Genomic DNA, 57,671 nt, shown 5'->3' with positions numbered 1-57,671 from the left:
GGTCATCGAGACCGAACCCACCATCGAGAACCCCGCGCACCCCGTGACCGAGATGGTCGACGGCTCCATCGACTTCGACCACGTGACGTTCAAGTACTCCGAGAAGGCCGAGCACCGCGCGCTCGCCGACATCGACCTGCACATCAAGAGCGGCGAGACCCTCGGCGTCATGGGCGGCACCGGTTCGGCCAAGACCTCGCTCGTGAACCTCATCAGCCGCCTGTACGACGTGACCGAGGGCTCCGTCAAGGTGGGCGGCGTGGACGTGCGCGACTACGACCTCGACTACCTGCGCAACAACGTGGCCGTGGTGCTGCAGAAGAACGTGCTGTTCAGCGGCACCATCAAGGAGAACCTGCGCTGGGGCGACCCGGACGCCACCTACGACGAGCTCGTCGAGGTGTGCAAGCTCGCCCAGGCCGACGAGTTCATCCAGACCTTCCCCAAGAAGTACGACACCTACATCGAGCAGGGCGGCACGAACGTCTCCGGTGGCCAGAAGCAGCGCCTGTGCATCGCGCGCGCACTGCTGAAGCACCCGAAGGTCCTCATCCTGGACGACTCGACCTCGGCCGTGGACACCAAGACCGACGCGCTCATCCGCGAGGGCCTGGCGCAGTACCTGCCCGAGACCACCAAGATCATCATCGCGCAGCGCACGAGCTCCGTGGAGCACGCCGACCGCATCCTCGTGCTCGACAACGGCCACATCGCCGGCCTGGGCACGCACGACGAGCTCATGCAGACCTGCGACATCTACCGCGACACCTACGAGCAGCAGAACCGCACCGGCGCCGAGGAGGACCTCGGCGACGACTCCGTCGTTGAGGGCGAGGAGGCGGCCGAGGGCGCCGTCACCGAGCAGCTGCCCGAGGCTCCGGCAACCCCGGACGTGGCGGGCACGGTGATCGCCTTGGAAGAGAACGCCAACCCGGAGGGAGGTGCCGCCGATGAGCAGTAGCAACGCGGCCGAAACGGCCTTCAAGAACACGCTCGGCGTCAACACGCCCGAGCCGCCCGAGCCCGAGGACACGCGCCAGAACGTCGCCGGCCGCAAGAAGCTGGCGCCCAAGAAGACCGGCGTGCGCGGCAAGACGCTCGCGCGCCTCATCAAGACGCTCTTCTCGTTCTATCCCAAGGCGCTGCCGCTCGTTATCTGCTGCATCGTGGTCTCGGCCATCCTGTCGTCGCTGCCGGCCACCTTCATGCAGCGCGCGCTCGAGATCGTGACCGCCACCTGGCAGTCCGGCGACTGGCAGTCCGTGGCCGGGCGCATCGGGTCGCTCGTCATCACGCTCATCGGGATCTACGTGGTCTCGCTCATCCTCAACTTCACCTACACGCGCACCATGGCCATCATCACCCAGGGTTCGCTCGAGAAGTTCCGTGAGCGCCTCTTCGACCACATGCAGGACCTGCCGATCAGCTACTTCGACACGCACCAGCGCGGCGACATCATGAGCCACTACACCAACGACATCGACGCCCTGCGCCAGATGATCGGCCAGTCGCTGCCCAACATCACCCTCACGATGGTCACGCTCGTGTCGGTGTTCTGCGTCATGATCTACTACAGCGTCTGGATGGCGATCATCATCGTCGCGGGCGTGCTCTTCATGGCCTACATGACCAAGGTGCTGGGCTCGCGCTCGGCGCGCAACTTCGTGGCGCAGCAGAAGGAGATCGGCATCGTCGAGGGCCACGTCGAGGAGATCATGAACGGCCAGCGCGTGGTGAAGGTGTTCTGCCACGAGCAGGCCGCGCAGGAGGACTTCGACGTGCGCAACGAGGAGCTCTTCCGCGCGAGCCGCGCCGCCAACATGTACACCAACACGCTCGGCCCCATCCTCATGAACCTCGGCAACCTCATCTACGTGGTCGTGGCGCTGGTCGGCGGCGTGTTCATCGAGATGCACGTGCCCAACCTGTCCATCTCGGGGCTGCCCTTCTCTATCGCGGTCACCGTGCCGTTCCTGAACATGACCAAGCAGTTCGCCGGGCAGATCGGCCAGATCTCGCAGCAGATCAACTCCGTGGTCATGGGCCTCGCCGGCGCCGAGCGCCTCTTCGAGCTTATGGACGAGGAGCCCGAGCACGACGAGGGCTACGTGACGCTCGTGAACACCAAGATGGTGAACGGCGAGCTCGTGGAGACGACCGACACCAAGAGCGGCCGCTGGGCGTGGAAGCACCCGCATCACGACGGCCGCGTGGAGCTCGTGCCGCTGCGCGGCGACGTGCGCCTGAACGACGTGGACTTCGGCTACAAGCCGGGCCACACGGTGCTGCACGACATCTCGGTCTGGGCGAAGCCCGGCCAGAAGATCGCGTTCGTGGGCGCCACCGGCGCGGGCAAGACCACGATCACGAACCTCATCAACCGCTTCTACGACATCGCCGACGGCAAGATCCGCTACGACGGCATCAACATCAACAAGATCCGCAAGGACGACCTGCGCCGGTCGCTCGGCATGGTGCTCCAGGACGTGAACCTGTTCACCGGCACCGTGATGGACAACATCCGCTACGGCCGGCTCGACGCCACGGACGAGGAGTGCATCGCCGCCGCGAAGCTTGCCGGCGCGCACGGCTTCATCGAGCGCCTGCCCGAGGGCTATAACACCATGCTCACGGATAACGGCTCGAACCTGTCGCAGGGCCAGCGCCAGCTGCTCTCGATCAGCCGCGCCGCCGTGGCCGACCCGCCGGTCATGATCCTGGACGAGGCCACCTCGAGCATCGACACGCGCACCGAGGCTATCGTGCAGAAGGGCATGGACGCGCTCATGGGCGGGCGCACCACGTTCGTCATCGCGCACCGCCTCTCCACCGTGCGCAACTCCGATGCGATCATCGTGCTCGACCACGGCCGCATCATCGAGCGCGGCAGCCACGACGAGCTCATCGCGAAGCACGGCGTGTACTACCAGCTCTACACCGGCGCCTTCGAGCTGGAGTAGGCTGAGCTGGGGTAGGCTGCTCGGCAGGGCGGGGCGGGGCGCGCCGCGAGCTGCGGGGCCGCGCGGGGCTGCACCGCCTCACGCGCCCCACGCCCCAGGGTCGCGCCCCCGCCCGCGCGCCCCGTGGCCGCGCCCACACGCCCCCTTATCTCCTGGTTTTGCATATTCCAGGAGGTAGGGGGCGTTTTTCTCTGCTTACTGTCCGGATTTGCATATTCCGGGAGATACGTCATAGCGCGCTGGAGCAAACGCTGGAGAACGTCCACCGCGCGTTGAGATTACCACGCGCTGGGGGTAGTCCACCACGGGCGCGGCGGCTCGTCCGGCCGTGCGCGATAGTCGCGCGGCACAAGGGCGCCCGGCGTCACGCCCGCCGCCGTGAGAATCTGCCGCAGGCGGCCGCGCGTTCGCACATCGCTCCACGTGAAGCGTGCGACGGGCATGCCGAGCAACGTGATGTGCGATTCGCGCTTCCGCTCGCTCAGCAGGGCATCGACCGTCGTCCTTTCGCCCAGAAGCGTCGGATCGACGTACTTCCCCTTGCCGTCGAGTTCGCCGATCACCGCCTTCCCGTTACGTAGCTCGAATACGAAATCGGCGAAATACGTGCCCTGCTCATCGACGGGGTCGCAAAGCTCGCGCTGCAGGTCGGTGGGCACAATGCCCTCGCAGATCATGACGCCGCGCGCGACGGATTCGCCGCCGCTCTCTGCGCGGGCATCCGCATAGGCAGCAACCTTGCGCGCCGTGCCGACCCCCTTCCGCCGGGAGGCGAGCTTCTGCACGATCTCGCCCAAGAGCCCGCGATCGATGCCGAGCCTTCGGAGCAAGCCGTCTGCCACCGCAAGACCGTCGATGAAAGGTGACGAGCACATGCTTTCGACCGCCGCCTGCACCATCGGGGCGACCTTGATGCCGTCGACGGTGGTAATGTCCGGTGTCGAAGCCGCATGGCGCGCGATGCGGGCGGCGCTTGCCGTGGGCGAATCGGCGCTTGTATACAGGTGAATGGTGCCGAGCTGGCTGAAGCTGACCGGAAGACCGTGCAGCAGCGCTGCGCTCGTCGAGCAGATGACAGCATCGGGATGCGCACGGGCATACCCGCGGATGATGTGCAGCTCGCGTTCGTTCTGCCGGAGCCCATCCCAAGACGCAGCAGATGCGAACAACCGAGGAAACGGCTCGACGACCTCGTCTTCCAGCGCATGCCGACGGAGTAGGCGCGCCTCTTTGTCGCTGTGCGGAGCATAGCAGCGGCGCTCGGCGAATGCGGCACCCAGCCGCTGACGTACCCCGAGCCATTCTTGCCTCGTGCGCCCCATCGTCCCTCCCCACCGGTAGCCACGCCCTTGAAATACCAGCGTAGCGGGGGTGTCTGAGGAAGCCTAGTGGGCGCGAATCTTGCAGGAATCTGGCACGAATCTGACAGGGCACCAAGCTGCGCGTACGGGCTCTACCAGGGGTGATGTGGAAAACCCATTCGGCAAACGGAAGATTTTCCGCCGCGAGCGGTGCGCAGGCGGAGATACCGCGCCGCCATCGATGCGCCTGTGCTGCAGTCGATGCGCCGCCGTCGATGCGCGGCCGTATCGTCGCGTTGCGGTATTGCCCCGCGGTATCTCCCTGCAGTACTGCCCCGCAGCATCTCCCAAAATATGCAAATCCAGACAATAAGCCCGTCCGAACAAGCTCTTATCTTCCAGAATATGCAAATCCGGGAGATAAGGTCGACGCGGTGCAGCGACCACGGCGGAGCGGCCAAGGTGGACACGCCGCGGAGGGGCAGCATCGCCCGCGCGGCGGCAGGCCTACAGCAGGCCGAAGTGCTCGAGCGCGGTCACCACGCCGTCGTCCTGCACGGGGTCGGTCACGTAGGCGGCGCGGGCCTTCACCCCGGGCATGGCGTTGCCCATCGCCACGAATGTCTCCACCGCGTCCGCCATGGGCAGGTCGTTCTCGGAATCGCCGAACGCGAACGTACCCTCCCGGCCGCGGCCCAGGCACTCGAGCGTCCGCCGCACGCCGTAGCCCTTATCGACACCCTTCGCCGTGAACTCCACGATACCCAGCCCCAGGTCGAAGAAGCTGAAATGCTCGTCGAAGAACGCCGGGTCGACGGCCTTGAGCGCCTCGAGGTCGCTCGCGTAGATGACGAACTTCGTGAAGTGCATGTCGGTCTTGGCGCGCAGCTCCTCGCGCGTGCGCACGATGAGGTCCGCCGCGCCCTCGCCGTAGATTGACTCCGCGGGGGCGTAGGCCACGTCCCCGCCCGTGGCCTCCAAAAGCACGGGGACGCCGCTCGCGTCGGAGCAGGCGGCGACGCGGTCCGTGAACGCGGGGTCGACCGCCTCGTCGAACAGGATCTCGTCGCCCAGCGACACGCAGGAGCCGGCGGAGGAGATGATGCCCGAGGGCTCGAGCGCGAGCAGCGAATCGGCCATGAGCGCGAGCGGACGGCCCGTGCAGATGAACGTCAGGTGCCCGCGTTCGCGCAGCTCGTGGAAGGCGCGCGCGACGCCATCCGACGGGCGCGCGTTCGCGACGGTCTCCTCGACGCTCACGCCCGGCTTGTGGTAGATGAGCGTGCCGTCCACGTCGAAGAACAGGATGCGGGGTGCCTCGCTCGCGTGCGATGTCATATGCGATGCCTTTCTCTCTCGTCAACAGGCAGTATTATGCCCAAGTCCACCGCGTTTCGCAGCGCGATAGGTACAATTGAGCCACCCGATCGACCACCAGGAAGGTGCATCATGGAATGCTACGCAAGCTGCCCGGCGTCATTCGAGCGCGCGCTCGCCACCGAGCTGCGCGGGCTCGGCGTGCCGCGCGTGCGGCCGCTCAAGGGGCGCGTCTCCTTCGAGGGGTCGGCGCGCGACGCGTACCGGGTGTGCCTGTGGTCGCGCCTCGCGAGCCGCGTCTACCTCGTGATCGGGCGCTTCTCCTGCGCCTCGGCCAACGACCTGTACGACGGCGCGTACGAGCTCCCCTGGCCGAGCATCCTGAAGGCCGGCGCGAGCCTGGCCATCTTCGCGCAGGGGACGAACGACGCGCTGCGCAACACCCGCTTCAGCGCGCTGCGCGTGAAGGACGCCATCGCGGACCGCATGCTCGCGGACACGGGTGCGCGGCCCGTCGTGGACACGCACGCCCCCGACGCGCGCCTCTCGCTCACCATCCGCGGCGGGCGCGCGAGCCTGGCGCTCGACCTCTCGGGCGAGCCGCTGTTCAAGCGCATCCCGCGCGGAGTGCTAGCTTGCGCGCCGTCCGGCGTGGACATCCTGCGGCCGGATTATGCGGCGCTCCTTCTGGCCGAGGTCGGCTGGCAGGCGGCGTGCCGGGGGGATGAAGCGCGGGCGGATGAGAAGGGCGCGGGAGCGGCGGTCGAAGCTGCGGGCGCAGATGAGGCCGCGGGGGCTGGCCGGATGTCGGAGGCCGCGGCAGTCGAGGCCGCGGGCGAAGGCGCGGTTCCGGAAACTGCAGCCGCGGCAGATGCCGAGCGACCCGGGCGGCAGCCCCTCCCCCGCCTCATCGACTTCGCCTGCGGCGAGGGCGGCGTGCTGCTCGAGGCAGCCGCCATGCTCGCGGGGCGCGCGCCCGGCGTCGCGCGGACCCGCTGGGGCTTCCAGGGCTGGGCGGGTCACGACCCGGCGCTCTGGCGCGGGCTCCTCGCCGAAGCCCGTTCCCAGGAGCGCGACGGCGCGGAGCTCGCCGGGCGCATCGTGGCCACCGACCTTGACGACCGTGCCCGCGCGGCAGCGAAACGCCTGGTGGAATCCGGTGGCTGGGATGCGGCCGTGACCTTCGCCGAACCCGACGCCACGGCGCTGCGCGACGCCGCGCACGCCGCCCTCGCGAAGGGGCGCGGGGCAGGCGCCGGACGCGGCGGGCGGCACGGCGCGGGCGGCCTCTTCATCGTCGGCGACACCACGCCGGTCGCGCCCGCCACGGCGGCGGCCGCCATCCGCCTCGCACGCGAGCTCACGGGCGCCGCCGCGCACGGCCACCGCAGGGCACAGGCACCCCTCGTCTGCCTCGCCCGCAGCGAGGGGTCGCTCCGCGTGCTCGGCGCCGCTACCGAGACCCTGCACGTGGAGCTCGGTACCGACGCGCTCGCCCTCGCGGTGTTCACCGACGCCGCGGGCGCCGCGAACGCCACAAACCACGAAGGCGCGGCCGCCCCCGCGCAGCCCTCCGCCCCCGCGCCGCGCCCCGCCGCCACGGTCGACGTGGGCGACGGCAAGCCCATCCCGCTCATCATCCCGGAATCCGAGCAGTTCGCGCGCCGCCTCATCAAGGTCGCCCGCCTGCGCCGCCGCTGGGCGAAGCGCGCGGGCGTCACCTGCTACCGCGTGTACGACGCCGACCTGCCGGATTATTCCGCCGCCATCGACCTGTACGAGGGCGCCGACCGCACGCCCGGCCGCTGGCTCGTCGTGGCCGAATACGCCGCGCCGCGCACCGTCGACCCCGAGCGCGCGCAGAACCGCCTGCTCGACATGCTCGCCATCGCACCGCGCGTCCTCGACGTGCCGCCCGAGCACGTCCATGTGAAGACGCGCCAGCGCTCGCGCGGCGGCTCGCAGTACGGCCTCCAGGCGTCCTCGAACGCGCGCGGGCACGCGGGCGCGGAGCCCGTCCTCATCGAGGAGGGCGGCCTCACGTTCGCCGTCGAGTTCGGCGAGCGCCTCGACACGGGCATCTTCCTCGACCATCGCCTCGTGCGCGGGCTCGTGCGCGAGCACGCCCGGGGCGCGCGCAGCTTCCTCAACCTCTTCGCCTACACGGGCACCGCGACCTGCTACGCGGCGGACGGCGGCGCGGCGCAGACGTGCACCGTGGACCTTTCGAACACCTACCTCGACTGGGCCGAGGAGAACATGCGCCTTAACGGGTTCGACGGGCGCGCGCACCGGTTCGTCCGCGCGGACGTCCTGGCCTGGGTGCGCGAGCAGCTGCGCCGCGGCGAGCGGTGGGACCTCATCTTCTGCGACCCGCCGACGTTCTCGAACTCCGCGCGCATGGGCGAGCGCACCTGGGACGTCCAGCGCGACCACGTCGAGCTGCTGAGCGACCTCGCGGGCCTGCTCGCGCCGGGCGGCGAGGCGATCTTCTCGTGCAACCTCCGCAGCTTCAAGCCGGATGTCGAGGCGCTCGAACGCGCGGGCGTACACCTCGAGGACATCACCGAGGCGTCCATCCCCGAGGACTTCCAGCGCAACAAGCGCATCCACCACTGCTACCTCGTCACCTCAACTACCCGCTGATGGGTCATTTGGGGACGTGTTCCTTTCAACCCATTTTGGGGCGCGGGAGAGAAGATGGGTTGGTTGGGGACGTGTTCCTTTCAACCCCCTGTTTGGTGCACCGGACAAAAATGGGTTGAAAGGAACACGTCCCCAACCAACCCATCTCGCAGCGGGGGACGCATATCGCTATAATGTCCGGACAGCGGCATACGCTGCCGAAAACCGCTCGCAAGGAGTTCAACGCAATGGACAAGCAGACCAGGGACGCTGAGCCGGATCACCCATCGAAGACCGATGGGGTCGCGGCACCCGGATCCACCGGAAGCATCTCGCTCAAGCGCTCAAAGAAGACGGCCGCCGGCGTGCGGCACGAGCGCAAGACCATCCGCCCGCCGAAGACCATCAAGGGGGCGGAGCACCCCAAGGCGCACACCATCCCCATCAGCCTCGGCGCCATGCTCGTCACCATCGGCGTGGTGTACGGCGACATCGGAACCTCGCCGATGTACGTCACCAAGGCGCTCCTCGCCGGCAACGGCGGCATCGGGAGCGTCACGCAGGAGTTCGTCCTCGGCTCGCTCTCGCTCGTCATCTGGACGGTGACGCTGCTCACCACGGTGAAGTACGTGCTCATCTCCCTCAAGGCCGACAACAGCGGCGAGGGCGGCATCTTCGCGCTCTACAGCATCGTGCGCCGCTTCGGCCGCTGGCTCATCATCCCCGCCATGCTCGGCGGATCGGCGCTGCTGGCCGACGGCGTGCTCACCCCCGCCGTCACCATCACCACGGCGGTCGAAGGCCTGCGCACCATCCCGCAGATGCACGCGCTCATCGGCGACAACCAGACGAACGTCGTCATCATCACGCTCGTCATCGTCTGCATCCTCTTCGCGGTGCAGCGCGCGGGCACGTCGAAGATCGGCCGCGCGTTCGGCCCGGTCATGACGTTCTGGTTCCTGTTCCTGGGCGGCGTGGGCCTCGTCTCGATGCTCTTCGCCCCGCAGGTGCTGCTCGCCATCAACCCCGTCTACGGCATCCGCTTCCTGTTCTCGCCCCACAACCACGCGGGCATCATGATCCTGGGCAGCTGCTTCCTCGCCACAACCGGCGCCGAGGCGCTCTACTCCGACATGGGCCACGTGGGCAAGGGCAACATCTACGCCACCTGGCCGTTCGTGAAGGTGTGCCTCATCCTGAACTACCTCGGCCAGGGCGCGTGGCTCCTCGCCAACCAGGGCAACTCCGCCCTTGTGGGCATCGAGGACCTCAACCCCTTCTTCCAGATGCTCCCCGACATGATGCGCCCCTTCGGCGTGGTGCTCTCCACGCTCGCGGCCATCATCGCGTCGCAGGCGCTCATCACCGGCGCGTTCTCGCTCGTCTCCGAGGCGAGCCGCCTCGACCTCATGCCGCACCTCCAGGTGTTCTACCCCTCCGAGACGAAGGGCCAGCTCTACATCCCGCTCGTGAACAAGGTCATGTGGGTGGGCTGCATCGTCGTGGTGCTGCTGTTCCAGAGCTCCGCGCACATGGAGGCGGCGTACGGCCTGGCCATCACCATCACCATGCTCTGCACGACGGTGCTGCTCTTCATCTACCTGCATAGCGTGCGCAAGCTCAAGGTCTTCCCGTACGTGTTCGTGGTGTTCTTCGTGATGCTCGAGGGCTTCTTCTTCGGCTCGTCGCTCACGAAGTTCTTCCATGGCGGCTACTTCACCATCCTGCTCGCCGCGCTCATCATGAGCGTCATGCTGTGCTGGTACGCCGGCACCGCCGTCGAGCGCCGCCAGGCCACGCTGCTGCCCGTGCGCAACTACATCGACCAGCTCGCCCGCCTGCGCGACGACAACACCTACGACCTCGTGGCGGACAACCTCGTCTACCTCACGAACGGCACGAACACCGACTACCTCGACCGCGACATCCTCTACTCCATCCTGGACAAGCACCCCAAGCGCGCCCGCGCGTGGTGGTTCGTGAACGTCGAGGTCATGGACGACCCGCACACGTTCGCGTATTCGGTCGAGAACTTCGGGACGGACTACATCTTCCGCGTGCACATCTTCCTGGGTTACAAGGTGAACCAGCGCGTCAACGCGTTCCTCCGCCAGATCGTGCAGGACCTCTCCGCGTCGGGCGAGCTGCCGCCGCAGAAGCGCGATTACTCCGTGTACAAGCGGCCGAGCACCATCGGCTCGTTCCAGTTCTGCATGCTGCGCAAGACGCTCGCGCCCGAGAGCGACATCGACAGCCGCGAGCGCACGGCGATCGCGCTGAAGTACGCCATCCGCAGCTTCGCCGGGTCGCCCGCGCAGTGGTTCGGCCTGGAGAACTCGAGCGTGTTCGTGGAGTACGTGCCGCTGTTCACCAAGTTCAAGAGCGTCTCCAAGCTCACGCGCATCGCTCCGAACGAGCGGCCGTAGCGGAGGAGAGCGAGGGTCGCGGGCGCGTCGCGGCGCGCACCGACCTTGCCTCCGCGCCCGCCCCAGAGCGCACCCCATACGCCCCGTGCACCCCAGCACGTTTTGGCCGGGATTTCCGGCGAAACGTACCCGGGGAGCACGGGGCGTTCGCACAGGCCGTGCATTTTCTGCGCGGCGGATGCATTTACCAGCAAAACGGGGGCGTGTCGATAGAATCTCGACAATCGCGGAGTATCATGGGCAGTCGCTTATGTCAGCAGTCCGTGAAGCGCTCGTAAAGCCTTTGCATCCGGCGCTTCCTCCGTCATACGTGAAGGGGCTCCCATGCTCGTAGCCATCATCTCGTTCGTCGCCGCCATCGCGAACGTCATCCTCGCCGCGCGCGAGATCCGCACCTGGCGCGCGACCGCCCAGACCGCTAGCGCAGCTGCCGAGGCGGCGGCCGAAGCAGGCGAGGCGGCAACCACTCAGGCTGGCGCGACCGAGGCCTCAGACGCAGCCGCGACCCCTGCGCCCACCCCCGCCCCCGCGCGCGTGCCCTTCCGCGCGAGCGGCATCGCGTGGGCGATCGCCTTCCTCGCCATCCAGCTGTTCATCGGCGTGTGGGGCGCGCTCGGCCTCGTGCAGGACGAGCCCGTCGCCCCCATCATCATGAACGCGGTGCTCATCGGCTGCACGCACCTCGTGCTCGCCCGCCCGCGCCTGCGCGACCGCTTCCTGGCCACCTTCGAGCCCGGCGGCCGCTGGCCGCACCCGCAGGCGGCGTGCGCGCTCACCATGGTCGCCGCCGGCATCTTCACCACGCTCGCGCTCGAGCTCCCCAGCAACCACAACCTGCTGTGGATGTACCCGCTGTGCCTGCTGCTCGAGGTGTTCCTCATCACCGCCCTCGTCGCCGGCGCGTTCTACCTGTTCCAGCGTCGCGGCGGCGCGGCGGCCGTCGTCTCGTTCATCTTCTTCGCCATCGGCATCGCGGAGTACTTCGTCATCACCTTCAAGTCGCAGCCCATCCAGCCCGGCGACCTCACCGCCATCGCCACGGCGGCGGCCGTGGGCGGCGGCTACATCTTCAGCATCACCTCGTACTGCCTCTACGGCATCGTCGCGCTCGCCCTCGCCATGCTCGCGAGCGCCTACGCCGCGCTGTTCCGCCCCGCCCGCGGCGAGCGCACGCGCAAGCAGGTGCTCATCAACCTGCTCGTGGGCGTGCTCTGCCTGGGCGGCGTCATCGGGCACACCATGTTCATCGACTACTACAACTTCCTGCACATCCAGGTCTACACCTGGCGCCCGCTCGAGAGCTACTACCGCATGGGCTTCATCCCCTCGTTCATCTCGAGCGCGCAGACCATCCAGCCGCGCGAGCCGAAGGGCTACTCCAAGAGCGGAGCCGAGGACCTCATCGACTCCTACGCCAGCGAGTACGACGAGGGCGCGGGCGCGACCGAGGAGCGCGCGGCCGCGTCGGCCCAGTTCGACAGCGAGCAGCCATCCGTCATCGTGGTCATGAACGAGACGTTCTCCGACCTCTCGTGCTACCAGAACCTCCACGCCGACTACGAGGGCCCCGAGTTCTTCAACAGCATCGACGACGCGGTGCAGCGCGGCGACCTGTACGTCTCGGCCTACGGCGGCGGCACCTGCAACACCGAGTTCGAGATGCTCACGGGCAACTCCATGGCCTACCTGGGCAACGGCGTCTACCCGTACACCATCTACAACCTCACGCACGCCGAGAACCTCGCCCAGCAGTTCAGCGACCTGGGCTACGACACCACGGCCATGCACCCCAACCACGCCACGAACTGGAACCGCGAGAACGTCTACCGCGACTTCGGGTTCGACGAGTTCCTCTCCATCGAGGACTTCGAGGGCGCCGACACCCTGCGCGGCATGGTGACCGACGCCGAGACGTACGACAAGATCATCGAGCTCCTCGAGACCAACGAGGACCCGCAGTTCATCTTCGACGTGACCATGCAGAACCACTCGGGCTACGACACGGGGCTCGTCCCCTACGACATGCGCACGGACTACCTCATCGACGGCACGTACGACCCCGAGGTCAACGAGTACCTGGCGCTCATCGAGCAGTCCGACGAGGCGCTCGAGGACTTCCTCGCCCAGCTCGAGCAGATCGACCGCCCCGTCGTGGTCGTGTTCTTCGGAGACCACCAGCCGTTCTTCCCGTCCGACTTCAACGACGAGTGGTTCCAGGACGAGGACGACGCCACCCATAGCGAGCGCCTGTACCACACGCAGTACGTGATCTGGGCGAACTACGACATCGACGGCCGCTCGCAGGAGAGCGACGAGGTCGACATCTCCACGAACTACCTGGGCGCCGAGCTCATGGACCTCATCGGCGCGCCGCTGTCCGACTACCAGAAGGCGCAGCTCGCCCTGCGCGCGAATCTGCCGGCCATCAACATGATCGGCTACCAGGACCGCGCGGGCGTGTGGCACCTCTCCGACGCCGCGGTGAACAAGAACGCCGGCGACGCGTTCAAGGCGGCTGCCAAGGCGCGCGAGGACCTCGCGAAGATGCAGTACCTCAAACTCTTCGACCACGGCGACGGCGTCTACACCAAGACGCTCCAGGGCGCGGCGAACGAGACCAACCCCAACCTCGCTCCCGGCACGACGAAAATCAAGTAGCAGGGGCCAGAAGCAGGGTCAAGTAGCAGGGATTCCCATGGCGGGCGCTCGCGTGACGGGCGCCCGTTTTTCATGACGTGCGGCGACCCGTCAGGAAAATGATAAAAACCAGACAGGCTGGAATTTATCACTCTGGGGCTGGATGATAAAAACCAGACAGGCTGGAATTTATCATTTTTGGGTCGCGTTGCCGCGCAGGCGGGCGGTGATGCGGTCGAGCACCTCGGCGGGGACGCCCGCGTAGCCCTCCAGGTAGTCGCGGGCGGAGCCGTAGCGCGCGTGCAGGTGCTCGACGGTGCGCTCGATCTCGTCGGCATGCGCGGCGAAGAGGCTCTTCGGCACCCGCTTGCGCAGGACGACCGTCGCGAGCGTGCGCTGCAGCCACATGCTCGGCGTCATGACGGTGCCCGTCGCCTCGTAATCCTGCACGATGTCCTCGTCCGACACCCCCGCGAGCCCCAGCAACAGCATGGAGATCACGCCGGCGCGGTCCTTGCCCGCGCGGCAGTGGAAGAGCGCGCAGCCGGGCTCCTCGCCCAGGTCGAGCGCCTCGAACACGCGCCGGAAGCTCGCCGCGTCGTCGTCCAGCAGCTCGCGGTACACGTCGAACATGCACACCGGGATCTGCCCGCGCATGCCCGTCGAGTTGAGCTGGTCGAGCATGGGGATGTGGATGTATTCGGCCCACGCGTGGCCGGGTTTGGAGAAGGGATCCGGCCAGATGCGCGTCTCGAACGAGCTGCGCACATCGATGACGCGGCGCAGGCCGTACTGCCTGAGGGCGTCGAAGCCCGCGCGCCGCAGGCCGCCGAGCGTCCCGCTGCGCAGGAACGCGCCATATGCCGTGCGACCGCGCGCGCCATCTTCGGTTGTATAGGGGTAGCCACCGAGGTCGCGCACGTTCCGCGCACCACGCAACTTCAGCCTGATGAGCTCGTCCAGTTCAGGCACCTCCGATCGAGTTGCTCACTATGTATCCTACCGTTTACACGGGCGTGACACGGCGAGCATTCAGTAAGGGTTGCATCAGGGCATATTAGTGTGCGAGGGGCGCGGGCGGATGAACGCCTCGCGGCCGTGCCGCAGCCTGCGAGCGCGCGACCCGTCTGCCACCCCGCAGCCAGCCGGGCGCGACGTCCACCGTGCCCCGTCCACCGCGCCCGCCCCCACCTCGTTGCCACACGCGCCCGGTATAATGGGGTGCCAGCGAAACCGCACGTTCCACGTCTCGAGGAGGCGTTTGTCACCTATGACCCAAACCGACCGCACCGACACCCCCGCCCTGCCGCCCGTCACCCTGGGCGCGCTCGCCCGCGTGCTCACCGCCGCGGGCCTCGACGCCACGGCGAGCGAACCCGACGCGCCCGTCCGCGGCATGACCGTCGACTCGCGCGAGATCGAGCCGGGCAACCTCTTCGTGTGCAAGGGCGCGGCGTTCAAGCCGGCGTTCCTCGCGAGCGCCGTCGAGCGCGGGGCAGGCGCCTACCTCTGCGACGCGAGCAAGCTCGACGAGCTCGCGGGCGCGGTGCCCGGCACGCCCCACCTCGCCGTCTCCGACGTGCGCCGCGCGATGGCGCTCGTCGCGCCCGAGGTCTACGCGCACCCCGAGCGCAAGCTCCGCATCGTGGGCATCACCGGCACCAAGGGCAAGTCCACCACCGCCTACATGCTCAAATCCATCCTCGATGCGGCGGATATGACCCCCTCCATCCTGGGATCCATCGAGACGGACGACGGCGTCGAACACTTCGAAAGCCACAACACCACGCCCGAGGCGCCCGAGCTCTGGCGCCACCTGCGCAACTCCGTCGACGCCGGCCGCGACATCATGGTTATGGAGGTCTCGAGCCAGGGGCTCAAGTACGACCGCGTGCTGGGGCTACCGCTCGACATCGCCGTGTTCCTGAACATCGGCCGCGACCACATCTCCGGTATCGAGCACCCTAATTTCGAGGACTATTTCTCCAGCAAGCTGCGCATCTTCGAGCAGTGCGACACCGCCGTGGTGAACCTGGGCAGCGAGCACGCCGAGCGCATCCTCGACGCGGCCGAGCGGGCGCGGCGCGTCATCACACTCAGCGCGCACGCGGATGTGCCTGCCACGTACCAAGCGCGCGCGATCGCCCCGACGCCCACCGGCTGCGCCTTCGAGCTCGTCCGCAGCGACGCCCCGGGTGAGGCCACCGCGCCGGTCGCGCCCATCGAGCTCGGCATCCCCGGCCTCTTCAACGTCGAGAACGCACTCGCGGCCATCGCCTGCGCGCAGCTGCTCGGCGCCCCCGATGACGCCATCGCGCGCGGCCTCGCCCACCTGCGCGTCCCGGGGCGCATGGAGGTCGTCGCCTCGCGTGACCGCCGCGTGATCGCCATCATCGACTACGCGCACAACGAGCTCTCCTACCAGGCGCTCTTCTCGTCCATGCGGAGCGAGTACCCCGACCGTCGCATCATCGCCGTGTTCGGCGCGCCCGGCGACAAGGCCGTCGAGCGGCGCGAGGCCCTGCCGCGCGTGGCCGGCCAGTACGCCGACCTGCTCATCTACACGGAGGAGGATCCCGCGCACGAGCGCGTCGAGGACATCTGCGCCGAGCTCGCCGCGCACACGCCCGCGGGCGTCGCGCACCGCATCATCTGCGACCGCGAGCAGGCGGTCGAGGCAGCCATCCGCGATGCGTACGAGCACGACGGCGAGAGCCTGGTGCTCCTGCTGGCCAAGGGCGACGAGACCCGCCAGCACCGCGGCGACGAGTACCCCGAGGTCAAGAGCGACCTCGCCCTCGCGCGCGAGCTCATCGACTAAGGCCCAGCCGCTAACGCGGGGGTGACGGCGCGGTCGTGCGGTGCCGTCAAGGCCGCGCAACCCGGCTTTTCATGACAACGGGGAGACGTCGCCGTCTCCCCGCTCCAAGTTGTATGCACATATGCGCGAATAACGCGCGCTCCGCATGCGTGGCGCCGGTCTACTGCGCGCTGGAACCGGCCGCGTCCCCGGCGGCCTGCCCCTCGCCCGCGGCCTTCGCGGCCTTCTTCGCGGCGGCAGCCTTCCGCGCGGCCTCGACGCGCGCCTGCTGCTCGGGCGTGAGCTCGCGCTTCGGCTTCGCGGCACCGGCAGCCGCACCCGCGCCCGCAGCGGCGCCCTTCGCCGCGCCCGCCGCCTTCGCGGGCTTCGCCGGCATATCCTTGTGCAGCGTGACGGTCGTGAGCTCCGTCGTGGGCTCGGTGGGCCACAGCCCCATGCTCAGGCAGTTCTTCGGGCACTCGTGCGTGCAGCTCGCGCACTGGATGCAGCGGTAGGGGTCGATCGTCCAGTCGCCCGCCTTGCGGTCCACGGCGATGGCGCCCACCGGGCACACCCGCTGGCACATCCCGCACAGGATGCACGTGTCGATGTCGTTCACCACGTGCCCGCGCATCTGCGGGAAGAGCTTCTCCACATCGCGCTTCTCGTACGGGTAGCACACCGTCGCCGGCTTGTGCACGAGCGAGCGCAGCGTCATCTTTCCCAGTTTGAAGGTTCCCATTCCCGCCTACCTTTCCGTGCAGCTGATGCACGGGTCGATGGTGAGGATGATCATGGGCACGTCCGCGAGGTCCACACCCTGCAGCGCCCTCACCAAGCCGCCGAGGTTCTGCGAGGTCGGCGTGCGCAGGCGGAAGCGGTCGAGGTACTTCGTGCCGTTGCCGCGCACGTAGTAGAACGCCTCGCCGCGCGGCTGCTCGATGAGCACGTGGCTCTGCCCCTCGGGCACGACCTTCGCCTTGGGCTTCCCGCCGATGCCGTCGCTCGGCATCTTGGCCACGAGCTCCTTGATGATGTCGATGGCCTGCGGGATCTCCGCGCAGCGCACCTTGCAGCGCGCGTAGCAGTCGCACTCGTTGGAGATGATGGGCTCGAAGTGCTCGAGGTCGCCGTAGGCGCCGTACCCCGTCGTGCGCATGTCGTGCTCCACGCCGGAGCCCTTCGCGAACGGCCCCACCATGGAGAGCTCGAGCGCGTCCTCGAACGAGATGTAGCCCACGCCGCACAGGCGGTTCTTCACCGTGACGTCGTTGAGCATGGTGTCCACGATCTCGTTGTAGTCGCGCTTGAGCCCGTCGAGCTTGTCGCAGATGGCGCGCAGCTCGGAGTCCTCGATGTCGTGTGCCATGCCGCCCACGATCATGATCGAGAGGATCACGCGGCCGCCGCAGGTGCGCTGGAAGATGTCAAGGATGGTTTCGCGCAGGCGCCAGCAGTGGTTGAAGAGCGCCTCGAAGCCGAACGCGTCGGCCAAAAGCCCCAGCCACAGCAGGTGGGAGTGGATGCGCGAGAGCTCCTCGAGAATGGTGCGCAGGTACTCCACGCGGCGCGGCATCTCGAGGCCTAGCAGCTTCTCGGCGGCGCTCACGTAGCCCCAGCCGTGGCCGACGCTGCAGATGCCGCAGGTGCGCTCCGCGACGTAGACGAACTGGTTGAAGTCGCGCTTCTCGACGAGCTTCTCCAGACCGCGGTGCACGAAGCCGATCTGCGGGATGGCCTCGATGACGTGCTCATCCTGGACGACGAGGTCCAGGTGCACCGGCTCCGGCAACACGGGGTGCTGCGGGCCGAAGGGGATGACCGAACGGGTCGCCATGCCTACTCACCATCCTTTGCAACGGCCTTGGCCGCGCGGGCAGCGAGCGCCGCCCGAACCTTCGCCGCCTTCTCGGGGTCCATCGCGGCGAGCTTCGCCTCCATCTTGGCGGCGCGGTCGTCCGCGGCGTCGCCGGACGCGGGCGCCGCAGCAGCCGGGGTCGCGCCCGTCGCCGTCGCAGCCGGAGTCGCACCCGCCGTCGCCGCGCCCGCCGCCGGATCCGCCTTGTCCGCGACCGCGCCGGCACGCGCGCCCGCAGCCTCGGCCGCGGCCTTCTCGCCGGCAGCCGCATCCGCCTCAGCTGCCTGCGCGGCCTCGGCTGCCTTGCGCGCCTTCGCGGCGGCAGCGGCCTTCTGCTTCGCGAGCTTCTCGCGCTCCGCCTTCATCTCGGGGGAGATGATCGTCATGGGCTCGTCGGTGGCCACGTTGAAGAAGTTCCCGCCGAAGTCGAGCTGCATGTTGATGAACTTCACGCCGTAGAGGTCGTGCGTCTCGTTCTCGTAGCTGAACGCCGCGAAGTAGAGCCCCTGGATCGAGGGCACCTCGGAGTCGTGGTCGATGCCGTAGACGCACAGGTTCAGCGCGTTGTCGCAGGTCTCGTCGTAGAACGTGTACAGCAGGTCGATGCCGGCCTCCGTGGTCTCGGCGCACATCTGCACGAACCGCAGGCCCTCGTGCTTCAGGGTCTGCACGCGGCACAGCAGCTCGCCCAGGGGAATCTCGACGAATTCGGTCGTGTACATCCTGCCTCCTACCGCTTGTTCCCGGCGAGCTTGGCCGCCTTCTCGTCGAGGATCTCGACGGCCTTCAGCACGGCGTCGATGATGGTCTCCGGCCGCACCGCGCAGCCCGGCGCGTACACGTCCACGGGGATGGCCTTGTCCACGCCGCCGATCACGTTGTACGCGTCGCGGAACACGCCGCCCGTGCACGCGCAGATCCCGCACGCCACCACGACCTTCGGCTCCATCATCTGATCGTAGATGTGCTTCACCACGTTCATGTTCTGGTGGTTCACCGCGCCCGTGACCAGGAAGATGTCGGCGTGCTTGGGATTGCCGGTGTTGATGATGCCGAACCGCTCGAGGTCGTAGAGCGGCGTGAGCGAATCGAGCACCTCGATGTCGCAGCCGTTGCAGCTCGACCCATCATAGTGGATGAGCCACGGCGATTTGGAAGAGTACCCCATACGCGCTCCTTAGATGAACGGGGTGACGAGCATGTAGAACAGGTTCACGACGCCCACCACGAGCGCCACGAGCCACGCGGACTTGAGCCCGAACTGCCACTTGGTGCGGGCACTGTTGTTGTCGATGAACACCTCGAGGAACCACACCACGGCCACCGCGACGAGCGCGACGACGATCGAGATGGGGTTGTCCCAGATGAAGAACATGCCCGTCCACATGAGGAAGAGCACCGTTTCGCACCAGTGCATGATCTCCACCTTGGCGAGCGTGCGGCCCTCCATCTCGGTGGTGATGCCCTTGACGAGCTCCTGGTGCGCATGGTGGCTGTAGGAGTAGTCGAACGGGCTCTTGCGCAGCTTGATGGTGAGGATGAACAGCAGCCCCAGGAAGATGGGGACGAGCTGGATGATGATGGGCGCGTCGAGCCCGAGCAGCGCCGCCACGTCGAACGACTGCGTGGCCGCGAAGAAACCCACGGTCATGATGAGGAGCATGGGCTCGTAGGACATCACCTGCAGGCACTCGCGGTCCGCGCCGGTGTCGGCGAAGGGGCTGCGCGCGGAGTACGCGGCGATGATCACGAAGAGCGTGGCGAGCGTCACCAAAAACACGCACATGAGCAGGTTGGAACCCGAGATGAACATGCCGCCGGCCAGGATGCAGAAGATGATGGCGCAGGTGATGTACGCCTCGTCCACGGCGTTCACGCTCGCCTGCTCCTTGGCAAGGAGCTTGCGCACGTCGTAGTAGGGCTGCAGCAGCCGCGGGCCCACGCGGCCCTGCATGTGCGCGCTCACCTTGCGGTCGAGGCCGTCGAGCAGGCAGCCGAGCACCGGCGCCACCACGGCGAAGACCACGATGCCCAGCAACAGCCCCGGCAGCCCCGGGCCCACCAGGCGCGGGATGCGCTCGATGTAGAAGGTACCGCCCGTGAGCACCTCTGGGCTGAAGATGAAGCTCGCGGCGAACGCCATGAGGATCACCGCGCTGCACACGATGATGCCCACGGCGGTGACCGTCTTCTCGGGGAAGATGTCCGTCATGTACCAGTTGCGCTTGACGGAGGTCATGGTGCGGCCCATGGAGCCGTGGAACCGGCGGCTATCCGGGTCGGTGCAGGTACCGCCCAGGTAGACCTCGACGCGGCGCTTCTTGCTGGCGCGCCCCCACGGCGTGAGGAACACGATGGCGATGAACGCGACGATGACCGCCATGATGAGCATGTTGTCCACGCCCAGGAACTGCGGGTTGCTGCCGAAGACGCGCTCGAGGTACGGCGACACCACGCCGAGCGAGATGACCGGCAGCCCCACGCAGCACCCGAGCATGAGCACCGCGATGAAGCCGATGGCGAACCACTCGGTCTTGTGCACGCCGGCCTCGACGTTGTCGGCCTTCTGCGCCACGCCGGCGAGCTTGCCGAGCCACTTCGCCCAGTAGAAGAACGTCGCGGCCGAGCCGAAGGCCAGCAGGATGAGGAAGACCACGTTGCCCGTCTCCGCGAACGACACGAGCGTCGCCCACTTGGAGATGAGCATGCCGAACGGCGCGACCACCATGCCCAGGATGCCGAGCATCATGAAGCGCGTGAGGCGCGGCAGGCGGCTGAAGAGGCCGTCCATGTCCTCGATGTTGCGGCTGCCGATGCGATGCTCCACCGTGCCCACGCACAGGAAGAGGATCGACTTCGACACCGTGTGGAAGATGATGAGGAAGATGCCCGCCCACGCGGCCTCGGCGATGCCCACGCCGGCGCAGGCCGAGATGAGGCCCAGGTTGGCGATGGTCGAGTAGGCCAGGACGCGCTTGGCGTTGCTCTGGGTGATGGCCATGAAGCTGCAGAGCACGAACGTGATGCCGCCCACCATGACCACCATGGCCGACGCCGCCGGGAACACCAGGTACACCGGGGCGAGCTTCATGAGCAAAAACACGCCTGCCTTGACCATCGTGGAGGAGTGCAGCAGCGCGCTCGTGGGCGTGGGCGCGACCATGGCACCCAGCAGCCAACGGTGGAACGGCATCTGCGCCGCCTTGGTGAGGCCCGCGATGGAGAGCAGCAGGATGGGGATGATGAGGTACTGCGCCTCGCCGCTCTGGGCCACCTCGACGAGCCCGCCGATGGAGAGCGGGATGTGCACGAGGTGGATGAGGATGAGCGCGATGTGGAACGCCAGGCCGCCCACCATGTTGAGGTTGATCTGCAGGATGGCGCTCTTGCGCGCCTCGGGCGTGCGCGTGTAGCCGATCATGAGGAACGAGCACACGGTGGTGATCTCCCAGCCGGCCACGAGCCAGTCCATGTTGTCCGAGATCACGATGATGAACATGCCCGAGAGGAAGAGGAACATGAGGGCGATGAACTGGTGCCGGCGGTCGGGCGCGTGCTCGCCGCGCTTCTCGGCCTCCGCCTCCTCGTGGTGCTGGAAGTCCTTCATGTAGCCGAGGGCGTAGATGCAGATGGCGCTGCCCACGAGTCCCACGATGAGGATCATGATGATCGAGAGGTTGTCGATGTAGAGGGGCTCGGCCATGATGTCCTCGGGCGCGATGGCCATGGACGCGCACCAGATGGACGCGATGAACTGCACGATGGCCAGCACGAGCATGGCGAGGTTGCGGTAGCGGAGCGCGTACGAGAGCACCAGGCCGCAGAGGAAGAGGTCGACCGCCGCGGAGAGGATGTTCCCGGCGAACGAGAAGTCGTAGGGCACCGCGAAGCTCGTCGGGGCGTTCATGAACTGGACGGCGCAGACGACGCTCGCCGCGCCGATGATCGCCGCCGACCCGATGACGATGGGGTCGCGCGCGGAATCGGTGCGGAACATCATGAGCGCTACGGCTACAAGCAGCGGAAACGCAACCAGAAACCCAAGAGTCGCCACGGAAACACCTCTTCGGTCGAAGCTTGTACACAGACTTTTATATGATATATCGGCCAGCGTTCCGAGATAAGTGCATATCGGGGCGAATTTCATCTGTAATGCGGCACGGGCGCGGGCGACGGGCGTTCACGAGCGGCGAGCACGGCGGCGCGGCGCGCCCGTTTGCAGCATCCGCCCCCCATGCATAGCAAAGGGGCCGACCGCGCTGCGGCCGACCCCTCTCACGATCACGTATGCGCTGCCCCGCGCCTTACGCCCGCGCGTCCTCGACGATCTTGGCCACCGTGGCCTGCAGCTCGGACAGCTGCTCTTCGCTGGGGATCCACTGCTGGGCGATGACCGGGCACGCCATGTTGAACTTCATGTTCTCCATCTCGGCGTACACCTGCTTGGGGCCGAGCGGCGCCCACCCGTAGCTGCCGAACGCGATGCCGATGCGCTGGTCGTTCTTCGGCGAGAGGCCACGCAGGTAGGTGAGGAAGCTCGCCATGGGCGGCATCATGTTGGAGTTGAGCGTGGGCGAGCCGCACGCCACGTAGCGCGCGTCGCACAAGTAGAGCATGATGTCGGAGATGTGCGTGTGCTTCACGTCGATGAGCTGCGCCGTCACGCCCTCCTTGATGAACGCGTCGCAGATCTCGCGCGCCATCATCTCGGTGGAGTGCCACATTGAGTCGAACACCACCACGGCCTTCTCCTCGGTCTGGTACGTGCTCCAGGCCTGGTACTTCTCGAGGATCTCGGGGATGTGGCTGCGCCAGATCACGCCGTGCGACGGGGCGATGAGGCGTATGTCCAGGCCGGCGAGGGCCGCCATGGCCTTCTGCACCTGCGCGCCGTACGGCCACACGATGTTCGCGTAGTACTTCTTGGCCTGCTTGTAGACCTCGCACAGGTCGTTCTCGTCATCGAAGCGCTTCGTGGTGGCGAAGTGCTGGCCGAAGGCGTCGTTCGAGAAGAGGATGCCGTCCTCGGGGCACCAGGTGACCATGTTGTCCGGCCAGTGCACCATGGGGGTCTGCACGAAGTGGAGCGTGCGCTCGCCGATGCAGATGGAGTCGCCGGTCTTCACGCCCTCGGCCTCGATGCCGTAGTGGGCGCGGATCTCGTTCACGCCGGCCGGCGCGCTCGCGACGATGCGCGCGTTCGGGGCGAGGCGGTGGATCGCGGGGAGGCTGCCCGAGTGGTCCATCTCGACGTGGTTGGTCACGACGAGCTCGATCTTGGCGGGGTCGACCACCTGCGAGATGCGCTGGACGAACTCGTCGGTGAAGGTCGACTTGGCCGTGTCGATGAGGGTGATGGTCTCATCCATGATGAGGTAGGCGTTGTAGGTGATACCACGCTCGGTGGTGTATCCGTGGAAGTGGCGCTCGCTCCAATCGAGGCCGCCCACCCACCAGACCTTCGGTGAGATCTCGATCGCGTTAAGCATGGGAGTCCTTTCCGTCGCGGCGCATCGCGGTACAGCCCGCTTTCCGTGCGCCCCTCCTTGTTGCGGCACATGATAGCACGTGCAGCGTATGCCGGCTGCATGATACCCATTTTGTGGCATTTCTTGACAGGTAGGGCGGGGCGGGGGGCTGCGGGCGCGAACGGCGCTCGACGGGGTGCGCGGCAGTGCCAGCGCGACGGGGTGCGAGCCGAGCTGCTCAGGGCTAGGCGTCCGCGCGCGGCTTCCGACCACGGCGATGCACCGCGAGCGCGTCGACGCCGCCCGCCTTGTACGCCCGGCACCAGGCCTTGACGGTCGACTCGCTCGCGACGTGGTACTTCGTCATGACCTCGCGGATCGACCGGCCGCGCTCGAGGTGGTCGCGCACAGCCGCGCGCTTCGTGTCCGCGTCGTATACCAGGCGGGAAGCCCCCGCGCGGAGCACCGCATCGGCTCCGCCCGCCGCGTACGCATGCGACCACTGCCGCGCCGTGGCCTCGGGGACTCCCAGCTCGCGCGCGATGCGCCTGCGGCCGGCACCTGCTTCGAGCAGCTCGATCGCGCGCGAGCGCACCGTCTCGTCATATCGCATCGCCGCATCACCGCCCCGGGGTCGCAACCGCCCCGAAGCGCACCGGGGCGGGCATGTCGCCCCATGGTAGCACGCAGCGGGCGCCCCGCGCCGCGCCCACCGCACCCCGAACAGGCCCCGCCGGCCTTCCCAAGCGCACCCGCAGCGCCCAGGTCGCAAACTCATTCCAGTTGTGTGTATATCTTTTTACGTAGCGCACCCTGACAGCCGTCGCGCCTCACTGCGACCTGCGGTTTTCACACGCCGCAACACGCCTGTCGCGGCACCGCCCCAAAAGATACACACACAACTGGAACGAACTTCGCACACGGCGGTCGCGGCGGGTCAAAACGCGGATCGAACCCCGCCGCCCGCGTCCCGCGCCCGCGCCTACACCTCGTACTGCGGCAGGTCCTGCAGCGCGATGACCTCGAGCCCGTCCGCGCCCCCGCGCCGCGACGCCTCGAGCGCCTCGAGCGCGGCCACGAAGGCGTTCGCGGCCGAGAGCGCGGTGATGCACGTCACCCCGCGGCGCACCGCCTCCGTGCGCAGGTGGTACCCGTCTCCGCGCGATTCCTGGCCGAACGGCGTGTTGATCATGAACGCGATTTCGCCGCCCGCCACCATGTCGCCGATGTTCGGGTGCGCCTCGCTGATCTTGCGCACCACCTCGCACGGCACGTTGCCGCCCGCGAGCACGCGCGCCGTGCCCTCGGTGGAGCAGATCTGGAACCCCAGGTAGCGCAGGATGCGCGCAAGCGAGAGGATGTTGCGCTTGTCGCGGTCGTTCACCGAGATGAACACCTTGCCGGACTCCGGCGTGGGTAGCTCGTAGCTGATGGCGAGCTGCGTCTTCGCGTACGCCTCCGGGTAGCTCTTCGCGATGCCCATGACCTCGCCCGTGGACTTCATCTCCGGCCCCAGCACCACGTCCGCGCCGGGGAAGCGGCCCCAGGGCATGACGGCCTCCTTCATGCAGAACCAGTCGAGGCGCCGGTCGTCGGCGGGCAGCGCCAGGTCCTGGATGCGCTCGCCCGCCATGATGCGCGCGGCGCACTTCGCGAGCGGCACGCCCGTGGCCTTCGAGATGAACGGCACCGTGCGGCTCGCGCGCGGGTTCGCCTCGATCACGTAGACGGTATCGCCCTGGATGGCGTACTGCACGTTCACCAGTCCGCGCACGGAGAGCGCGAGCGCGATGCGCTTGGTGGTCTCGCGCAGCCGGCGCACGAGCGCGGCCGAGAAGCTGAACGGCGGGATGCACGTCGCGGAGTCGCCGGAGTGGATGCCCGCCTCCTCGATGTGCTCCAGGATGCCGCCGATGTAAACCTCCTCGCCGTCGCAGAGCGCGTCGACGTCGCATTCGATGGCGCCCTCCAGGAAGCGGTCGAGGTAGACGGGGTAATCGGGCGAGATGCGCACGGCCTCGGCCATGTAGGTGCGCAGGTGCTCCTCGTCGTAGGCGATCGTCATGCCACGGCCGCCCAGCACGTAGCTCGGCCGCACGAGCAGCGGGAACCCGATCCGCGCCGCGACGCGCTCGGCCTCCTCGAAGCTCCGCGCCTCGCCCGCCGCCGGGTAGAGGATCCCCAGGTCGTCGAGGACGGCGCTGAACCGCTCGCGGTCCTCGGCCAGGTCGATCGCGTCGGGCTGGGTGCCCAGGATGGGCACGCCCGCCTGCTCGAAGGCGCGCGCGAGCTTGAGCGGCGTCTGCCCGCCGAGCGTGACGATCACGCCGTCCGGCCGCTCCACGTCCACGATGTCCATGACGTCCTCGTAGGTGAGCGGCTCGAAGTACAGGCGATCGCTCGTGTCGTAGTCCGTGGAGACGGTCTCGGGGTTGCAGTTGACCATGATGGTCTCGAACCCGCGCGCCTCGAGCGCGTAGCTCGCGTGCACGCAGCAGTAGTCGAACTCGATGCCCTGGCCGATGCGGTTGGGGCCGGCGCCCAAGATCATGACCTTCGGCTTGTCGGCGGGCGTCACCTCGCTCGCCGCCTCGGGCACGGCGCCGCCGGGCGTGCGCACGCGCGCCTCGTAGGTCTTGTAGTGGTACTCCGTGGTGCTCGCGAACTCGGCGGCGCACGTGTCGACCGTCTTCATGACGGGCAGCACCCCCAGGCCGTGGCGGTAGGCGCGCACGAACCGCTCGTCGCTGCCCGTGAGCTGCGCGATCTCCGCGTCGCTCGCCCCGTACTGCTTGAGGAGCAGCATGGCGTCGGCGTCGATGTCCTCCACGCGCAGGCCGCGGATGCACGCGCGCACGGCCACCATGTCGCGCAGGCGCTCCACGAACCACGGGTCGCTGCCCGAGAGCGCGTGGACGCGCGCCGTGTCCCAGCCGCGCCGCAGCGCCTCGACCACCGCGAAGACGCGGTCCTCGGTGGGCGTCGCCACGCGCGCGGCGAGCGCCTCGTCATCGAGGGCGGAGAGGTCCTCGCCGCCGGAGAGGAGCCCCGTGCGCCCGTCCTCGAGCGAGCGCACCGCCTTGCCGAACGCCTCCTCGAACGTGCGGCCGATGGCCATGATCTCGCCCACGGCCTTCATGCGCGTGGAGAGCGTCGCGTCCGCGCCCTTGAACTTCTCGAACGCGAAGCGCGGCACCTTGACCACGCAGTAGTCGATGGCCGGCTCGAAGCACGCGGGCGTGGCGCGCGTGATGTCGTTCACGATCTCGTCGAGCGTGTAGCCCACGGCAAGGCGCGCCGCCGCCTTCGCGATGGGGAAGCCCGTCGCCTTCGACGCGAGCGCCGAGGAGCGCGACACGCGCGGGTTCATCTCGATCACCACGAGGCGGCCGTTTTCGGGGTTCACCGCGAACTGCACGTTCGAACCGCCGGTCTCGACGCCGATCTTCTCCAGGATGGCGAGCGAGGCCACGCGCATGCGCTGGTACTCCAGGTCGGAGAGCGTCTGCGCGGGCGCCACGGTGATGGAGTCGCCCGTGTGCACGCCCATGGGGTCGAGGTTCTCGATGGAGCACACGATGATGCCATTGCCGGCGCGGTCGCGCATGACCTCCATCTCGTATTCCTTCCAGCCCTCGATGCTCTCCTCCACGAGCACCTCGTGCGCGGGACTCAGCTCGAGGCCCTGCCGGACGATCTCGGTGAGCTCGCGCTCGTCGTGCGCGATGCCACCGCCCGCGCCGCCCAGGGTGAAGCTCGGGCGCAGCACGCAGGGGTAGCCCACCTCGCCGGCGATGCGCAGCGCGTCCTCGATGGAGTAGGCGTACCCGGAGCGCGCCACCTCGAGGCCGATCTCGGTCATGGCCTCGTTGAAGAGCTTGCGGTCCTCGCCGCGCTCGATGGCCGCGAGGTCGCAGCCAATCATTTCCACGCCGTGACGCTCGAGCACGCCGCGCTTGGCGAGCTCCACCGCGGCGTTCAAGCCGGTCTGGCCGCCGAGCGTGGGCAGCAGCGCGTCGGGGTGCTCGCGCTCGATCACAGACTCGATGAACTCTGGGGTCACCGGCTCCACGTAGGTGCGGTCGGCCAAGCCGGGGTCGGTCATGATGGTGGCCGGGTTCGAGTTCACGAGGACGACCTCGTACCCCTCCTCCTTCAGCACCTTGCAGGCCTGCGCGCCGGAATAGTCGAACTCGCACGCCTGGCCGATGACGATGGGACCGGACCCGATGACGAGGATGCGCTTGATATCGGTACGCTTGGGCATGTGGCTGCTCCTTTTTTCAATGATTGCGAGTATTTCTGGTGATGGAATTCAGATATGCACGATGAGACGATGGCTGACGGCGCTCGGAAGGCGTCCGAACCCCCGAATCGGGCACCGCGACCCCCTTTCTCGGGCTGTTTTCGTCCGTTTTCGGACTCCGGCGCTCCGATTTGCCGCTTCCGGGCGCCGCCCATCGTGCATATCTGAATTCCACCACCAGAAATGCGCGACGGGAGGCGAAAAATGGGGTCGCGGCGGGGCGCTCACCCCGTTCGACGCGTACGCGGCGGGCGTTCTCCCCTCGCGGACGGCTCCGCGACGGGGTTCCACCCCGTGCGGCGCTTGCCCGGCGGGACGCGTCCGCCCGTGCGGCGCCTACGCGGCGGCGAACTCCCAGCCCGCGAGGCGGTCGCGGGCGATGTTGATGTCGAGGTAATCGGGGTCGCCGTCCATGAGGCGCGTGAACGCGGTGAACAGGTAGTGCGCGTCGGTGGGGCCGGGCGAGGCCTCAGGGTGGTACTGCACCGAGAAGGCGGGGATGTCGAGGAACTGGATGCCCTCGGCGGTGCCGTCGTTCAGGTTCACGTGCGTGAGGCGGATGCGGCCGAAGCGCTCGTTCGCAACGACCGGCGCGATGCCTCGCTCCACCCAGAAGCGCAGGTCGGCCGTCTCCGCGGTGCCGTCCGCGCCCGTCGGGTGCTCCGACACGCCGCCGGAGAGCTCCGGGACGAGTTCGCCCAAGCTCGGAAACACCAGGTTGAAGCCGTGGTTCTGCGCCGTGATCTCCACGCGGCGCGTGATGAGGTTCATGACGGGGTGGTTGCCCCCGCGATGGCCGTACTTGAGCTTCTCCATGCGCGCGCCCGCGGCGAGGCTCATCATCTGATGCCCCAAGCAGATGCCGAACACCGGCACCTTCCCCAGCAGGGAGCGCACCTGCTCGTACGTCTTGGTCGCGGCCTCCGGGTCGCCCGGGCCGTTGGAGAGGAACACGCCGTCCGGCCGCCGCGCGAGCACGTCAGCCGCCGGGGTGTCCCACGGGACGACGGTAAGCTCGCAGCCGGCGCGGCGCAGGCCCTCGAGGATGCCGCGCTTCACGCCGCAGTCGTACACGACAACATGGTGCCGGGCGGGCGCGGCCGGGGCCTCGGCGAACGCATGGCCCTGCGGCACGCGGCCGGGGTCGTAGGCATGCGCCTCGCGGCAGCTCACGGTCTCGACGAGGTTCTGCCCCACCAGCTCGGGCGCGGCGGCGAGTAGCGCGCGCAGCTCCGCGAGGTCGAGCACCTCAGTCGAGACGATGCCCTTCTGGGCGCCCGTCTCGCGCAGGTGCCGCACGAGCGCGCGCGTGTCCACGCCCTCGATGCCCACGATGCCGCGCTCCTCGAGGTACTCCGACAGGCTCATGGTAGAGCGCCAGTTGGACGGCGTGCGGCAGAGGTCGCGCACCACGAGCGCGCGGAGCGGCGGCCGCACGTTGCCTGCGAGCTCGCCGGGTGCGCCGGGTGCCACCTGCGTATCCGCCAGGTCGACGCCGTAGTTCCCGATCTGCGGGTACGTCATGGTGACGATCTGCCCCGCGTAGCTCGGGTCGGTGAGCACCTCGAAATACCCCTCGACCGAGGTGTTGAAGCACACCTCGCCCGTCGCGGTTCCCCGCGCGCCGCACGCACGGCCGAAGAACGCCGTGCCGTCGGCGAGCATGAGCACCGCAGGGGCTCCTTCGTGCTTGCTTGTTTGGGAAAGCATGCGCTGGGCGAGCTCGCTCAGCTGCGCGCGCGGTGCGGAGTGCGCCGCGCATCCTGGGTCGCACGCTGCGACCGCTGCATCGGTATGCGCCATCTTCGCTCCTTCCCGGCCTCTCAGAACCGGATTAAAGGTTTACAGGCTGTGCGTATTGTAGTCATTGCGCGCGGCCTTGTGTACGAAGATGGATGATTTATTCAGTAATTGATTGCTATGAGTGCAAATTATTCAGTTTTGCGCCCGCCAACCCGCGCGGCCCGCGCAACCACCGCGCCGTGCCACCCCGCCAACGCAAAAAGGCCTCCTTCCGGACGATCCCGAAAGGAGGCCTCATTGTCTAGCCCCGCCGACTGTGCGCGAGCACCTCGGCGCGCTCGATCCCGGCGGGCGTCGCTTTGTAGCTGTTGCCCAGCTGCGCGCCCGACTCGCTATAGACCGGGGTGGAGGTGATCAAGCCCTCGCGCCGCAGGCGCGTGACGGCGCGGGCGAGCGACTGCGAGCAGCAGCCCATCCGCTTGGCGAGCTCGGCTTGGCTGAACCGCACCTCGCCCGCGCGCTTGGTCTCCCGCGCGATGAGCTCCAGCACGCGCTCGTGCACGAAGGCATGGCGCCCGTTGATGCGCGTGCTGATGCCCCTCAGCGAGGTCCCCATCCCGGCCTCGGACATGCGCTACTCACCCCGCTTCTTGCGCGTCACCACGCCGGCCGCGACGCACACAGCGCCGATGCCCGCTGCGGCCATCACGGCGGTCGGCATCATGTCGCTCGTCTGGATCAGGCCGTCGTCGCTCGGACCCGCCGGGGCCGCCGGCTCAACGTAGGTGTTCGAGAACACCGGCAGCTCGGCCTTGCCGTTATAGGTGAGGCTCGTCACCCAGAGGTAGCCCTCGCGGTTGTCCTCGACGGTCACGTCCACGGTGTAGACGGTCTCGTCGTAGGTCACGCCGTCCTTCTGGACGCCGGCGGTCGCCGGGTCGTCGTCCTCGGGCAGCGCCTCGGCCACGGTGAACTGGTACTCGCCGGCCGTGTCGAAGGTCATGGCGTCGAAGACGAAGCCACCGTCCGCCGCGTTCTTCACGGTCTGCAGCACGTTGCCGTCGGCATCACGCAGCTCGAAGGAGAACTCATCCTCGGCGAGCGCGCGGCCGTCGAGCACCTTCGACCCGCCGACGTAGATCGACGCGTCCCGCGCCTCGTAGCTGTTGCTGACGACCACGTCGGTCACGGGGTCGCCGTTCGCGTCCGCGAACTCCCAGGTGACGGACAGCGTGCCGTTGCCCTTGTCCTCCACGTGCGCCGTCGCGGTGTAGCGCGCCGCGTCGTACGTCACGCCACCCTTGTGGCTATCGACCTCGTAGAAGGTGTAGGTGTAGTCACCCGGCGTACTGAAGGTGATCGCGTCGAGCGCGATGCTGCCATCGGCCGCGTTCACGCCCTGCGAGACCTGCGTGCCGTCCGCATCCACCATGACCACCTGGAACTCGCCCTCGTCCATCGTGCGGCCGGTGAGCTCCTTGGTGAGGGTCAGGCCGCCGTCAGCCGTGGGCGACGAGGTCTGCGGGTCGACGGAGTAGGTGTTCGTGAAGGTGAAGAGCGCGCCCTGTGCCGGGTCGGCCACCGCGGAGAGCGTGCCGTCGCCGTTGTCGGTCACCGTGACCGTGAAGGTCTTGCTGGCCTCGGCGTCATTCGCCACGCCCGCGACGTCGCCCGTCTCCGTCACCGTGTAGGTGAAGGTCTTGGTGCGCTGCGCGGACTCGACGGCGGGCGCGTCCTCGGTGCCCTCGGCCTCGGCGGTCGCCGCAGCGGTCTGGCTGCCCGTGTCGCCGAAGACGTTCTCCATGGTGAAGGTGATGTCACCGAAGCTCACGTTGCCCGAGGCGTCGTTGGTCGCCGTGGTGGTGGCGGGCATCGGCGCGCCGTCCTCGCCGGTCAGCGTGAAGGTGTACTTGCCCGCGATGTCGGGCGCGTTGTTGCCGGACTCGACCTTGAGCTGCTTCGCACCGGCGATGGCGATGGTCTGCTGGCCCGTCTGACCCTCGCCGTAAGTGTTGCGGAACGTGAGGCCGTTCTCGGAACCCTGCGGGTAGCCCACGACGATCCCGAGCGTGCCGTCGCCGTTGTCGGTCACCGTGACGGTGATCTGGAAGCCCGCGGCATCGGTCGCTGCAACGCCCTCATCCAGGTTGGTGGTGTCCTCGGTCACGTCATAGGTGTAGGTGAAGGTGTTCTTGCCGTTCACGAGGCTCGGCGTCGCCAGGTTGTTGTCCACGTCCTTCATCATCTGGTCGATGCTGTAGTTGATGGCGCTGAACGTGATGGTTCCGTCCGCGGCGTTGGTGCCGGTGGCAACCACCGTGTCGCTCTGATCGGCAGCGTTCGTCACGTTGAAGGTGAACTCGCCGTCGACCATCGGGCGGTTGGTGAGCGTCTTGGTGGCCTTGATGCTCGCGGAGCCGTTGCCGCCCAGCTCACCCGTCGCCTTGTAGGTGTTGGTGAACGGGATCACCGCGGTCGGGTCCTCGTTCTCGTCGTTGTCGTAGACGTAGGTCTGGGTGTAGTCCGCGCCGTCGGTCACCGTGGTGGTCACCTTGATGCCGCCGTGGCCGTCGTCAGCCGTGGTGATGGTCACGGTGTAGACCGTGCCGTCGTAGTCGACGCTGGCATCCGCGCCCTTGACCTCCTGCACCGTGTAGGTGTAGGTGTCGTCGGCATCGTCCTGCGTGAACTTGGCCTCGGTCGCAGCGTCGATCATCATGACCTCGGCGTGCGACGCGTTGTCGTCATCGACCGTGGCACCCGCCTTCGTGGTGAAGGTCTCGCCGTCCATGTCGATGCCGAGCTTGTCGGCAGACGCCTGGTCGGCCGGCTTCACCGTGAAGCTGAACTCGCGCATGTCGGCGTTCTCGAAGATCTTGGCGATCTCGATGCCACCGGCCGCCGCGAAGTCGAGCTCGCTCGCGTACTGGTTGGTGAACACGTTATTGGCAACCGTCACGCCGGTGGTGTAGCCGCCCGCGTTGTTGTCCTCGACCGTCACCGTGATGGTGGCCTCGTTCGTGGAATACGTGATGCCCGGGTTATCACCCGCGACCTCGGCCACCTTATATACATAGGTGCCCGGCGTGTCGTAGGAGATCTTCCCGAACGAGAAGGTCGCCTGGTCGTTGCCCTCGGCGTCCTCACCGGTGGCCGCGTTGACCGTCACCTCGGTCTGGGCGGGCATGGGCTGCTGGTCAAGCTCGATGCCGGCCGTGTTGGAAACGGCCTCGATCTTGAAGGTGAAGCTGTCGCCGTCCCACGCCTTGCCCGTGAGCACCTTGGTGAGCTGCACGTCGGCGGTGCCGGTGTCGACATCCGTCGAACCCGCGTCGTAGGTGTTGGTGAAGATGGCGTTGCCCTCGAACGTGCCGGTCTGCGTGTTGTACGGAGCCTCGCCGCCCGTGGCCACGCGCACGACCTCGACGAAGGTGCCGGGGTTCTGCTGATCCTCGGTCTGCTCGCTCGTCACCTTGGCGGTCACGTACTTGGTGGAACCGTCATAGGTCACGCCGTTCTTCGTCCAGCCGGTGCCGGCCTTCTGTTCGGCCGAAGCCGTGCCGTAGGCCACGCCCGGATATGCGGCGTTCGTCGCGTCGTCCGGAATCACCTCGGTGATAGCGTAGCGGTAGGTGTAGCCCACGTTGTCGCTCGTGAACGTCACGTTGTCGAAGATCACGTCGCCGCGGATGATGTTGCCCTTGTCGGGTGCGGCCGCAGGAGCCTTCTCGGCCACCTCGCCGTCCATCTTCCAGTCCTCGGACTGGGCATCGAAGTCGTCGTTCGACATCCAGCCGGCGAACGTCATATGGAACATGAACTCGTTGTCGGTCATGGCGGTGTCGCGGCCGGTCAGCACCTTGGCGGCGTTGAACGAGATGCCCACCTCGTTCGCCGAGTACTTGTTGGTGAACGTGATGCCCTGGTCGCTGGCGATGTCAGTCCACTCGCCGGAGCCCGCGGTCGGGCGCGACGAGAACTTGCTGCTCGTCACCTCGAGGTTGCCGTTGCCATCGTCGTCAACGACCACGGTCAGGCGGTACTGCGTCTGGTCGTAGGTCACGCCCAGGATGCCCGAGCCGGGGTTCGAAGCGTTGGGGTTGGTCTCGGCGATGAGGTAGCGGTAGGTACCGGGCTGCGTGAACGTGAACACATCCTCCGCATCGGGCACCACGTCGCCGCCGGGGTAGCGCTCGTCGGTGAAGGTGAACTGGGCGGAGTTATCGGTCACCTTGGAACCGTCCGCCAGCGGCTCGATGGTATCGGAGGTCTTTTCGGGCATGGTCGCCTCGACCACGCCGGGATCCATCTGCGTTTCGCCGTCAGGGTTGGTGCCGCGGCCGGCCGTCATGGTGAAGGTGAAGGTGTCACCCTGCTCCCAGTTGCGGCCGTCGAGTACCTTGTTGCCCTGCAGCGCGAAGTACGCCGCGCGGAACATGACGGGCTGCACGTTGTAGGTGTTGTCGAAGGTCAGCGCATCGCTGCCATCTGCCACCGTGGCCGTCAGGGTGCCGTCGCCGTTATCGATCACGTTGACCGTCACGGTCTTGACGGACGTGTCATAGGTGATGCCGTCCTTGGTCGGGCTGTCGGTGCTCACACCCTCGGGCAGCACCTCGCGCACGGTGAACTTGAATGTGCCCGCGTGCGTGAAGGTGATGTCACCGAAGGAAGCCTGGTAGTTCTCGGTTTCATCGTCAATGGTGATGCCAGCCTCATCGGCCGAGCCCGCGTTCTCGGGCAGAGCGATCCAGCCGTTATCAACGGCCTGCTTCGTCGACTCGTCCGTGGTGTCAGCCGCGAGCGTGAAGCCGAAGCTATCGTCCGGCGTCCAGGGGTCACCCAGGTTGCTCGTGTAGCTCTTGGTCACGGTGAGGTTGCCGTCGGCATCGCCGTCAAGCGAGCCGGACGCCTTGTACACGTTGGTGAACGCGGCGGCGTTATTCACCTGCTGGTCGGCATCGGTCGCCTTAGCGTTGTCGTAGCTCACCGCAGCGACGAGCTGGCCATCGCCGTCGTCTGTCACGGTAACGGTCACGAAGGACTCATGTTTGTCGTACGTCCAGCCGGCGGGAACCTCCTCGGGCATAACCTCGGTGATCTTGAACTGGTACTCGCCCGTGGCGCCGAACTTGATGCCGCCGAAGGTGGCCGTCTTGGTGTCGCCGTCAGCGAAGTCCTCGGTGATGGAGGCCTGGCCGTCGAAGTCGCTCTCAACAGCCTTGACGTTGTCCCACTTCTCGTCGTCCTTGTCGACCGGCTCAATCTTGAACTGGAAGTCCGTGGTGGAATCAGCTCCCGTCACGGTCTTTTGAACCGTGATCTGCTGCTCGGCGTCATCGCCACCCACGACCACCGGATCGGCCTTATAGCTGTTGGTGATCTCGACCGGGGTGCCCGTCACGCCGGCGATGTAGAGCTTGCCGTCGTACTCGCCCTCATTGTTGCGATCGGTCACCTTGACGGTCACCTCACGCTCGGTCGTGTCGAACCTCCAGCCGGCGTCCTCAGCGGGCTGGTTCTCCTGCACCGTAAAGGTGTAGGTGCCCGGCTTGGTGAAGGTCAGCTCGCCGAAGGTCAGCGTCTGAGACTCACCGGCCTTGATGGTGCCGTTGGTCTTCACCGTGAGCTGGTTCCGGTCGCCCAGCCCCTCGATGTTGTTGATATGACCGTCGTCGGTATCCTGCGCGGTCAGCGTGAAGGCGTAGTCGGTCGCAGAATCCGCGCCCTCAACCTTCTTGGTCACCTGGATCTGATAATCGGCGTCCTCTCCCACCGTGGCAGGCGTCGGGTTGTATTCGTTGACGAAGCCGAAGGTCGGAACGGTGTAGTCGTCGGCATCGGAGTTGGCATCCGCAATGACAACCTCGTTCACCGACTCGCCTGCTGCGTTCTTAATCTTCGTCACCGTGGTGAGCGTGTGCATGGTGCCGTTGCCGTTGTCCACGACCTCGATGTCCACACGGTACTGGGTCTTGTCGTAGGTCACCTGCGGAGCGCCGCTCTCGGTGGTCTCGTCCACGATGTAGCTGTAGGTCTTGCCCGCATCGGTCTCGTCGAAGGTCACATTCTGGAGCTTGTCCATGGTGTTGACCTCGCCGGTCGCAACCGCCGTGTTGCTGAAGCTCCTATCGTCCTTAGTCAGCTTCTTATTGGCATCTTCAGCAGTGGTCTTTCCGCTGTCATTTGCCACGCCCTCAATGGAGAACGCGAACTCGCCGGCATCCATCGGACGGTTGGTGAGCTGCTTGGTCACCTCGATGCCGCCCTTGCCCTCAGCGCCGTAGTTCATGGACGCCTCGTAGGTGTTGTTGAACTGCGCCTTGTCCGTCACGGAGCTGTTCACGTCGTTCTTGTAGGTCACCTCAGCAACGAGAGCACCCTGCTTGTTGTCCGTCACGTTGACCGTCACGGTGCAGATGTTGGTGTCGTAGGTCATGCCGGCACCGTTGGCGGTCTCGATGTAGCCACCCTGACCGTCAGACGCGACCTCGTCCACGGTGAACGTGTACTCGCCCGTCTTGGCGAACGCCATGTCCTTGAAGAAGAAGTCGGCAGATCCGCCCTGCATGTCGGCCTTGGTAACCTGGACGACCTCCGCATCTGGCAGAATGCTCTTCGCGTTGTCGTTCTTCGCCGTCAGCTGGAAGTAGAACGTCTCGTCGTCATGCATCTCGCGACCGGTGAGGGTCTTGGTGCCATGGATGGCGGTGTCGCCCTTGAGCTCGGCATCGGCCGGGTCGTACTCGTTGGTGAACTTAAGCTCGGCACGCGTGTCATACGGAGGCAGCACGGTGGCGACCAGGTGGGTCTCCTCCTCGGGAGTCCCCTCGCCCGTGGTGACCTCCTCGACCTTCACCTGAACGATGTGCTCGGTTTTGTCGTATGTCATGCCCTGCTCGTCGCCGGCGATCTCGGTCACCTTGTATTCGAAGGTCTTGCCGACATCGTTGCCGTCATAGTTGATGGTACCGAAGGTGAAGGCATAGCCGGTGTTGGTCACCTGCTTAGTCGTGGTTCCCTCGGCAACATCTGCGGGCATCGGGACATCCTTGGCGTCAACCGTGTAGTTCACGGAGCTGCCGCCCTCGGTCTCATAACCGCCGAGCGCCTCAAGCTGGAAGGTGAACTTACCGTAGTCGATGCCGTTGCCGCCCGTAGTGTCGTTGTAGACCTTCGTGCCGTCGATGTTGGTGGGAGCAGCGTTCACGTCATACGTGTTCGTGAACGTGGCCGTGCTGCCCTCGACCGGCACCGGGTCGGCGCCGGCCCCCATCGTGCCCTCATCGTTCTGAGTCTGCTGCAGCTCGACCTTGGAGACCACGAGCTTGCCGTTGCCGTCGTCGGTCACCGTGACCACCACGCGGTAAATCGCCGCGGAGTAGTCGATGCCGTTGATCGGATCGGTGTCGTTGTCCTCAGTGATGTTGTAGCGGTACTCACCGGGTGCGGTGAACGTGATGTCGCCAAACGCCTTAGTGAAACCGGGGGTCTGATCGTCAATCGTCACCGTGGTCTCTTCGGGCTCTGGCGCGCTTGTAATCGAGGGGTCGGTCGTGATGGCGCCCAGCCCATCGATCTCAAACGTGAACTCGTCGCTGTCGCGCCAGTCGCGGCCCTTGAGCACCTTCTCCACGCTGAGCGTGGTGTTCGTGTTGAGGTTCACGTCGGCGGCGTGGTACGCGTTGTCGAACGTCAGGGAGACCTGCGTAGCGGACTCGATGGCACCGGTCACGATACCGTCGGTGGTGTTGCTGTTGTCGACGCCTTCCTGCGCCGTGGTATCCGTCACGGTCCAGCCGTTTTCACCGACACCCTGCTCGGTCACCATGAACGCGGTGCCAACGGGCAGGCTGTCGATGCGAACCGTCGTGCCGCCCTGAACCTTCAGCGTCGCCTTTCCTTCGTTGAACGTCACCTTACCGGCGGCCTGGTCACCGACGTAATAGTTATAGGTGCCGGAAAGCGGCTCGGTCTTACCCTCCTCATCGGAGGGCACGCTTGCCGTGATTTCGAACGTGAACGTGTTCTTTTCCGCATTCTGCTTGGTCTCATTGGACGCGTTGCCCCAGTCGACCGTCTTCTTGATCTCGAGCGAACCGGGCATCTCGTAGTAGAGCTTGCCGTTGTTGCCGAGCGCCTGGGTGACCTCGTCGGTGTCGCTCCACGACGGGTTGAGCACGTTGGCCGCGGTCTTCGTTTCGTTCGAGTCCTTCCCGTCGGTCAGCGTTGCGGGACGGTCGGTGCGCTGGGTGCCAGCGGAGATGTAGTAGGCACCGTCCCGGCCATTCTCTTTCTGCATCGCATCCCACTCGTCCGTACCGCGCTGGATGGCGATGCCCGTGGAACGTTCCTCGCCCTTGCCCTCGCTGGTCTGCACCCAGTAGGTGTCCTTCCAGTAGAGGGTGCTGTAACGCCCAATATTCTGATCGGTCGCCTCGATGGTGCAGTCCTCGTCGACGTAGAGCGTGGCGTTCTGCGTGTAGTAGTAGAACTTGTTGCCCGCGTTGGGCTCGAAGGTCGCCATCGTGAGGCCGTCGGCTGCGCCGGCCTCGAAGTTGTTGGAATAGAAGTCGATAGTCTTGCCATCCGCTGACTTCTGGGAAGCCACGATCGCCGCGTACTCGTCGCTCGACGGGTTGTTAAGCGCCTCCTTGGCCTCAGCCTTCAGGCTCACGCCGTAGAACAGACGCACAGGATATGCCTGGGACACCGTCATGTCACCGGTGTCGGTATCAACGTTGTAGTTGCGCAGCGGGATAAGGGATGCAGGAAGGGTAACGGTGATGGTGTCGCCCGTGGCAAGGCCATCGCTGCGGGTAACCGTCACCGTAAGGTCGGCAAGATTCGCCGAACCGTACACAGCGTTGCCGTCAACCGTACCGGTGAAGTGGTAGGTGTCGACGTTGCCGTTCGTCTCTTTGCTGTCACTTGTATAGATCTCGTCGCCATAGGCAAGCTGAATCTGGTCTTTACCGACGCCGGTGCCCGTCACCTGCATGTAGGAGCCGAGCTGATCGGTGAAGGTGAGATTACCCGGGGCGAGGTTGCCCTCGAGGGAGTTGTCAACGATCGGCGAACCAGAACCAACGTTCTCGGTGATGGAAGACGTGATGTCCTCGAAGACCTGATCGAGCTGCTCGGAGTCCTCCGCAGCATAGTAGTAGTTGGCGTTGCCGCCATCCTTATCCTGCGTGCGGTCGCCGAGATATAGATTACTCCAGGATGCATTCCCCCACCGGTTCACTGCCGTAGCGTTCTTATAGTTGCTCGAAACGGCATTCATGTATTTGTTGAAATTGCCGCTCGTGTCGCTCGGATCGGCGCCCTGGAACACGCCGATGCTATAAATCAGCGTGCCGTCTTGTTTCATGTCATATGCATAGTTAATAGCCTCGGCGGCAACGGAACCGCTCCATTCGCTATATCCGGGCTCGCCATCGGTGAAGAAGATAACGACCTTTTGCGCGTTGGAGCGGGCACCGGTCAGTCCCTCTCCGCCATCCAGCACACGCTTCGCATGACTCATGCCGTAGTTCGCATAGGTAGCGCCAGCCGGCTCGAGCCTATCGATGGTGTTCTTGAGCGTTGCAGCGTTATCGGTCGTGTATGGCGCAAGGTCAGACACGACCTGGGAATTGTTATATCCGTCCCCATCTTTGTTGTTGCCGATATTGTCACGGCTACCGCTGGCGAACTTCACCAGCGAGATGCGGTGCTGATTATTGGGATCTGCGATGCCATCGTTCATTTCAGCGACGGAATCGACAAATGCGTCCGCCGCGTTCTGCAGCGCATCAATCTTGCTGATGTTCTGACCGCGCCCGCGCGAGTAGAACTGAATGTGATCGGGATCGTTGTCCGCAGGCGAGGTCTTCGGCTCGACGTAGGTATATTGCGGATTCAAGCCGCTTCCGCCGCTGCGGTAGCGCCAACCTTCCTGCTCAGAATCCCACCAATCCGGCTCGAAATACTCAACCTGTTGCCAGGTTCCATTCACCTGGATGTAATAGGTTTGGCGATGGTTGCTTGGATAGGCCTCGGTATAGGTGTAGGTCGTGCCCATGCTTTGGGACATCGACCCGGACACGTCCAGCACCAGCACGATATCGAGTGGCTTCGTCGAAACCGTCGTCGACTTGAGGTTGGACGTCGAGGACAGCGCCGAGAGGCTCACGATGAAGTCGGAGTCACCCTTCGTGATGGACTGTCCGCTCAGACCCTCGTTGTCGTCGTTCTTGAACGTGTACGTGTCATCGAACACGCTCTTGTCGGTCCAGATACGACCGACGTTCTGCGTTGATGGTTGGTCGTCGGGACGCGTGTACTGCATCCAGTTATTCGTCGTATCCGGGTCGACCACCGTCTTGCCCGTGACGCCCGCGGCTCGTGCGACGCCTATGAACGACGCCACCGACACCACGACGAACAGCACGGCTGCGAGGGCTGCAGCCACTATCGCCCTAGAGCGCCCCCCCCCCGCGGGGTTTCTTGTGGGTTCCTACCATCAACATAACCTTCCCATCCCTTACCGACACGCGAACTACCATTACGCTGCATTTGCGCATGTCTATCCCTACGCTACCTGAGGGTAGACATGCCTACTCTAATCCGCATTGCAAGGTCTGTAAACGAAAAATCGGCGGCTGACCTGAAGATATTTCATCAATACCCCCCACGTCATTTGACGCTATGAGCCTATTTGTCTGCACAGACGCCGTATGTTGGTCACCGTGTGGCATTTTGGTAGATTTGCGCCGCTCACCGCCTGAAAACGCACCCCGCCGGGCAGGGCGCAAAAAGCCCCGGGCGCGCTCGCCATCGAGCTGCACCCGGGGCTGTGGGAGGAAGGTCGCATCACCCGGCACCACGAGGCGGCCTCACGCCACCCGGCACTCCGCCCCCGCGCGCCGCGCGCCTACTTCGCCGTATCGCCGCGCTTCGCGCCCTTGCGGCTGAACACCTCTTTGAGCTGCGGTCCCGCCACCTGGATCATAATCACCACGATGAGGATGACGCCCTTGATGGTGTCTTGGATGAGCGCGTCCATCTTGAGCGCGATGATGATCTTGTCGATGACGTCGTAGGACAGCGCGCCGAACAGCACGCCGATCATGCGCCCGCGCCCGCCGCTCATGCTGATGCCGCCGAGCACCACGGAGGCGATGGCGTACATCTCGTAGCTCGAGCCGGTGGTGGCCGGGTCGGCGGAGGCGTTCATCGCCACCCATAGGAACGCCGCGAGGCCCACGAGCGCGCCCGCGATGGTGAACACGAGCGTCTTCATGAGCGGCACGGAGATGCCCGCGAGGTGCGCCGCCTTGGCGTTCGACCCCACCGCGTAGATCTTCTTGCCGAACTTCGTCGACGTGCAGATGTAGACGAACAGCGCCACCATGAGCACCATGACGATGCCCACGATGGGCACGCCCGCGATGCGCGCGTTGCCGAAGGTGTAGAGCGCGTCGTAGGCGCCGAGCTCGTTGGACATGCGGTACACGGAGCTGCCGTTACCGATGAGCTCACCGGGCAGGTGCTGGCAGGCGTACTGCGCCACGGAACGGTAGATGAGCATGGTCGCGAGCGTCACGATGAACGCCGGCATCTGCACCACGCCCACGAGGAAGCCGTTCACCAACCCGCAAAGCGCGCCGAACGCGAGCGCGAACAGCAGCGTGAGCGGGATGGACCCCGTCATGTTGAACACCACGACCGAGAAGCCTGCCACGAGCGCGAGCATCGAGCCCACGGAAAGGTCGATCTCGCCGGTGAGGCACACGATGCCCATGCCGATGGCGATGGTGCCGATCACCGCGCTGTGGCGCAGGACGTTCATGCCCGCGTTGAGCGTGAGGCCGTTGTTCGCGACGGCGTACACCACCAGGATGGCCAGAAACACCAGCACGAAGCTGTACCGCTTCACGAAGCCGAGCACGCTCGCCAGCCCCGTCGATTTCGCCTTTGCCTGCTCATTCACGATGGATGCACCTCACTCATTCATCCCGACCGGCTGGTTATCGCCCGCCGGCAGGTCGTCGCTCACGGAGTTCGTCGAGTACAGCATGACGGTCTGCTCGTCGATCTCGTCATGTTCCAGGCGCTTCACGATGCGCCCCTCATACAGCACGTAGCACACGTCGGCGACCTCGCGCAGCTCGGGGATCTCGAGCGTGTTGATGATCACCGTCTTGCCGTCGCGCGCCAGGTCGAGGATCAGGTGGTAGATCTCGGCCTTCGCGCCCACGTCGATACCCTGCGTGGGGTTGTCGAGCAGCAGCAGCTCGGCATCGGTGTTGAGCCAGCGCGCCATGAAGACCTTCTGCTGGTTGCCGCCGGACAGCGACAGCACGCTCTCGGCGCTGGAGTTCGCCTTGATGCTCAGCAGCTTCTGGTAGTAATCGAAGCGCTCCTGCTCGCGGCGCTTGTTGATGATGGGCCGCGCCGCCGAGAGCACCTGCTCGGAGAGGTACATGTTCTCGAGGAGCGACATGTCCGGCACCACCGAGTTCTCCTTGCGGTCGGACGGCAGCATAGCGATGCCCGCCTTCATGGCCTCGTGGATCGAGCCGCCGGAGAGCTGCTTGCCCATCATCGTGGCCGTGCCCGCGGTGGGGTGGCCGATGCCGAACAGGCACTGCATGAGCTCCGTGCTGCCGCAGCCCATGAGGCCCGTGAGGCCGATGACCTGCCCGCGCGACACCTTGAGGGAGATGTCCGAGAACCCCGGGCCGGAATAGTGGTCGAGCTCGAGCACGGTCTCGCCCGCCGGCCGCGGCTCCCAGGCACCGCGCTCCGAGATGGCCGCGCCCACCATCATGCCCGTGACCTCGCGCGGCGTGGTGTCGGCGATCTTGCCCTCGCCCACGAACGTGCCGTTGCGGAGCACCGTGTACGTGTCGCAGAGCTCGAAGATCTCGGGCATCTTGTGCGAGATGAAGATGAAGGACGTGCCCTGGTCGCGCAGGCTGCGCACGATCTGGAACAGGTGCTCCACCTCGGCCGTGTTGAGGGCGGTGCTGGGCTCGTCCAGGATGAGCAGCTTCGCGTTGAAGAAGAGCGCGCGGCTGATCTCCAGGAGCTGCTTCTGGCTCTGCTTGAGGTCCGCGACGAGGGCCGTGGGGTCGATGTCCACGCCCAGCCGCTCGAAGAGCTCGCGCGCCTTCTCGATCATGCTGCGCTTCTTGAGCGAGAAGACCGGGCCGGTCTCCTCCTGCCCCAGGAAGATGTTCTCGTAGGCCAAAAGGTCGTTGAAGAGGTTGAGCTCCTGGTGCACGAAGGCGATGCCGGCCTTCTCGACCGCCTTGATCGAGGCGCCGGTGATGTCCGCCCCGTCGAAGGTGACGGTGCCGGCGTCGGCGGTGTACGAGCCGGTGAGGATGTTCATGAGCGTCGATTTGCCCGCGCCGTTCTCGCCCAAAAGGGCGTGGATCTCGCCGCGCGCGACGTGCAGGTCGACGCCGTTCAAGACGGTGACGCCGCTGAACGCCTTGCGGATGCCGCTCATCTCAAGCAGATCCATAGCGCTCCTTCCCAATGCGATCTGTCCCCTTTGCTGAATGGGTTGGTTGGGGACGTGTTCCTTTCAACCCATTTTCGGCGTCCCGCAGGTCACGCCCCGGCCGCCGCCCCTCCATATGCGCTCGCCGAAAGCAGCACCACTTCGGCGGGCGCATACCAAACGGCGGCGCGACCCGCATCCGCCTCCCGGCCAAAGCCGCTGGGGGCGAACGCGGATCCGCGCCGCGACGGGGTGCCCGCCCGCGTGCTGCTGGGGGCGGGCACCGGGATGCCTCTTACTCGAAGCCGACGTAGTCGTCGACGTTCTCGGCCGTGACGTTCTCGCAGGCGATGACGTGGTCCTGCGGAACCTCCTTGCCGTCGAGGTGATCCACCATGTCCTGGATGGCGGTCTGGATCATGGACGGCGAGTAGGTGACGGACATGACGCCGCCGAGGTTCTCGGTGATGTCCTGGTAGCTGTTGCCACGGATGACCTCGTAGTACTCGTTCAGGCCGCCGCAGCCGGTGATGTAGGGCTTGGTCTCGTAGAAGACCTCCTTGGTGGCATCGGTGATGCCGCCGCCGTTGAGGGCCTCGAGGATGCCCATGGCGAGCTCATCGTCCTCGGCATACCACCACTTGATCTGCGCGTTAGCCTCGTCGCCCAGCAGCGACTCGAACGCGGCCTTCGTGTCGGAGCGGCTCCAATTCATGGCGCCGGACTTCTTGATGGCGGCGTCGATCTGCTCCTGCGTCCACTTCTTGTCCTCGGGCACGGTGGCGCCGTCGAACTCGAGGTTGCCGAGCAGGTAGTCGGTGAAGCCGTTGTCGCGCAGGGTGGTCACGGAGGAGGTGTCGCCCTGGTAGATGTACACGGCGTCGCCCGGGTTCATGCCGTTCTCCACGAAGTAGGCCGCGGAGCCGGCGCCGATACCGGAGTTGTCGCCCTTGACGTTGGCGACGGCGGAATCCTGGACGGCCTCGATGATGCGGTCGAACGCCACGTAGGGCACGCCCGCGTCCACGATCTGCTGGATGGCGGACTGCACGGTGTCATCGAGCGGCTGGATGACGATGCCCGCGACGTTGGAGAGGTCGCCGGCGAGGATGTCCTCGACCTGGGCGATCTGATCCGCGGCGGCGCCGGCGGTCTGGAGCTCGGCGGTGTAGGCGTCGGCATCGTTGATCTCGTCGACCTTCTCCTGCGCGAACACGCCCACCTGGCCGGTCCAGCCGTGGTCCGGCGAGGCCGTCAGCACGTAGATGTGGCCACCGGTGGCAGCAGCGGCGGAACCGGCGCCCGAGCCCTCGGTGGTCTCGCCGCCGGAGCAGCCGGCGAGCGCGGCGACCAGCGCGGTCGCGCCCGTACCTACCACGAACGAACGACGGGTGATGTTGCTCATAATGCGTTCCTTCCTTCCCTGTTTGGCCGCATTACCTTCGACTCGCCTGCCTTTTCCACAGACGAGGCTGAGTCCTAGATGACGAACTGGTCCATGTAGCGCTTCGAGAGCTCGACGGCCTGCACCAGGCGCTCGCGGGTGCCGTCCTCGAAGAAGCGGTCCTCGACCTCCAGGCAGCAGTCGCCGTTGTAGCCCACCATGGTGAGCTGCGACACGAAGTCGCTCCAGTCGACGTCGCCGTACCCCGGGATCTTCGGATCCATGATGTCGAGCGGGTAGGCCATGGTGCCGCGGCGCGCGAGCTCCTCCGGCTTGAACTTGATGTCCTTGAAGTGCACGTGGTAGATGCGGTCGGCGAACTCGCGGATGGCCGCGCCGCAGTCAATCTGCTGCCACACGAAATGGCTCGGGTCGAGGGCGAGCCCCAGGTTCTTGCTCGGCAGCACCTCGAAGACGCGCTCCCAGTTGGCGGGCGTAGTCATGATGTTCTGGCCGCCCGGCCAGTTGGACGCGTCGAAGAGCATCGGGCAGTTCTCGATGCACACGAGGATGCCCTCCTGCTCGGCCACGTCGAGGATGGGGCCCCACACGCCGGGCAGGATCTCGAGGTTCTCCTCGAAGGTCTTGTCCGTCACGCGGCCGATGAACGTCGTGACCTTCGGCACGCCGAGCTTCGCAGCGGCGCGGATGGTGGCGACGAGGTGGTCGTTGAACACCTTGCGGCGCTCGGGGTCGGGGTCGAGGTTGTTGGGGTAGTACGCGAGCGCGCAGATGTCGATGCCCTTCTCGCGGGCGTAGTCGAGGATGTGCTGCGCGTAGGCGTCGTCCTCGAGCACCCGCTCGGTCTCGATGTGCGTCACGCCGGCGTACTTGCGCTCCGCTTTGCCCTTCGGCCAGCAGGCGACCTCCACGCACTCGAGCCCGAGGCGCGCGACGTCATCCATCATCTCCTCATACGTCCAGCCGTCGAAGAGCGAGGTGATGAATCCCATCCTCATAGCGCGTTCTCCTTCCACGTAAAATTACCCCAGGGGTTTTTTGACATTGCCCCGGTGCTAGCCGATCTCGATGGTCTTACCGGTCTTGCTCGACTCGATGCTCGCGAACACGGCACGCATGGCGGGTAACACGCTCGAGGCGGGGATCGCGGGCTCGGTGCCGTCCTCGAGGCAGGCGACGAAGGCGTCGATGATGCCCGAGGCGGTCTGGTTGTCGTTCGTCTGGATGGCCTCCACGTCGTAGAGCTCGCGCTCGCCGTCGCGGCGGTCGATGACGATGGAGTGCGCCGGGTCGTCGTAGATGCGCATGACGCCCTCGGTGCCGTAGATGACGGTGGAGTTGTCCTCCGGGCCGTAGTACGTCCAGCTCGCGGTCATGGTTCCCACCGCGCCGCCGCTCATCCGGTAGATGCAGACGGCGTTGTCGTCCACGCCCACGAGGTTGCCCTCCGGGTCGCGCTTGTCGAGCGTGGTGACGTGCGCCGTGGTGGAAACGACCGTCTGGCCGATGAGCCACTGGATGAGGTCGGTCTTGTGCACGCCCAGGTCCGCCATGGCGCCCATCGCCGCGCGCTTGGGGTCGAAGAACCAGCTACCGGTGCCGGGGTCGACGCTCCAGGTCTCCGGGCCGCCGTGGCCGAAGGTGGTGCGGAACGTGAGCACCCGGCCGATGCGCCCGGCGTCGAGGAGCTCCTTGGCGCGGATGTGCGCCTTCGCGAAGCGCTGGTTCTGGTCGATCATGAGCTGCTTGCCCGCAACGTCCGCGGCGGCGACCATCTGCTCGCATTCCTCGAGCGTGATGGCCATGGGCTTCTCGCAGAGCACGTGCTTGCCCGCCTGGAGCGCCTTGATGGTGGTCTCGGCATGCGTGGCGTTCGACGTGCAGACGCTCACGGCGTCGACGTCCGGCGCGGCGAGGAGCTCGTCGAGCGTCTCGTACGCCGTGGCGCCGTAGCGCTCGGCCAGCTCGCGGGCGCGCTCGAGGTTCACGTCGTAGAGGGCGACAATCTGCGCATGAGGGTTCGCCTCGTACTCCGGGAGGTGCCGTACCTGCGAGATCTTTCCGCATCCGATGACGCCGACGCGAACCATGGTGCTCCCTTCCGCCGATGCGGCGCATGTCCGCATGCTTTCACTTCCTCGAGGCGCCCGGCTCCATTGAGGCAGCGGCCGGGCGCCCGCGTAGACCAGAAACCCGATGCTGGAATGAAAATTTCTTTCATTCCATATCGACATTTCTTTCATTTCCGATAATACCGAGGTGGGACACCCCTGCGGTTTTTTCAATCCGCGAACGGTAAAAATACTGTGCTCAGCGGCGGGGATATATCGGTGAACGTTGCATGTGAATATTTTTCATCTCGTTGACGGAAAAGGCGGAGCCATGCTCGCCCGCACACCTAGAATGTAAGAGGAGGCAGCGACGGGCATGCGCAGGCGAACCCCTCGCGCCAAGCCCCGTTCGGCCCGTGCCGGCTCCGCGCGCGCCTCCCGCGCACCCGCGGGCGCACATATATATGTAAGGAGAGCTCATGGCGAAGAAGATGACCATCGACCTCGTCGCGCAGCGCGCGGGCGTCTCCCCCGCGACCGTCTCGCGCGTCATCAACCACCCGGAGCTCGTGAGCGCCAAGACCACCGCGCGCGTGAACGCCTGCATCCGCGAGCTCGGGTACGCGAGCCTCGTCGACCGCTACGGTACCGCGCGGCCGCCGGAGGAGCGCGGCCCCATCGTGGTGAACATCCCGTGGCTCGACAACCCCTTCTACAGCGAGATCGTCCACGGCGTGCGCGATTCCGCGCGCACCGCGGGCTACGACGTCCTCATCTCGTGGGACACCCCGCGCCAGAGCACCGTCGGGGCGTATTGCGCGAGCCTGCGGCGCAGCAACGCGAGCGGCCTCATCACCATGTGCTCGCTTTCGACCGAGACCATCGAGCGCATCGACGCGACGCTGCCCACCATCCAATGCGCCGAGAACAACCCCGAGACCGACGTGCCCTACGTGACGATCGACGACCGCTCCGCCGCGCGCGTCGCCGTCGAGCACCTCATCTCGTGCGGGTGCCGGCGGCTCGCCATCGTGAGCGGGCCGGAGTCGTACAAGTACGCGCGCGGGCGCATGGAGGGCTTCCTCTCGGTGGCGCGCGAGCGCGGCATCGACCTCGACCCGAACTGGATCTTGCAGGTACCCGACAACAACTACGAGCTCGCCTGCTCGGCGGCGTGCCACATGCTCGAGTCCGAGAACGCCCCCGACGGCGTGTTCGCCTGCTCGGATACGTACGGGGCGGCCGTGATCCGCGCGGCGCGGCGGGCGGGGCTCTCCGTGCCCGACGACCTCATGGTGGTGGGGTTCGACAACATCGACATCGCGACCATGACCACCCCGACGCTCACCACGGTGAACCAGCCGCGCTACCGCATGGGCTACTCCGCATGCAACCTGCTGCTCGAGCGCATGCGCGGCGGCGCGGCCCGCTCGATGACGCTCGAGACCGAGCTCATCGTGCGCGAGTCCACCACGCGGCGGTAGGGTGGGGTGCGGGCGCGCGGTCCGTACGGGCGCGACCGGGGCTGCCGGGCGCCCAACCCCGACGCGCGCGACACCCACAGCTCGCCGCGTGATCCGTGCGAGCATTGTGGCGAAATGGGAAACTGCGCGGCACGCGGAGCCGCTGCGACCGGAGCGTACTATGCTGGTAGCGCACGCTGGTCCATAAGTCCGCGATGAAAGAAGGAAATCATGACAAACGAGACCGCTAGCACCGCCCTGCCACTCTACCAGCGCGAGGGGGCGTATATCCCGCGCGTTGCCGCCGTGCACGACCTGTGCGGCTACGGCAAATGCTCACTCGGCATCGCCATCCCGGTGCTCTCCGCAGCCGGCTGCGACGTCTGCCCCGTCCCGACGGGCATCTTCTCGAGCCACACCGCGTTCCCCGGCTGGTACATGCATGACACGACCGAGATCCTCTCCGACTACCTCGCCGCTTGGCAGAAGATCGGCGTCCAGATCGACGCGGTGTACTCGGGCTTCCTCGGCGCGCCGGAGCAGGTCGCGCGCATCCGCGACCTCTACACCATGTTCCCGGAGGCGCTGCGCGTGGTAGACCCCGTCATGGCCGATCACGGCAAGGTCTACGCCACCTACACGCCCGAGCTCTGCGCCGCGATGGCCGAGCTCGCCGAGGGCGCGGACATCCTCACGCCCAACCTCACCGAGGCCGCCATCATCCTCGATGAGCCCATCGGAGACGCGTGGGCGGGCGAGGACATCGACGACGCCGAGGCGCGCCGCCTGGTGGACGCGCTCCTCGAGAAGGGTACGAAGGCCGTGGTGCTCAAGGGCATCCAGCGCGGCGACGGCCTCATCCGCAACTTCGTGGGCACGCAGAACGGCGCCTTCTTCGAGGCGAACAACGAGCTTCTGCCCTACATGCTCCACGGCACCGGCGACCTGTATTGCTCGTGCCTGCTCGCCGCCATCATGGCCGGGCGCTCGCTCGACGAGGCCGTGCGCTTCGCCGGCGACCTCGTGCACGACGCGATGATCGTCTCCTCGAAGCAGCCCGAGTTCCAGGCGCGCGGCGTGAGCTTCGAGCCGCTGCTGGGCAAGGTCACGGCATTGCTGGGATAAACCGACGCCCGCGGGGCGCCATGCTCGAGTTTTGCGGGGCGCTGCAGCCAGACTGCGGCGCCCCGCGGGCTTTTTGGGTGCAGTTGACGGCTTTGCGACGGTCCCGCGACGGCCTCGCAGCAGCCTCGCTGAAACAAAATGAACGAAACGAACGTTTTATGAGGGGGTAGCCGAGTAGCCGGCACAAGGGCAACTCGGCTACCTGCGCTTTTGTTGGCGCGTGACCCCGCGCTACTTCCGGGGGTGCCCATAAACCGTTCGTTTCGCGCAATTTGGGATCGCGCGCCCCTCGGAAAGCCCGGGAACCGTTCGTTTGGCGCGTTTCATGCCGCGCACGCGCCTTCGCGCGCTCGCCGCGACCGCTTACGCCGCGTCGTCCCCCTGCGCCTGCTCGCGCGCGGCGTCGAGCGCGGCCCCGCCGTCATCGCCCAGGTAGATCTCCTCGCCCTTGCGCGCCTGGCCATCCTGCAGCTCCTGCTCGTGTGCCTCGATGTCCGTGTCGTCGACGCTCGGCGTCTCGATGAGCGACGAGACGGAATTCACCTGGGACTGCAGGCGCCCGGCGACCTCCTCGTCCATGCCCACAATCTTGAGCTCCCAGTCGATGTTGCTCGACGCCTCGGACTTGTTCTTCGTCCAGATAAAGGTAAAGATGAGCCGCGGGCTCTCCGACGTGCTGCCATCCCCGGGCACGATGTTGCCCTCGTCGTCCACGAACGCGGACACGTTGTAGACCACGCGATTGATGTTGTCGTTGAGCAGGGCGTTCGTCGCGAGCGCCGCCGCCTCGATCTGGCTGTTCGAGAACAGCTCGAGCTCGTTTTCCGCCTCGGTGGAGACGACGCTCACCTCCACGATGCCGGCGCGCTCGTCGGCCTCGTCCACGGTGAACCGCGCCGGGAACTGCGTGAAGCCGTTGCCCCACTCGACGCCGCCCTCGAGCGCGCGCGAGACGGTCTCGGTCGTCACGGTGTCGGAAAGGTTCGCCGTGTTCAGGCGGCGCATCACCCCGTAGCCGATCTGCATGCCCACGATGAGCAGGATCGTGCCCACGATGAACGCGATGCCCATGCGCGAGATGGAGACGGAGGCCTTCGAACCGGACGGGTCCTCGTCTGAGAGCGGGTCGATGGCGTGCTTCTGCTCGGCGGCGCGGCGGCGACGGCACTTCGAGCCCTTTCCCGTGCGGGCGGGCTCCACGACGCCGGCGGCATCGACGCGCGAGAACAGCTCCTCGGCCTCTTCCGGTGTCAGATTAGATCCCTTTGCCATCGCGTTCCCGTCGAACCCTTGCCGGCATGCGAGCGCCTACGCGCCCAGCTCATCAGAACCGGCATCCCCGCGAAGCGACGACCCCGCGCGGGCACCCTCGAACTGCATTCGATAGTAGCGAGCATAGGTGCCATCGCGCTCGAGAAGCTCCTCATGCGTGCCGCGCTCCACAACACGACCACGCTCGACCGTCGCGATCTCGTCGGCGTTCTTGATGGTCGAGAGGCGGTGGGCGATGATGATCGTCGTGCGGTCGCGGGCGAGGCGCTCGAGCGATTCCTGCACCGCCTCCTCGCTCTCGTTGTCGAGCGCCGAGGTGGCCTCGTCCAGGATGAGGATCGCCGGGTCCTTCAGGAACACGCGCGCGATGGCCACGCGCTGCTTCTGCCCGCCGGAAAGCCGGCTGCCGCGCTCGCCCACCACGGTGTCGTAGCCGTCGGGCAGGCTCTCGATGAACGCGTGGATGTTCGCGCGGCGCGCCGCCTCGACGATCTCGTCCGGCGTGGCGTCCGGCCGGCCGTAGGCGATGTTCTCGCCGATCGTGCCGTCGAAGAGGTACACGTCCTGCTGCACGAGGCCGATCGCCTGGCGCAGGCTCTCCTGCGTCACGGAGCGCACGTCCTGGCCGTCGATGGTGATGGCGCCGCTCGTCACGTCGTAGAAGCGCGGCAGCAGCGAGCACGTCGTGGTCTTGCCGCCGCCAGACGGCCCCACGAGCGCGATGGTCTCGCCCGGGCGGATGGAGAGGTTCAGGTGGTCGATGACCGGCCGGCCGGCGCGGTCGCTGCCCAGCTCCTCGTCCTCGTAGCTGAAGCACACGTCGCGGTACTCGATGGCGCCGTCGGTGACCTTGAGCGGGCGCGCGTCGGGGGCGTCCTCGATGTCGGGCATGGTGAGCATGACCTCGTCCATGCGCTTGAAGCCGGCGATGGCCTTCTGGATGTTCTCCGTGGAGTTGACGAGCGTCTCGATGGGCGTGGTGAACAGGCTGATGTAGAGCGCGAACGTCGCCATGTCGACGGCCGTCATGCTCCCCTGCGCCACGAGCAGGCCGCCCACCACGACGATCACCGTGAAGAGCGCGCCGGTCATGAGGGCGCTCGTGGCCTGGTACGCGCCCATGGCGTGGTACTGCGCGACCTTGGAGTCGAGGTAGCGGGCGTTCGAATGGCGGAACTTCGCGCGCTCCGTGCCCTCGTTGGCGAACGACTTCACCACGCGCATGCCCGCGAGCGAATCCTGCAGCTGGGAGTTGACCTCGGAGATCTTGCGGCGGTTGTCGGCGAAGACCTCGCGCATGCGGAGGTTCTGCCGCACCATGATGACGACGAACACGGCCGTCACCAACGCCATGACGCCCGTGAGCACGGGCGAGATGGTCGCGAGGATGATGAACGCGCCGATGATCTCGACGCCGCAGATGATGATCCATTCCGGCACGTGGTGGGCGGCCTCGCAGATGTCGAAGAGGTCGTTCACCACGCGGCTCATCATGTCGCCGGAGTTCACGCGGTCGAAGTACGTGAAGCAGAAGCGCTCGTACTGGTCGAAGAGGTCCTGGCGCATGCGCGACTCCATGCGCGCGCCCATGATGTGGCCCTGCGCGGAGACGAAGTAGCGGCAACCCATGCGTACGAGGTACATCACGACGAGGCCGAGGGCGATGTAGCCCAGCGCGCCGAGGATGGCGTTGCGGCCCTCCATGAACAGGCCGCCCGTGAGCGCGCGCAGGATGCTGGGGAAGGCGAGGTCGATGCCGGCGATGACGAGCGCGCAGACCGTATCCGCGATGAGCAGGCCGCGCTCCGGCTTGTAGTACGCCAGGAAGCGCCGGAGCATCGTGGGGTGGAGCTCGGGACGCGCGGGGGCGTCGTGCGAGGTGGAACGGACGTGTTCGGGCTCGGTCGGAGTGCTGCGCATGAAACGCCTTTCGATATGCGGTGGGTATGCAGCGCCCAGTATAGCGCGTCGCGGAAGTCGTTGAGGATTTCATCACGACCGATGAGTTCCGGCGGGTTCATGCCTGCTGTCGGCTTGAAGGGGTTGCCGCGTTGTTGCGCCATCATGATCGCCGCCGTTCGCGCTCTGAAATTCTAACAAGGTGAGCAAGCAGCTGAAGGGCTACCGGGGAACGACGCTGCGACGTGCCGGGGCTTCGCGCGCCAAGTCCTACGCAAACCCCTGCCCGCAGTACCTGCGCATCGCAGCTGACACGCCCTCCGGCGTCGTCTGCGCCATGATGTCGGCCACCGCGGCAGCATCGAGGAAGACGTTCATGAGCGCCTGGAGCACGGCGACCTGCCCTTCGGCGTGACCGGTGAGCCCGAGGTTCACGATAAGCTCGGCCGAGACGTCGCCGCCGATGCCCGCCATGCCCTCGAACACGACGGGCGTGCGCGGGCGAACCACCGCGATGTACGGTTTCTTGAGGTGAACAGGGTCGACATGCGGCAACGCCACGGCGACGGCCTCGAATTGGAGTCCGGTGGGAAAGTCCTGCTCGCGCTCGACGATCGCCTCGTACCACGTGTCCTCGATGTACCCCAGCGATGCGAGCGCGCTGCCGAGCTGCCGAAAGAGGTCATGCCGATCCCCAGCCTCGAGGTCGAGGAACACGAGCTCGGGCTTGAACAGGTCGATGCACGCGCCTTCCATGATGTTGACCACAACCCAATCCGCATCGGATGCAAACAGAAACGAGGAGGCTCCACGAGCATGGCCCGCGAAGCCCCCTCATTGTACAAGAGGGCGCAAACACTGCTATCGGAGCTTAGACCGTGTGTTTTCCTGAGAAGAAAAAGCCCCGCACCTGCGAGGCTGTCGGTTCTGGTGGAGGTAAGGGGGTTCGAACCCCTGGCCTCAGGCTTGCAAAGCCCGCGCTCTCCCAGCTGAGCTATACCCCCTTTTAGGAATAAACACCCCAGCGGCGACTCGGCTCTCGCTGGGGTGTTTATTGCGAAAGAGATGGTGGACCTGACAAGATTCGAACTTGTGACCTCCCGGTTATCAGCCGGACGCTCTAACCAACTGAGCTACAGGTCCATCGCACTAGGAGATAATAACCCGGCCATGTCGGCGCGTCAACCACTTTTTTCAAACGACTTTGCGTCGTTGGATGGGTCATTGGGGACGGGTTCAATTGACTCAGTGAGACAAACGAACCCGACCCCAATGTCTCGGTGAGTCAATTGAACCCGTCCCCAATGACTCAATCACTCCGTGGGGTGTTTGTGGAGTTCGATGGGGCAAAAGAACCACTGGTTCCCTGAACAGGCCACACATGGAATCGCTCCATCTGGTGCGACGGCGCGCGTGCCAGCCAGCTGCCAGAACCGCGCCAGGTTCCTGCTAGGTTCATGCCAGAACGGTGCCAGATACGCGCGCTATGCTCGGCTCCCGGCGACGCGAGGGAGGCAACCATGTTTGGCGCGAAACGCAACATGCATCGAACGACACGGCAACCATCACGAAACACCCAACGCGATACAGCTGCACACCAGCAGAAACGTTCGCGCAGGCGCGGCGCAGCCCGGCGACGCGCACGCAGGCACGCGGTGACCTCCCTCGCCCGTCGGATCCCTCCAGCGGCCTGGCTCCTGCTCCTGGCAGCCGCGCTCATTCCGTTCGGCCTGCTCGCGCCCACCGCAGCGTACACGGCGGAGCCGAATAAGATGACTATCACCTCGGTGGAGCCCATACCGGCCGACCTCGCGTTCGAGCACGGGAGCCGCATCGCGGTGAACACGGGCACCGGCAACATCGCGTATTGCGCCCAGGGCTACCTGCGCATATCCCAGGCGGGTTCCACCTTCACCCGCTATGGCTCGCTCGGCATCCCCGAGCTCGATTACGTCATGTACCACGGCTACGACGGCGAGGTGGTGACCTCGGTCTACGGCCTCGATGCGCTCAAGTCGCAGGTCGCGACCACTGCTGCCGTATGGCTCGCGATCGGTGAGCAGCGGTCGGACGTGCTGGGCATCACCACGAGCACCGGCACGTATTTCCATGGCAACCAGTACGCCGAAGGGCGCTACGAGCTCATCTACGACGCGGAGACGAAGGCGGCCGCGTGGCAGCTGTACCAGGATGCGCTTGCCTACAAGCAGGCGGGCGCGGGCGGCGTCGAGGCGGGTTGCGCGGTCTACTGGGCGCCGGACGAGCGGCTCGTGGACGGTGTCTTCCGCCAGGGGCTCGTCACGGCAAATAAAGCCATCGACGTCCAGTTCACCAAGACCTCGGCCGACGCATCCATGACCAGCGGCAATACCGAATACGCCTACTCCGGTGCAACATACGAGATCTACAGCGCGCAGACGGATGAGCGCGTGGCCACGATCACGACGGACGACGATGGCCACGCAACCTGCGCGCTCCCCTACGGAAGCTATTACGCGCGGGAAACGGCCGCCCCGAAGGGGTTCACGGTCAATCCGGAGCCGGTGGCCTTCACCGTCGAGCGCGGCACGGCAAGCGCGCAGGTCGACCTTCCGGATACTCCCGCCAGCGTGAACCTCACCGTGCAGAAGCAGGACTCCGCCACAGGTGGTCCGGCGCAGGCGGGCGCGACCCTGGCGGGCGCCGAATACAAGCTCACGGACGCAAACGGTAACGTTCACGTCGCGACCTCGGACGAGGACGGGCACATCTCCTTCACGGGCATCCCACTTGGCGATCTGGGCGTCGTCGAGACGGCAGCTCCAGACGGCTACGTGCTCGACACCACGGTGCACGAATACCATGCGAGCGCAGACGACCCGAATATCGACGGCGGCGTTATCACCCTCGAAGACACGTATCCCGAGGATGTCATCGCCTTCGATATAGAGGTCGCCAAGACGAAGGGCACCGATGACCCCTGGGACGAGACGGGCGGGCATGCCGAACCCGCCGTCGGCGTCCGCTTCGAGGTAGTGTCGAACACTACGGGCAAGATCGTGGGAACGCTCACGACCGACGCCGATGGCTTCGCGAGCACGCGCGATGATGCCACGCTTTGGTTCGGCGCGGGCACCCGGCCGGAAGGTGCGGGCGGGGCGATACCCTACGACGCAGCCGGCTACACGGTGCGCGAAGACCCCGATACCGTGCCGGAGGGCTTCGACGTGGTCGACCCATGGCAGATCACGCCCGAGCAGATGGCGGCAGGTGCACAGCTGCGCTACAGCATGACGGACGAGGGGCTCACCACGCGCTTGCAGATCGTCAAGCTCGACGCCGCAACCGGTCAACGCGTGCCGCTCGCTGGCTTCTCGTTCCAAATCCTCGATGATGCCGGGTCGCCCGTGACCATGACCACCTGGTATCCGAACGAGGAGACAATCGATACCTTCACCACGGGTGATGATGGAACCGTCACGCTCCCCGAGCGCCTCGCCCCTGGCACGTACGCGGTGCACGAGGTTGCCACCGTCGCACCCTACCTGCTCGCAGACGACGTGCCCTTCACGGTGTCCGCCGACCACCAAACGGCCACTCCCCAGGCGGTCATCGAGGTGGCGGACGCGCAAGCCATGGGCATCGCGCGCATCCAGAAAACCTGCCCCGGCGAAAGCGGCAACCATGATGGCGCCTGCTCGCTCGAAGGAGCCGAGTTCGACGTCGTCGCGGTCGGCGACATCGTGAGCCCCGATGGCACCGTCCATGCTGTGGACGGCGAGGTCGTCGCACATGTCGTGACGGATAAGGACGGCTGCGCCGAAACGCCGGAACTCTGGCTCGGTACCGGTTCGGCCACCTATGCGCTCGTCGAGACGGTGCCGCCCGCCGGGCATGTGCTCGATTCCGAACCGCTCGAGTTCACGCTCTCCTTCGAGGATTCCGAGACGGAGCTCGTGTACACGGATGTAGCCGTGGAGAACAAACCCACCGAGACGGTGCTCGACAAGCGCATCATGGGAACGGATGAGCCGCTCGCCGGTGCGACGTTCGAGCTCTGGAGCTCCGAGGACGAGCTGCGCATCGAGCCGGAGGATGGCCGCGCCGCCGTCGCCGTCCGCACGGACGCCGGGCGTGCCGTCACGCTCGCGCTCGAAACCGGGAGCGAGGGAGATGAGGCTGCCTCGGATACCGCAGAACCCGTTCCGCTCTCCTATGAGGAATCCATGCAAGCCTTCATCGCCCGCGACCTCGATGCGGGATACTATGCGCTCCTCATCGACGATGAGCGTGTGGGAACCGTGGCCACCGTGCCGGAATCCTGCACCTACGGCATCTTTGAACAGGGAGCGTTCTCTTCGGTAGACCACCTGCTCACTCCCGGCAGCGAACCCATCTCACTCGTCACTGATGCCGATGGGACGCTGCGCATCACGCACCTCACCGCGGGCTCGTACCGCATCGCCGAGACGGCGGCGCCAGACGGCTACCTCGTCGACCGAACAACCCGGTACTTCACCGTCGACGGAAACGGCATGACCGAGGGAATGCCGAGCTATTCGATCGCCGTCGAGGACGATTACACGAAGGTCGAGCTCTCGAAGCGCGACATCACCGATGAATCCGAGGTGCCAGGCGCCACGCTCACGCTGCTCGACAGCGAGGGAACCATCATCGACAGTTGGGTTTCCCGTGAAACGCCGCATCGCATCGACGCACTCGCTCCCGGCGACTATACGCTCGTCGAGGAGATGACCCCGCACGACTACGACCAAGCGACTGCCGTCGAGTTCACCGTCGCGGCGACCGGGGACGTCCAGACCGTGACCATGTACGATGAGCCCATCGAGGTCTCCGGTGAGGTGGACAAACGCCAAGAGATCGCCGACCCTGTGGTCGAGGGGGTCGAGCCCGATGGCGATGGGGCGAACCGCGCCGCCGTGAGCGTCTCCGACGACGGGTCATACCTGTATTCCATCGACGTCCGCTCGACATCCACGACATGGGTTGACGAATTCACCGTGACGGACGAGATCACCGCGGCCGCGGATGGACGCGCGAACCTCGTCGCAATCGTCACGCCGCAGGTGGTCGGCGACTTCGATGGCAAGCTCAATATCTGGTACCGCACGGTTGCGGGTGCCTCGGATGGCGCCACTGCCCAAGACGAAGCATCAGACACCGCCGCGGCTGCCAACGCGACGCTGTCGGACGGGCATGCGAACCCCTGGCTCGCACATGAAAGCACCGCTGAGGCGCTGGGCGACGATGGGCGCGCGGTCGACTATACGGGCTGGCGCCTCTGGGCGAGCGATGTGGATGCGACGGCGGCGACCGAACTCGCGGTCTCCGACCTCGATCTTGCCGACGGGGAGCGCATCGTCGGGGTGCGTCTTGAATATGGACGCGTCGAGGCGGACTTCACGAGCAGGCTCGACGATTGGAGCCGCGACGACCTGAAGGATGAGCATGACGATTGCGACGACATCCCCCTACTTCCCGCCTCGGATGTCGCCGAGGGCACCGACAGCTACTCCC

At 66.2% G+C, this 57,671-nt stretch carries 31 protein-coding genes and 2 tRNA genes (2 of these 33 cut by a window edge); 9 read left to right on the top strand and 24 right to left on the bottom strand.

Going from position 1 to position 57,671, the window contains the following annotated elements; translation table 11 throughout:
* Together B5G02_RS01315 and B5G02_RS01310 are read left to right on the top strand one after the other, a co-directional pair.
* On the top strand, nt 1–961 hold the 3' portion of the coding sequence (locus B5G02_RS01315; protein WP_019240176.1) for an ABC transporter ATP-binding protein. It extends 935 nt beyond the left edge of the window; 961 of the gene's 1,896 nt are visible here — the last part of the coding sequence; its start codon lies off the left edge, out of view; its stop codon occupies nt 959–961.
* Entirely contained in the window at nt 951–2,960 is a 2,010-nt protein-coding gene (locus B5G02_RS01310; RefSeq protein WP_094334876.1) for an ABC transporter ATP-binding protein, read from the top strand. Before B5G02_RS01315 ends, B5G02_RS01310 begins: the two co-directional genes overlap by 11 nt.
* 278 nt (nt 2,961–3,238) lie before the next feature.
* Here B5G02_RS01310 and B5G02_RS01305 read toward each other — a convergent pair whose 3' ends face one another.
* Complete coding sequence (locus B5G02_RS01305) at nt 3,239–4,282, bottom strand: hypothetical protein (RefSeq protein ID WP_241146113.1); 1,044 nt, start codon at nt 4,280–4,282, stop codon at nt 3,239–3,241.
* A 486-nt stretch (nt 4,283–4,768) separates the two neighbouring features.
* On the bottom strand, nt 4,769–5,599 hold the full coding sequence (locus B5G02_RS01300; RefSeq protein ID WP_019240173.1) for an HAD-IIB family hydrolase: 831 nt from the start codon (nt 5,597–5,599) through the stop codon (nt 4,769–4,771).
* A 111-nt stretch (nt 5,600–5,710) separates the two neighbouring features.
* Here B5G02_RS01300 and rlmKL point away from each other — a divergent pair, with 111 nt between their 5' ends.
* The 3 genes from rlmKL (at nt 5,711) to B5G02_RS01285 (ending at nt 13,287) form a co-directional block, all read left to right on the top strand.
* Nucleotides 5,711–8,224, top strand: coding sequence for a bifunctional 23S rRNA (guanine(2069)-N(7))-methyltransferase RlmK/23S rRNA (guanine(2445)-N(2))-methyltransferase RlmL (rlmKL, locus tag B5G02_RS01295; RefSeq protein ID WP_094334874.1), 2,514 nt, complete (start codon nt 5,711–5,713; stop codon nt 8,222–8,224).
* Between the two features lie 227 nt (nt 8,225–8,451).
* Nucleotides 8,452–10,629, top strand: a complete 2,178-nt coding sequence (locus tag B5G02_RS01290) for a KUP/HAK/KT family potassium transporter (protein WP_094334873.1) — start codon at nt 8,452–8,454, stop codon at nt 10,627–10,629.
* A 324-nt stretch (nt 10,630–10,953) separates the two neighbouring features.
* Complete coding sequence (locus B5G02_RS01285) at nt 10,954–13,287, top strand: LTA synthase family protein (RefSeq protein ID WP_094334872.1); 2,334 nt, start codon at nt 10,954–10,956, stop codon at nt 13,285–13,287.
* 171 nt (nt 13,288–13,458) lie between these two features.
* On the opposite strand, the gene B5G02_RS01280 is transcribed toward B5G02_RS01285, so the two are convergent.
* Nucleotides 13,459–14,238 carry a tyrosine-protein phosphatase gene (locus tag B5G02_RS01280; protein ID WP_094334871.1) on the bottom strand — a complete coding sequence of 260 codons (780 nt, stop codon included), beginning with the start codon at nt 14,236–14,238 and terminating at the stop codon, nt 13,459–13,461.
* 298 nt (nt 14,239–14,536) lie between these two features.
* On the opposite strand from B5G02_RS01280, the gene B5G02_RS01275 reads away from it, so the two are divergent.
* Nucleotides 14,537–16,087, top strand: a complete 1,551-nt coding sequence (locus B5G02_RS01275; protein ID WP_094334870.1) for a Mur ligase family protein — start codon at nt 14,537–14,539, stop codon at nt 16,085–16,087.
* 160 nt (nt 16,088–16,247) lie between these two features.
* Here the strand turns inward: B5G02_RS01275 and B5G02_RS01270 are convergent, their stop codons facing one another.
* The 16 genes from B5G02_RS01270 to B5G02_RS01195 all read right to left on the bottom strand — a co-directional run bounded on the left by B5G02_RS01270 (nt 16,248) and on the right by B5G02_RS01195 (nt 46,434).
* Nucleotides 16,248–16,808 (bottom strand): 4Fe-4S dicluster domain-containing protein, encoded by a 561-nt coding sequence (locus B5G02_RS01270; protein ID WP_094334869.1) that lies wholly within the window; start codon nt 16,806–16,808, stop codon nt 16,248–16,250.
* A gap of 6 nt (nt 16,809–16,814) precedes the next feature.
* Nucleotides 16,815–17,903 carry a nickel-dependent hydrogenase large subunit gene (locus tag B5G02_RS01265; protein WP_094334868.1) on the bottom strand — a complete coding sequence of 363 codons (1,089 nt, stop codon included), beginning with the start codon at nt 17,901–17,903 and terminating at the stop codon, nt 16,815–16,817.
* 2 nt (nt 17,904–17,905) lie between these two features.
* Entirely contained in the window at nt 17,906–18,646 is a 741-nt protein-coding gene (locus B5G02_RS01260) for an NADH-quinone oxidoreductase subunit C (RefSeq protein WP_094334867.1), read from the bottom strand.
* Between the two features lie 8 nt (nt 18,647–18,654).
* Nucleotides 18,655–19,092 carry an NADH-quinone oxidoreductase subunit B family protein gene (locus B5G02_RS01255; protein WP_019240162.1) on the bottom strand — a complete coding sequence of 146 codons (438 nt, stop codon included), beginning with the start codon at nt 19,090–19,092 and terminating at the stop codon, nt 18,655–18,657.
* A gap of 9 nt (nt 19,093–19,101) precedes the next feature.
* Nucleotides 19,102–21,978 carry a proton-conducting transporter membrane subunit gene (locus B5G02_RS01250; RefSeq protein ID WP_241146112.1) on the bottom strand — a complete coding sequence of 959 codons (2,877 nt, stop codon included), beginning with the start codon at nt 21,976–21,978 and terminating at the stop codon, nt 19,102–19,104.
* Between the two features lie 250 nt (nt 21,979–22,228).
* Nucleotides 22,229–23,413 (bottom strand): FprA family A-type flavoprotein, encoded by a 1,185-nt coding sequence (locus B5G02_RS01245; protein ID WP_094334865.1) that lies wholly within the window; start codon nt 23,411–23,413, stop codon nt 22,229–22,231.
* 223 nt (nt 23,414–23,636) lie between these two features.
* A complete protein-coding gene (locus B5G02_RS01240; protein ID WP_162609740.1) occupies nt 23,637–24,005 on the bottom strand; it encodes a helix-turn-helix domain-containing protein in 369 nt (122 codons plus the stop codon).
* Nucleotides 24,006–24,374: 369 nt separating this feature from the next.
* Nucleotides 24,375–27,659 (bottom strand): carbamoyl-phosphate synthase large subunit, encoded by a 3,285-nt coding sequence (gene carB / locus B5G02_RS01235; protein ID WP_094334863.1) that lies wholly within the window; start codon nt 27,657–27,659, stop codon nt 24,375–24,377.
* Between the two features lie 375 nt (nt 27,660–28,034).
* The gene (carA, locus tag B5G02_RS01230) at nt 28,035–29,501 is read right to left on the bottom strand and encodes a glutamine-hydrolyzing carbamoyl-phosphate synthase small subunit (RefSeq protein WP_094334862.1); all 1,467 of its coding nucleotides are present in this window, start codon (nt 29,499–29,501) and stop codon (nt 28,035–28,037) included.
* Between the two features lie 241 nt (nt 29,502–29,742).
* Nucleotides 29,743–30,072 carry a helix-turn-helix domain-containing protein gene (locus B5G02_RS01225; protein WP_019240157.1) on the bottom strand — a complete coding sequence of 110 codons (330 nt, stop codon included), beginning with the start codon at nt 30,070–30,072 and terminating at the stop codon, nt 29,743–29,745.
* Between the two features lie 3 nt (nt 30,073–30,075).
* Complete coding sequence (locus B5G02_RS01220) at nt 30,076–39,897, bottom strand: Spy0128 family protein (RefSeq protein ID WP_094334861.1); 9,822 nt, start codon at nt 39,895–39,897, stop codon at nt 30,076–30,078.
* 462 nt (nt 39,898–40,359) lie between these two features.
* On the bottom strand, nt 40,360–41,418 hold the full coding sequence (locus tag B5G02_RS01215; protein ID WP_094334860.1) for an ABC transporter permease: 1,059 nt from the start codon (nt 41,416–41,418) through the stop codon (nt 40,360–40,362).
* A gap of 12 nt (nt 41,419–41,430) precedes the next feature.
* Nucleotides 41,431–42,960, bottom strand: coding sequence for a sugar ABC transporter ATP-binding protein (locus B5G02_RS01210; RefSeq protein ID WP_094334859.1), 1,530 nt, complete (start codon nt 42,958–42,960; stop codon nt 41,431–41,433).
* Nucleotides 42,961–43,234: 274 nt separating this feature from the next.
* Nucleotides 43,235–44,344: a substrate-binding domain-containing protein gene (locus tag B5G02_RS01205; protein WP_094334858.1), complete on the bottom strand. Its 1,110-nt coding sequence runs from the start codon at nt 44,342–44,344 to the stop codon at nt 43,235–43,237.
* Between the two features lie 74 nt (nt 44,345–44,418).
* Nucleotides 44,419–45,342 (bottom strand): sugar phosphate isomerase/epimerase family protein, encoded by a 924-nt coding sequence (locus B5G02_RS01200; protein WP_094334857.1) that lies wholly within the window; start codon nt 45,340–45,342, stop codon nt 44,419–44,421.
* Between the two features lie 57 nt (nt 45,343–45,399).
* Nucleotides 45,400–46,434: a Gfo/Idh/MocA family protein gene (locus tag B5G02_RS01195; protein ID WP_094334856.1), complete on the bottom strand. Its 1,035-nt coding sequence runs from the start codon at nt 46,432–46,434 to the stop codon at nt 45,400–45,402.
* 440 nt (nt 46,435–46,874) lie between these two features.
* Here B5G02_RS01195 and B5G02_RS01190 point away from each other — a divergent pair, with 440 nt between their 5' ends.
* Nucleotides 46,875–47,879 carry a LacI family DNA-binding transcriptional regulator gene (locus B5G02_RS01190; RefSeq protein WP_094334855.1) on the top strand — a complete coding sequence of 335 codons (1,005 nt, stop codon included), beginning with the start codon at nt 46,875–46,877 and terminating at the stop codon, nt 47,877–47,879.
* 210 nt (nt 47,880–48,089) lie between these two features.
* On the top strand, nt 48,090–48,983 hold the full coding sequence (locus B5G02_RS01185) for a PfkB family carbohydrate kinase (RefSeq protein WP_094334854.1): 894 nt from the start codon (nt 48,090–48,092) through the stop codon (nt 48,981–48,983).
* A gap of 363 nt (nt 48,984–49,346) precedes the next feature.
* Here the strand turns inward: B5G02_RS01185 and B5G02_RS01180 are convergent, their stop codons facing one another.
* The 5 genes from B5G02_RS01180 to B5G02_RS01160 form a co-directional block, all read right to left on the bottom strand.
* Nucleotides 49,347–50,255, bottom strand: a complete 909-nt coding sequence (locus tag B5G02_RS01180) for a hypothetical protein (RefSeq protein WP_094334853.1) — start codon at nt 50,253–50,255, stop codon at nt 49,347–49,349.
* A 36-nt stretch (nt 50,256–50,291) separates the two neighbouring features.
* The gene (locus B5G02_RS01175) at nt 50,292–52,094 is read right to left on the bottom strand and encodes an ABC transporter ATP-binding protein (protein WP_206383724.1); all 1,803 of its coding nucleotides are present in this window, start codon (nt 52,092–52,094) and stop codon (nt 50,292–50,294) included.
* A gap of 330 nt (nt 52,095–52,424) precedes the next feature.
* On the bottom strand, nt 52,425–52,922 hold the full coding sequence (locus B5G02_RS01170; protein WP_094334851.1) for a PTS sugar transporter subunit IIA: 498 nt from the start codon (nt 52,920–52,922) through the stop codon (nt 52,425–52,427).
* Between the two features lie 160 nt (nt 52,923–53,082).
* Nucleotides 53,083–53,158, bottom strand: a tRNA-Ala gene (locus B5G02_RS01165).
* Between the two features lie 62 nt (nt 53,159–53,220).
* Nucleotides 53,221–53,297, bottom strand: a tRNA-Ile gene (locus tag B5G02_RS01160).
* A gap of 629 nt (nt 53,298–53,926) precedes the next feature.
* Between B5G02_RS01160 and B5G02_RS01155 the strand changes: the two genes are divergently transcribed.
* Nucleotides 53,927–57,671, top strand: partial view of a SpaA isopeptide-forming pilin-related protein gene (locus B5G02_RS01155; protein WP_094334850.1) — the 5' portion only. The gene runs 269 nt beyond the window's last position; only the first 3,745 of its 4,014 coding nucleotides appear in the window; its start codon is at nt 53,927–53,929; its stop codon lies off the right edge, out of view.

This window comes from [Collinsella] massiliensis (genome assembly GCF_002161605.1).
Taxonomy (GTDB): domain Bacteria; phylum Actinomycetota; class Coriobacteriia; order Coriobacteriales; family Coriobacteriaceae; genus Enorma.
Note: the sequence above shows the minus strand (reverse complement) of the source record. Positions and strands in the feature narration are given on the sequence as shown.

What these genes read in the sequence shown, in the direction of transcription:
- B5G02_RS01310 (WP_094334876.1), top strand. Translation starts at nt 951, where the DNA reads ATGAGCAGTAGCAACGCGGCCGAAACGGCCTTCAAGAACACGCTCGGC.
- B5G02_RS01305 (WP_241146113.1), bottom strand. Translation starts at nt 4,282, where the DNA reads ATGGGGCGCACGAGGCAAGAATGGCTCGGGGTACGTCAGCGGCTGGGT.
- B5G02_RS01300 (WP_019240173.1), bottom strand. Translation starts at nt 5,599, where the DNA reads ATGACATCGCACGCGAGCGAGGCACCCCGCATCCTGTTCTTCGACGTG.
- rlmKL (WP_094334874.1), top strand. Translation starts at nt 5,711, where the DNA reads ATGGAATGCTACGCAAGCTGCCCGGCGTCATTCGAGCGCGCGCTCGCC.
- B5G02_RS01290 (WP_094334873.1), top strand. Translation starts at nt 8,452, where the DNA reads ATGGACAAGCAGACCAGGGACGCTGAGCCGGATCACCCATCGAAGACC.
- B5G02_RS01285 (WP_094334872.1), top strand. Translation starts at nt 10,954, where the DNA reads ATGCTCGTAGCCATCATCTCGTTCGTCGCCGCCATCGCGAACGTCATC.
- B5G02_RS01275 (WP_094334870.1), top strand. Translation starts at nt 14,537, where the DNA reads ATGACCCAAACCGACCGCACCGACACCCCCGCCCTGCCGCCCGTCACC.
- B5G02_RS01270 (WP_094334869.1), bottom strand. Translation starts at nt 16,808, where the DNA reads ATGGGAACCTTCAAACTGGGAAAGATGACGCTGCGCTCGCTCGTGCAC.
- B5G02_RS01265 (WP_094334868.1), bottom strand. Translation starts at nt 17,903, where the DNA reads ATGGCGACCCGTTCGGTCATCCCCTTCGGCCCGCAGCACCCCGTGTTG.
- B5G02_RS01260 (WP_094334867.1), bottom strand. Translation starts at nt 18,646, where the DNA reads ATGTACACGACCGAATTCGTCGAGATTCCCCTGGGCGAGCTGCTGTGC.
- B5G02_RS01255 (WP_019240162.1), bottom strand. Translation starts at nt 19,092, where the DNA reads ATGGGGTACTCTTCCAAATCGCCGTGGCTCATCCACTATGATGGGTCG.
- B5G02_RS01245 (WP_094334865.1), bottom strand. Translation starts at nt 23,413, where the DNA reads ATGCTTAACGCGATCGAGATCTCACCGAAGGTCTGGTGGGTGGGCGGC.
- B5G02_RS01240 (WP_162609740.1), bottom strand. Translation starts at nt 24,005, where the DNA reads ATGCGATATGACGAGACGGTGCGCTCGCGCGCGATCGAGCTGCTCGAA.
- carB (WP_094334863.1), bottom strand. Translation starts at nt 27,659, where the DNA reads ATGCCCAAGCGTACCGATATCAAGCGCATCCTCGTCATCGGGTCCGGT.
- carA (WP_094334862.1), bottom strand. Translation starts at nt 29,501, where the DNA reads ATGGCGCATACCGATGCAGCGGTCGCAGCGTGCGACCCAGGATGCGCG.
- B5G02_RS01225 (WP_019240157.1), bottom strand. Translation starts at nt 30,072, where the DNA reads ATGTCCGAGGCCGGGATGGGGACCTCGCTGAGGGGCATCAGCACGCGC.
- B5G02_RS01210 (WP_094334859.1), bottom strand. Translation starts at nt 42,960, where the DNA reads ATGGATCTGCTTGAGATGAGCGGCATCCGCAAGGCGTTCAGCGGCGTC.
- B5G02_RS01205 (WP_094334858.1), bottom strand. Translation starts at nt 44,344, where the DNA reads ATGAGCAACATCACCCGTCGTTCGTTCGTGGTAGGTACGGGCGCGACC.
- B5G02_RS01200 (WP_094334857.1), bottom strand. Translation starts at nt 45,342, where the DNA reads ATGAGGATGGGATTCATCACCTCGCTCTTCGACGGCTGGACGTATGAG.
- B5G02_RS01195 (WP_094334856.1), bottom strand. Translation starts at nt 46,434, where the DNA reads ATGGTTCGCGTCGGCGTCATCGGATGCGGAAAGATCTCGCAGGTACGG.
- B5G02_RS01190 (WP_094334855.1), top strand. Translation starts at nt 46,875, where the DNA reads ATGGCGAAGAAGATGACCATCGACCTCGTCGCGCAGCGCGCGGGCGTC.
- B5G02_RS01185 (WP_094334854.1), top strand. Translation starts at nt 48,090, where the DNA reads ATGACAAACGAGACCGCTAGCACCGCCCTGCCACTCTACCAGCGCGAG.
- B5G02_RS01180 (WP_094334853.1), bottom strand. Translation starts at nt 50,255, where the DNA reads ATGGCAAAGGGATCTAATCTGACACCGGAAGAGGCCGAGGAGCTGTTC.
- B5G02_RS01175 (WP_206383724.1), bottom strand. Translation starts at nt 52,094, where the DNA reads ATGCTCCGGCGCTTCCTGGCGTACTACAAGCCGGAGCGCGGCCTGCTC.